46 protein-coding genes, 3 tRNA genes and 1 pseudogene are annotated in these 53083 nt (G+C 68.1%); 9 read left to right on the forward strand and 41 right to left on the reverse strand.

Annotated elements, in window-relative coordinates:
- Positions 1-289, forward strand: a pseudogene (locus ABD172_RS00005) (hypothetical protein); the annotation flags it as partial.
- A gap of 52 nt (positions 290-341) precedes the next feature.
- Here the strand turns inward: ABD172_RS00005 and ABD172_RS00010 are convergent.
- From ABD172_RS00010 to ABD172_RS00050, 9 genes are all read right to left on the reverse strand, one after another.
- Entirely contained in the window at positions 342-779 is a 438-nt protein-coding gene (locus ABD172_RS00010; protein ID WP_344305834.1) for a hypothetical protein, read from the reverse strand.
- Between the two features lie 52 nt (positions 780-831).
- Positions 832-1668, reverse strand: coding sequence for a hypothetical protein (locus tag ABD172_RS00015; RefSeq protein WP_344305835.1), 837 nt, complete (start codon positions 1666-1668; stop codon positions 832-834).
- A 36-nt stretch (positions 1669-1704) separates the two neighbouring features.
- Complete coding sequence (locus ABD172_RS00020) at positions 1705-2022, reverse strand: zinc finger domain-containing protein (protein ID WP_344305837.1); 318 nt, start codon at positions 2020-2022, stop codon at positions 1705-1707.
- A complete protein-coding gene (locus ABD172_RS00025) occupies positions 1967-3271 on the reverse strand; it encodes a nucleotide-binding domain-containing protein (protein WP_344305838.1) in 1305 nt (434 codons plus the stop codon). The genes ABD172_RS00020 and ABD172_RS00025 overlap by 56 nt, the downstream gene beginning before the upstream one ends.
- Positions 3268-3870, reverse strand: coding sequence for an SLATT domain-containing protein (locus ABD172_RS00030; RefSeq protein ID WP_344305839.1), 603 nt, complete (start codon positions 3868-3870; stop codon positions 3268-3270). Before ABD172_RS00030 ends, ABD172_RS00025 begins: the two co-directional genes overlap by 4 nt.
- A gap of 114 nt (positions 3871-3984) precedes the next feature.
- The gene (locus tag ABD172_RS00035) at positions 3985-6504 is read right to left on the reverse strand and encodes an HsdM family class I SAM-dependent methyltransferase (protein ID WP_344305840.1); all 2520 of its coding nucleotides are present in this window, start codon (positions 6502-6504) and stop codon (positions 3985-3987) included.
- Positions 6505-6509: 5 nt separating this feature from the next.
- On the reverse strand, positions 6510-9731 hold the full coding sequence (locus ABD172_RS00040) for a type I restriction endonuclease subunit R (RefSeq protein WP_344305841.1): 3222 nt from the start codon (positions 9729-9731) through the stop codon (positions 6510-6512).
- Between the two features lie 3 nt (positions 9732-9734).
- A complete protein-coding gene (locus ABD172_RS00045; protein ID WP_344305843.1) occupies positions 9735-11099 on the reverse strand; it encodes a restriction endonuclease subunit S in 1365 nt (454 codons plus the stop codon).
- On the reverse strand, positions 11096-13102 hold the full coding sequence (locus ABD172_RS00050) for a type I restriction-modification system subunit M (RefSeq protein ID WP_344305844.1): 2007 nt from the start codon (positions 13100-13102) through the stop codon (positions 11096-11098). The genes ABD172_RS00045 and ABD172_RS00050 overlap by 4 nt, the downstream gene beginning before the upstream one ends.
- A gap of 217 nt (positions 13103-13319) precedes the next feature.
- On the opposite strand from ABD172_RS00050, the gene ABD172_RS00055 reads away from it, so the two are divergent.
- Positions 13320-13784 carry a hypothetical protein gene (locus tag ABD172_RS00055; RefSeq protein WP_344305845.1) on the forward strand — a complete coding sequence of 155 codons (465 nt, stop codon included), beginning with the start codon at positions 13320-13322 and terminating at the stop codon, positions 13782-13784.
- 33 nt (positions 13785-13817) lie between these two features.
- On the opposite strand, the gene mutM is transcribed toward ABD172_RS00055, so the two are convergent.
- From mutM to thiL, 10 genes are all read right to left on the reverse strand, one after another.
- Positions 13818-14726, reverse strand: coding sequence for a bifunctional DNA-formamidopyrimidine glycosylase/DNA-(apurinic or apyrimidinic site) lyase (mutM, locus tag ABD172_RS00060; protein WP_344305846.1), 909 nt, complete (start codon positions 14724-14726; stop codon positions 13818-13820).
- Positions 14727-14771: 45 nt separating this feature from the next.
- Positions 14772-15479, reverse strand: a complete 708-nt coding sequence (gene rnc, locus ABD172_RS00065; protein WP_344305847.1) for a ribonuclease III — start codon at positions 15477-15479, stop codon at positions 14772-14774.
- Positions 15480-15497: 18 nt separating this feature from the next.
- Positions 15498-15701 (reverse strand): 50S ribosomal protein L32, encoded by a 204-nt coding sequence (gene rpmF, locus ABD172_RS00070; RefSeq protein WP_344305848.1) that lies wholly within the window; start codon positions 15699-15701, stop codon positions 15498-15500.
- Between the two features lie 14 nt (positions 15702-15715).
- Complete coding sequence (locus ABD172_RS00075; protein ID WP_344305849.1) at positions 15716-16228, reverse strand: YceD family protein; 513 nt, start codon at positions 16226-16228, stop codon at positions 15716-15718.
- A 71-nt stretch (positions 16229-16299) separates the two neighbouring features.
- Positions 16300-17523: an MFS transporter gene (locus ABD172_RS00080; RefSeq protein WP_344305850.1), complete on the reverse strand. Its 1224-nt coding sequence runs from the start codon at positions 17521-17523 to the stop codon at positions 16300-16302.
- Positions 17520-18032 (reverse strand): pantetheine-phosphate adenylyltransferase, encoded by a 513-nt coding sequence (gene coaD / locus ABD172_RS00085; RefSeq protein ID WP_344305851.1) that lies wholly within the window; start codon positions 18030-18032, stop codon positions 17520-17522. The genes ABD172_RS00080 and coaD overlap by 4 nt, the downstream gene beginning before the upstream one ends.
- A 55-nt stretch (positions 18033-18087) precedes the next feature.
- Positions 18088-18675 (reverse strand): 16S rRNA (guanine(966)-N(2))-methyltransferase RsmD, encoded by a 588-nt coding sequence (rsmD, locus tag ABD172_RS00090; RefSeq protein ID WP_344305852.1) that lies wholly within the window; start codon positions 18673-18675, stop codon positions 18088-18090.
- Positions 18676-18685: 10 nt separating this feature from the next.
- Positions 18686-20974, reverse strand: a complete 2289-nt coding sequence (locus ABD172_RS00095) for an ATP-dependent DNA helicase RecG (RefSeq protein ID WP_344305853.1) — start codon at positions 20972-20974, stop codon at positions 18686-18688.
- Complete coding sequence (locus tag ABD172_RS00100) at positions 20971-22686, reverse strand: DAK2 domain-containing protein (RefSeq protein WP_344305854.1); 1716 nt, start codon at positions 22684-22686, stop codon at positions 20971-20973. The genes ABD172_RS00095 and ABD172_RS00100 overlap by 4 nt, the downstream gene beginning before the upstream one ends.
- Positions 22683-23861: a thiamine-phosphate kinase gene (gene thiL, locus ABD172_RS00105; protein WP_344305855.1), complete on the reverse strand. Its 1179-nt coding sequence runs from the start codon at positions 23859-23861 to the stop codon at positions 22683-22685. The genes ABD172_RS00100 and thiL overlap by 4 nt, the downstream gene beginning before the upstream one ends.
- Positions 23862-23885: 24 nt before the next feature.
- On the opposite strand from thiL, the gene ABD172_RS00110 reads away from it, so the two are divergent.
- Positions 23886-24404, forward strand: coding sequence for a DUF3515 domain-containing protein (locus tag ABD172_RS00110; RefSeq protein WP_344305856.1), 519 nt, complete (start codon positions 23886-23888; stop codon positions 24402-24404).
- Positions 24405-24450: 46 nt separating this feature from the next.
- Here ABD172_RS00110 and ABD172_RS00115 read toward each other — a convergent pair whose 3' ends face one another.
- The 6 genes from ABD172_RS00115 to leuC all read right to left on the reverse strand — a co-directional run bounded on the left by ABD172_RS00115 (position 24451) and on the right by leuC (position 30158).
- Positions 24451-25566, reverse strand: coding sequence for a D-alanine--D-alanine ligase family protein (locus tag ABD172_RS00115; RefSeq protein WP_344305857.1), 1116 nt, complete (start codon positions 25564-25566; stop codon positions 24451-24453).
- 9 nt (positions 25567-25575) lie between these two features.
- A complete protein-coding gene (locus ABD172_RS00120; protein WP_344305858.1) occupies positions 25576-26115 on the reverse strand; it encodes a YbhB/YbcL family Raf kinase inhibitor-like protein in 540 nt (179 codons plus the stop codon).
- Positions 26116-26213: 98 nt separating this feature from the next.
- Positions 26214-27218: an NAD(P)H-dependent glycerol-3-phosphate dehydrogenase gene (locus tag ABD172_RS00125; RefSeq protein WP_344305859.1), complete on the reverse strand. Its 1005-nt coding sequence runs from the start codon at positions 27216-27218 to the stop codon at positions 26214-26216.
- The gene (locus tag ABD172_RS00130; protein WP_344305860.1) at positions 27215-27985 is read right to left on the reverse strand and encodes a lysophospholipid acyltransferase family protein; all 771 of its coding nucleotides are present in this window, start codon (positions 27983-27985) and stop codon (positions 27215-27217) included. Before ABD172_RS00130 ends, ABD172_RS00125 begins: the two co-directional genes overlap by 4 nt.
- 71 nt (positions 27986-28056) lie before the next feature.
- Positions 28057-28656, reverse strand: coding sequence for a 3-isopropylmalate dehydratase small subunit (gene leuD / locus ABD172_RS00135; RefSeq protein ID WP_344305861.1), 600 nt, complete (start codon positions 28654-28656; stop codon positions 28057-28059).
- Positions 28657-28736: 80 nt separating this feature from the next.
- Positions 28737-30158, reverse strand: a complete 1422-nt coding sequence (leuC, locus tag ABD172_RS00140; RefSeq protein WP_344305863.1) for a 3-isopropylmalate dehydratase large subunit — start codon at positions 30156-30158, stop codon at positions 28737-28739.
- A gap of 134 nt (positions 30159-30292) precedes the next feature.
- Here leuC and ABD172_RS00145 point away from each other — a divergent pair, with 134 nt between their 5' ends.
- A complete protein-coding gene (locus ABD172_RS00145) occupies positions 30293-31012 on the forward strand; it encodes an IclR family transcriptional regulator (protein WP_344305864.1) in 720 nt (239 codons plus the stop codon).
- Positions 31013-31258: 246 nt separating this feature from the next.
- Positions 31259-31927, forward strand: a complete 669-nt coding sequence (locus ABD172_RS00150) for a DUF4282 domain-containing protein (RefSeq protein WP_344305865.1) — start codon at positions 31259-31261, stop codon at positions 31925-31927.
- Positions 31928-32150: 223 nt separating this feature from the next.
- On the opposite strand, the gene ABD172_RS00155 is transcribed toward ABD172_RS00150, so the two are convergent.
- From ABD172_RS00155 to ABD172_RS00165, 3 genes are all read right to left on the reverse strand, one after another.
- Positions 32151-32223: transfer RNA gene (locus tag ABD172_RS00155), tRNA-Glu, on the reverse strand.
- Positions 32224-33190: 967 nt separating this feature from the next.
- Positions 33191-33266: transfer RNA gene (locus ABD172_RS00160), tRNA-Glu, on the reverse strand.
- Between the two features lie 42 nt (positions 33267-33308).
- Positions 33309-33380: transfer RNA gene (locus tag ABD172_RS00165), tRNA-Gln, on the reverse strand.
- A gap of 183 nt (positions 33381-33563) precedes the next feature.
- Between ABD172_RS00165 and ABD172_RS00170 the strand changes: the two genes are divergently transcribed.
- Positions 33564-34310 carry an SDR family NAD(P)-dependent oxidoreductase gene (locus ABD172_RS00170; RefSeq protein WP_344305866.1) on the forward strand — a complete coding sequence of 249 codons (747 nt, stop codon included), beginning with the start codon at positions 33564-33566 and terminating at the stop codon, positions 34308-34310.
- Between the two features lie 43 nt (positions 34311-34353).
- Here ABD172_RS00170 and ABD172_RS00175 read toward each other — a convergent pair whose 3' ends face one another.
- The 4 genes from ABD172_RS00175 to ABD172_RS00190 all read right to left on the reverse strand — a co-directional run bounded on the left by ABD172_RS00175 (position 34354) and on the right by ABD172_RS00190 (position 38289).
- Positions 34354-34575: a helix-hairpin-helix domain-containing protein gene (locus ABD172_RS00175; RefSeq protein WP_344305868.1), complete on the reverse strand. Its 222-nt coding sequence runs from the start codon at positions 34573-34575 to the stop codon at positions 34354-34356.
- A gap of 7 nt (positions 34576-34582) precedes the next feature.
- On the reverse strand, positions 34583-35905 hold the full coding sequence (locus ABD172_RS00180) for an alpha/beta fold hydrolase (protein ID WP_344305869.1): 1323 nt from the start codon (positions 35903-35905) through the stop codon (positions 34583-34585).
- A gap of 13 nt (positions 35906-35918) precedes the next feature.
- Positions 35919-37403 (reverse strand): glutamate--tRNA ligase, encoded by a 1485-nt coding sequence (gene gltX, locus ABD172_RS00185; protein WP_344305870.1) that lies wholly within the window; start codon positions 37401-37403, stop codon positions 35919-35921.
- 76 nt (positions 37404-37479) lie between these two features.
- Positions 37480-38289: a fumarylacetoacetate hydrolase family protein gene (locus tag ABD172_RS00190; RefSeq protein WP_344305871.1), complete on the reverse strand. Its 810-nt coding sequence runs from the start codon at positions 38287-38289 to the stop codon at positions 37480-37482.
- A gap of 54 nt (positions 38290-38343) precedes the next feature.
- Between ABD172_RS00190 and ABD172_RS00195 the strand changes: the two genes are divergently transcribed.
- The gene (locus ABD172_RS00195; protein WP_344305872.1) at positions 38344-39336 is read left to right on the forward strand and encodes a 3-methyladenine DNA glycosylase; all 993 of its coding nucleotides are present in this window, start codon (positions 38344-38346) and stop codon (positions 39334-39336) included.
- Here ABD172_RS00195 and ABD172_RS00200 read toward each other — a convergent pair.
- The 9 genes from ABD172_RS00200 to ABD172_RS00240 form a co-directional block, all read right to left on the reverse strand.
- Complete coding sequence (locus tag ABD172_RS00200) at positions 39323-41380, reverse strand: FAD/NAD(P)-binding protein (protein ID WP_344305873.1); 2058 nt, start codon at positions 41378-41380, stop codon at positions 39323-39325. The two genes, ABD172_RS00195 and ABD172_RS00200, sit on opposite strands and share 14 nt — an antisense overlap.
- Positions 41377-42285, reverse strand: a complete 909-nt coding sequence (locus ABD172_RS00205) for an LLM class flavin-dependent oxidoreductase (RefSeq protein ID WP_344305874.1) — start codon at positions 42283-42285, stop codon at positions 41377-41379. The genes ABD172_RS00200 and ABD172_RS00205 overlap by 4 nt, the downstream gene beginning before the upstream one ends.
- On the reverse strand, positions 42282-42899 hold the full coding sequence (gene ssuE / locus ABD172_RS00210; protein ID WP_344305875.1) for an NADPH-dependent FMN reductase: 618 nt from the start codon (positions 42897-42899) through the stop codon (positions 42282-42284). The genes ABD172_RS00205 and ssuE overlap by 4 nt, the downstream gene beginning before the upstream one ends.
- Positions 42896-44281, reverse strand: coding sequence for an NtaA/DmoA family FMN-dependent monooxygenase (locus ABD172_RS00215; protein WP_344305876.1), 1386 nt, complete (start codon positions 44279-44281; stop codon positions 42896-42898). The genes ssuE and ABD172_RS00215 overlap by 4 nt, the downstream gene beginning before the upstream one ends.
- Positions 44278-46182: a dipeptide ABC transporter ATP-binding protein gene (locus ABD172_RS00220; RefSeq protein ID WP_344305877.1), complete on the reverse strand. Its 1905-nt coding sequence runs from the start codon at positions 46180-46182 to the stop codon at positions 44278-44280. Before ABD172_RS00220 ends, ABD172_RS00215 begins: the two co-directional genes overlap by 4 nt.
- Positions 46179-47108, reverse strand: a complete 930-nt coding sequence (locus tag ABD172_RS00225; RefSeq protein WP_344305878.1) for an ABC transporter permease — start codon at positions 47106-47108, stop codon at positions 46179-46181. The genes ABD172_RS00220 and ABD172_RS00225 overlap by 4 nt, the downstream gene beginning before the upstream one ends.
- Entirely contained in the window at positions 47105-48121 is a 1017-nt protein-coding gene (locus ABD172_RS00230; RefSeq protein ID WP_344305879.1) for an ABC transporter permease, read from the reverse strand. Before ABD172_RS00230 ends, ABD172_RS00225 begins: the two co-directional genes overlap by 4 nt.
- A complete protein-coding gene (locus ABD172_RS00235) occupies positions 48118-49776 on the reverse strand; it encodes an ABC transporter substrate-binding protein (protein ID WP_344305880.1) in 1659 nt (552 codons plus the stop codon). The genes ABD172_RS00230 and ABD172_RS00235 overlap by 4 nt, the downstream gene beginning before the upstream one ends.
- Positions 49777-50426: 650 nt before the next feature.
- A complete protein-coding gene (locus tag ABD172_RS00240) occupies positions 50427-51251 on the reverse strand; it encodes a LysE/ArgO family amino acid transporter (RefSeq protein ID WP_344305881.1) in 825 nt (274 codons plus the stop codon).
- Positions 51252-51427: 176 nt separating this feature from the next.
- Here ABD172_RS00240 and ABD172_RS00245 point away from each other — a divergent pair, with 176 nt between their 5' ends.
- Positions 51428-52345: an ArgP/LysG family DNA-binding transcriptional regulator gene (locus ABD172_RS00245; protein WP_344305882.1), complete on the forward strand. Its 918-nt coding sequence runs from the start codon at positions 51428-51430 to the stop codon at positions 52343-52345.
- A gap of 62 nt (positions 52346-52407) precedes the next feature.
- A partial coding sequence (locus ABD172_RS00250) for an alcohol dehydrogenase catalytic domain-containing protein (protein ID WP_344305883.1) occupies positions 52408-53083 on the forward strand: 676 nt, incomplete at its 3' end.

Genomic DNA, 53083 nt, shown 5'->3' on the forward strand with positions numbered 1-53083 from the left:
CATGGTCGAGTCCCCTCTCGCGAACCCGCAGGCCGACGCGGACTTCGACCGGCTCGATCCCGAGGCCGACGAGCCGACCGGACAGCGCATCGCCGAGGGAATCGCGCCCCAACTCGCGCAGCACCTCGTCGACTTCCCCTGGCTGCGGGAGCCGAGCACGCGTCTGTCGACGAGCCCGGACGTCGACGGGCACGCCTTCGCCGAGACCCTCGTCTCGGTCTACAACGCGGCGCAGCTCGATGTCCTCGCCCGGGCGAGCGAACTCGCACGCAAGCGGCTCGAGACCTGAGCGAAGCGGGAGGGATCTTGCGTGCGAGACACGCGCCGCTTCACCTGGGGACTCAGAGCCGGAGCACGTCTGGCACGATGTCTAGGAGCGGATACTGCACGGCACTTGCCGCGCAGAACAGACCGAGCGAAATGATGCCGAGGACCATGACCACGGCGCTGTTCGGTCGCTGCTTCACCATGGCGGTGACACCCATCGCGAGAACGCACGCCGCCACGACGAACCCGATGACGGGACTGATGAGCGAACCGAACAGAAGCGCGCGATTGACGTTCATTCCCGACCCGTCGCCGAACACGCCACTGAGCTCGTACGTCATCACCACGCCGAGGCCGAGGTACACGAGGGCGACGATTCCCACGACCAGCGCGAGGACCGCCCACACCATCACGACGACGGCGGTGACGATCGCCAGTGGCCCGACCGGTTTCGCCCCGTGCCCGCGAGCGGCGTGGACCGGAGCGTATGCAGCGGGCGGCGGATAGCGCATCGGCGGTACCTCGCGGGGAGGTCGGTTCGGAGGGAGTGCCTGTCGATTCATCTCACACATCCTCCACGATCGAGCCGGATCTGACGGAACTCGCCATCTCGAGCAGCTCGAACACGTCGACGTGGGTGCCGACGATCCGCTCGTCATACAGGTGCGCACTGTCCGGAACGACAGTGACTCCGCTCGCGAGGAGGTGGATCCGCTCCGCCGGGTCCGGCAGGTGGCGAAGCCCCGACACGATGAGCCGCGTGACATTCGCCCTCTCGCGGCCCTCGGACGTCTGACCCCAGGCCCGCGTCCCGACCACCTCGGACGGGTCGGGGAGCTCGGCGAACGTGCGCTCGTACAGTTCGAGGTGCGGGTGGGCATTCGGGCCGTCCACGAGGTGGACGTGAGCGACCACCCAGCAACTGCGGAGCCTGATCGCAAGGAGGTCCCCACCGCGAGTGAACGTGATGACCTCCCGCGTGGTCGGTTTCCGGGTCAGCGGGGCCGGCGCCGAACGCACCAGCGCGATCATGTCGTCGGTTCGGCGCAGGAAGTCGTCCCCCAGCCATACGGCGTCGTTCAACGCGTGTATCCCGTCGATCGCGAGCTCGGTGAGCTCGTTGTCGATCAAGCCCACTTCGTGCAAGGAGACGGCGATGGCGATCGCGGCCCTGTAGGCATTCATCCGATCACTCTCGGACGCGTCCGGTCGGCGGGCAGCATCCAGCGCGAAGAACCAACGCTCTTTCATGGCCGGCACGACGTCGGCGTACTGGGCGCCCTCCAGCCCCACATGCCGGGCGGCGAAGAAGCTCTTCTGCGCGAGCATCCGCACTTCGTCCCGCGCTGTGGGCGCCACCGCGCCCGCCGCGAGCTTGTCGAGAATCTGCTGATGTCGCACGAGTGCCAGCATAACGATGCCGCCGTGGCGGCCGTTCTAGAGCCGCCGCCCTGGCCGCTTCTGACACTGCGGACACACGTGAGAGGAACGCCCCGCGACGGTGAGCCGTTCGATCGGGGTCCCGCACGTGCGGCACGGTTGTCCGGTCCGCCCGTACACCTGCAGCGCGCGTGCGAAGTAGCCGGACTCGCCACCTCGAATCGCAAGGTGGGTTAAACCGATGCCACCGAGGCGGCCTTCCGAAACCCGACCGCTTGTGGTCGCGGTCTTGACGCAACGTCGTAAATGGCCACGCCTACTAGACCCCTCCTGCCACGCCGCTCGTGCTGGAGATCGGTACGTCGATCCGGTCACGTGCAACCACTACGCCTTCCTTCACCACGAAGCACTCGACGACGTGCTCCCCACGGAACGTGGTGCGCTCTTTTCGGACGTTTGGCACGCTCGAGTCGATAATCTGCCCCCGGATATTGTTTCGGCGTTCAGCTTCCGGGCCGCGGTTCAGCACCTTCCACTTCACTTCGTAAGGATGCGCCACCGTGCAGGACGTCACCTTGAACCTGAGGTTCTTGTTCGGCATGAGTAAGACCTTGTCGCGGAGCATCTCCCGCAATGAGGTTGGACGCCATCCAGCTTGCGTTACCTCGCAGTCGATTTTCACGGAGTGGGCGATATCGATCGGGTATCGGTCCTCGATGAACTGCTCGGTATCGTCGAACGAACGAACAGATTCGATGGTCTTGAGCGGAACTGAGGTGCCGAAAACTTCGCGCCATTTCTTGTTCGCCGAGTCCTTGCCCTCGAAGGCGATCGCCTCGAGGCAGCAGTTGTACGCCTTCTTAGCCTTCGGCTGAAACCGCGACTTCACGTTCACTCGCTGGTTGCTGCCGAGTGCCCGGTAATAATCCTGGTCCGGCTCGTCTTTGAGAAACTCGAAGAAGTCCCGAACCATCAGGTCGAACGAGCTCGTACCCGCCGAGTCATAGTCCGGAGTCTTGGAGAAGAATCCGTGCACAAGGGTGTCAATGAGCAGCCCGCCTATGTTGACCCCATTCTGGTTCTTCCAAGCGCGGGCCATGCGGGCCAGGTGGCGCATGTTCGTCGAAGTCCGGTCACTGCACTCCTTGGTCGCAGCGATCTCCTCGCGTGGCTTGGTGACCATCCATCGCTCAGCCCTCGTGTCCGGATAGTCAAAACTACCGTCGTCGTTCTCGAAGGCAGGCTGAACCTCGAACTTGAAGGCATTGCTCGTGAACTGGACTCTCACGACGCACTGGTCGACACGAATGTCAGTGTTTGTGTAACGCGACTTCAGGGCGTCGCGAACGCGCTCAAGCATTCGCCGCGGACCCGTATCACCCTCGTAAGTCGACCGGATGCCGGGCGGCAATATGAAGATCAGGTCCAAGTCTGACACGCCCTTGATCGCGGTGTGCCGACCGAAAGATCCCACCATCAGCGTGTGATCGATGCAGCTTTCGTTGCTCCGAAATTCCTTGTTGAGTGCCTTGGCGATCTCTTTTCGCCGCGACGAGATCGTACTGGCTTTGGCGCCGACTTTGAGATTCTCGAGGAACCCATCGAAGATTTCTGCTGTCTTCACAGTTGTACTTCACCTTCGCCAAGTCGGAGTTCGGTCGGTAGGAACAGATCGATTTCTTGCGAAGTGAACGTCATCTCCTCGTTGTCTTTGAGCCCGTTTTTTGCCCGCGCAAAGGCCCTCGAGCTCGTCCGGGGTGCACCGGAATACGAGTCGCGAGTGGCCTCTTGGAGCACGTCTCGTCGCCGACGCCCTTCGTCATCGGAGACGGCACCGGACATGAGATCGGCGATCAGAGAGATGTACGACTCGCGGATGCCCCAGAGCCGCGAGGCGATAATTCGGTGAGATTCGGACTCATCAGCGAACCGGAATGTCTTCGCACCCAGACTGAACCAGGTAACTAACAGAGCAATAGAAGAATTCGCGAGGCTCGTCAGGCCGGAGTCTCCGAGGAGGCCGACCACAGTCGCGAGAAAGGTACCGGAACTCACGCCGGTGAGGCCGATGAGCACACCTTGCTGCCAGCGGTGTTTCGCGAAGCAAATGTCTGCCTGCTTCTCATGAGTCTTGTGGGTGTAGACAACACGCCCGAACGATTCGCGTACCTGCGCCAAGAGGTAGGCATCGCGTTCGGGTGCCGCTGCTCGTTCGTCCGTCATATCTTTCCTGTCAGGGGAGAAATCCTGTGCGTGCAGCCGATCTCGAATGCGCCGACTTCGAGTATGACTGCGACCACTGACACAAGCTCGACGGTGTCGATTCGCAGACCATAGTCAGTTAAGGGACAGGTCCCCGAAGTCCGCCCGGAGACTTTCCACGTCATCCTGCAGCTCGCTCTCCGGCCCGTACTGGTAGCTAACCATCCTCACGCTCGTCCCCTCGGTGCGGTTGTAGAAGTACGTGGTGAACTGGGCGCTGCTCGGGGCGGCGCGCAGCTGAACGAAGTGGCCCAGGCGCAGCGGCGACTGCGAACCGTCCCGGACGAGGTAGAGCTCGTCTTCGTACATGTGCTCGCCCACGGCGAACTCCCGAGCTGCGAAGGGCGTCCGCGTACCAACGGCGACCTCTGCCGTCTGGACGACGCTGTCGCGACGGTGCTTGGCGCTGCCCGGACGAACAAGCAGCAGCTTCGACCACACGCTTCCCAGGAGTCCGCGAAGCTCTCTGAGGTCCGAGACGAGCGAGTCGATTTGAGTCGTCAGCTCCTGCTCCGAGGTGTATCCCGGGTGACCGGACCAGCTATTGCGCTTACTGTTTACCTCGTTGAACTTCTTGACGACGTCCTTCGAGATCAACCGCTCGATACCCGACCTGCCGAGGTCGGCGAACGCTCGACGGACGCGAGCCACCTCGTCGGCGTCGCCGTTTTCCAGCGCACTGCGCATGTTCTTCGAGGTCTTCTCGACGATCACCATCCAGGTGCCGAACGACGCCTTCTCGATACCTAGGCGCTGCTCGTGGAGGCTCTCACGAATCGCAGCCTCAGTTTCACTGCTGCTGCCTGGATCGCTGCGGCTTGCGGAGAGCAGGACTGTCGCGTGGAAGGTCACGATCGCCTCCCAAGCGTGGAAATACGCCCTATGTTTATCCACCGCCGTTTGGGCTGACTCGGCGGTCCACAACGCCGAGGCGATCGGGTACGGCAGTTGGTCCAGCCACGCCGTCAACGAGTCGTCAAACGCTGCCGCAATCTTGCTCACGACGTCATCGGCGGTGTCCGGAGCCGACCAAATGTTAGCGCGCTGAGTACTCAGCTCCGCTTGAAACGACCCGAGGCTCTCATCAGCCGAAGCGAGGGCGAGCTGGATGCTTCGGTCCGGCATCGGTACCAGGAGCTCGTCAGCCCATCTCAACAGCGAGCTGGCGTCCGAGCGCAGCGCCTTGAAATGGAGCCCATGACTGCTGTTGTTGATGGCGACGTGCCGACTGGAGAGGCCCTGCTCTGAGTTGAGCCACGCGGCAAGGAAGGGTAAGTGGACAGAGTCATCGAGCTGAACCGACACGATGCGTCCGTCGGTGTTCACCTCCGAGAGATGTGTAGATGCGTGGTCGGCCCCGGTCACCGGAACGAAAAGCTGGCGGTCGGGGCACCGAGTCGGCGCATCTGTGACCACCTCGGGCTCACGAACGAGAAGACTGCTCAGACGGCGCGGAGGCCAGCCGTTCGCAGTCATGTCTCGGAGCAGCTCGCTCGCGTCGTCGCCGAAGATCGGACTGGGATCAAGGTCGGTAGACTCCCGAGCCTCACCGTCCAACGAGACGCCGGCGTCCCGGCCGTAGCGCGCCTGCAGGAACTGGCCGTCGATCGCTACATCGTTGTATGTGGTGACCCGCCAGGTCAGCTGATCGCCGCTGATCGTAGTGCGCGTCAGTCTTGCTTCTCTGCGCGTGAACTGCCGGGTACTGATGAAGCGATTGCGCGGGCCTGACTTCTTCGTTCTCAACCCGGACTCAAGCTCGTGGAACGCCTCGAGCGGTATCAACCTACGGCGGCGTTCTGTAGTGAACATCGTTTGCAGGTCCGCGATCATCGCCTTCTCCTTGCCGACGTCCTCGGCTCTGTTGGAGAAGGTCAGAAGGTACAAGGGGATCTGAGTGTTCGGCGCGAGACCGTCGGGGAGGCGGGTCACCGACTCCAGCAACCCGGCGTTGACAATCCTCTCTCTCACAGCACCTGAAGCTCCGCCAGAGCTCAACGCGCCCGGGTTCAACAAAGCCGCGACGCGTCCCCCTCCTTTCTCCGCCGGACGTAGTTTCGTCAGCGCCAAGGAGATGAACAGCCAGGTGCTGTCCGAGCGCTGCGGGAGACCGAACTCGAACTCACCGTTCGACTGCCGTGCTTCGACTGCAGAAGCCGAAGACCGCCAGTCCATCCCCCAAGGCGCATCGACGATCACCAAGTCGGCGCTGAAGTCACTGAAGGCGTCGTGAGAGAGCGTGTCCGCGCAGGCGATTTCGGCATCGTAAACCGCCTCGAACCGGCGGCGAGCCACAGCCACGGCGGCTTCGTTGATTTCCTGGCCACGGAATCGGACCTGCACTCCCGACGACTGCAGTGCGGCGGTCAAGAGATGTCCGGCAAAGCCCGTTCCAGCCGCGGGATCCCAGACGTTGACTGTCGTAAGGCTCGAATCGAGGCGGCTGAGGCATCCAACTGCAAGAGCTCTCGCCAAAGACAGGCTCGTTGACTGCTGCAGACCTACCGAACCAAAGTCGCGGTCGGAGCACGATTTTGCGTCTGAATCCTCAAGTACTGCACTGATCGCCGGATGCGGAGCCCTCGTCTTTGCCATCCCAGTTACTCTCCCTGAACGAACGAGCCGGCGGTGCCTGAAACCATGTCGTCCGTCATCCGTGTCCGCCGAGATTGGTAGAGATACTGTCCGATGAGTCGGATGAACTCGTCGGCGCGTTCGCTTTCTCCTGTGAGCGCACTGGTCAGTTCGCCGAAGACTCCTTCATTGAGAACGGCTGCGTCGATGAGGACCTCGTGCAACTCCGGTGACACGATGAACTGGTCGAAGGCGTTGTTGTCGATTTGCTGTGCAATTCGGGGGTCCTGCTCGGTCATGCCTGCCGCAGCGATGACGAATCCTTCGACCTGCGACTCATGGAATTCTGCCCCGAACAGCGCGTTGATCCTCGCGACGACCTCGGACAACAGCTCCTGCTGTGGGTCCTGCTTCGAGACACGGGATCCAACACCGGAGATACCCGGCAGCGAGGGAGTGTCCTGATCACCGGACAGACCGATGTTCGCCTTGCCCTGGTCGATCTGACGGACGCGGCGCAGCTCGAGCCCGGAGACATCGACGTCAACGCTCTGCTCCTCACCGGGCAGCAACCTCACGAGCTGGCGGAGGAACTCTGCGAGCTTCTCGAGATCACTGGTGCCGTAGTCGACGACCTGGGACATGAAGTCGTACAGCCTCACATACGAACCGCAGTCCTTCTGGAAGGTCCGCAGCTCATCAAGCGCCTGCGAGTCCTGCTGCGCGTGCGCGGCGGTCCACCGGTTCACGAACTCGTCGCGGGCCGGCGTCACCGCAGCGGCCAGCCGGACATGCGACTGCTTCGGGACCCACCACGCCTCGGCGTAGCGCTCGACGTCGGCAGGCGTGTAGATGCGCGCCTGCGCAAGCTTCGTCGCGAGCCTGTGGACGAGGTTCGGATCCGTTCCCGTCTCGACGTGCGCCTCGAGGTAGTACGTGAGGAAGGCTTCCTGGATCTCCTCGGGGTCGTTGACGAAGTCGAGGACGAAGGTGCGGTCCTTGACCTCACCGGTGGGCGCTCGGTACGTGCGGTTGAGCCGGGACAGGGTCTGGACGGCATGCACGTCGGGGAGCTTCTTGTCCACGTACATCGCACACAGCAGAGGCTGGTCAAAACCTGTCTGGAACTTGTCAGCGACGAGCATGAGCCGGTAGTTCGGGCGACGGAACTCCTTGGCGAGGTCGGAACCGAGTCCGGGGTTCATCGTCGCCTCGGTTGCGTCCTCGAGGCCGTAGTCATCATCGCTGATCTTCCCGGAGAACGCGACGATCGACTGGTACCCATACCCCTTCTCGGCGAGGTACCGGTCGGTCTCGATCTTGTACCGCACCGCAGCCTGACGAGAATCCGTGACGACCATGGCCTTGGCATGCCCGTCGAGCAGGTGCGCGACGTTGGCACGGAAATGCTCGACGATGATCTCGACCTTCTGACCGACGTTCGTCGGATGCAGCTTCGCGAACCGCATGATCTTCCGCGTGGCGGCCTTCGGATCGACGAGCCGATCCCCCTCCTCACCGTGGGAGAGCTCGGTGACAAGCCCCTTCTCACCGCGTCGCTCGATCTCGAACGCGGTCTTGTAGGTCTGGTAACCGCGCAGCACGTCGAGGATGAACCCCTCCTCGATAGCCTGGCGCATCGGGTACACGTCGAACGAAACGGGTTTCCCCTCGTCGTTCTCCCGGCCGAAGAGCTGCTTCGTCTTCGCCTTCGGCGTTGCGGTGAATGCCAGGAGCGAGACGTTCCGAGCACCCGCACGCGCCGCGGTCTCGGCGGCGATCTGCTGCTCGCGGGCGAGGTCGGCTTCGATGGTCTGGTTGATGACGTCCTGGCTGTCGAGTTCCTCCTCATCGGTGAACTGACCGCCGTCGGTGAGGACCTTCTTGAGATCGCCGGCGGTCTTACCCGACTGGGAGGTGTGGGCCTCGTCGACGATCACCGCGAAGTTCTTGTGACCGAGCGTCGTGTCGAGGAGATCCTTCACATAGGGGAAGGTCTGGATGGTGACGACGACGATGAGCGCCGACCCGGTAAGGGCGTCCAGCAGCGCCCGGGATTTCGAGCCACCGGAACGGCGCACCGCGGTGGAGTCGATGACGGCGACGGTGCCGACGGTGTCATCGACCTGTTCGACTGCCTGTTGCAACTGAGCGTCGAGGACACGACGGTCCGAGACGATGAGGACCTTGTCGAAGACCTTCTCGTTCGAGGTGTCGTGGAGGCGGGCGAGGCGGTGCGCGGTCCACGCGATCGTGTTCGTCTTGCCCGAGCCAGCGGAGTGCTCGATCAGATATCGGTGCCCGGGGCCCTCCTCGGTGATCGTCTCCACGAGCTTCTTCACCGCACGCCACTGGTGATAACGCGGGAACATGAGCGCGGTGGATCGCTTGATCTTCCCCGTCGCCGGGTCTTCGTCGACCTCGGTCTTGAGGAACATCTGGGAGCCGAGCACCGCCAACAAGTTCTCGCGCTGGAGGACCTCCTCCCACAGGTAGGACGTCGCTGCACCGTCCGGATTCGCCGGGTTGCCGGCTGCGCCGGTGTCCTCATGACCGCGGTTGAACGGAAGGAAGTACGTCTTCTCCCCCGCGAGCTTCGTGGTCATGTGCACCTGGTCGTCATCGACTGCGAAGTGCACGAGCGCACGGGTGCCGAAGCCCAGCAGCGGCTGCCCGGCCGGATCACGGTCCTTCCGATACTGGGTGACGGCCGAGCGCCACTCCTGCTTGAAGAACGATTTGAGCTCGCAGGTCGCGACCGGAAGACCGTTGACGAAGAAGACGAGGTCGATCGACCGGGAGTCACCGCGCTTGGGTGAGAAGTGGACCTGACGGACCACACGCAGCCGCACCTTGCGGTAGTTCTCCGTGACGGCCTTGTTGAGCGTGGTGGCCGGCTTGAACTGACACATCCGCAGATGCGCCGTTGCGCCGCGGGTGTGGGAGAACTTCCGGCGCAGGACGTTGAGCGTGCCGCCGCCCGAACTCATGGGCGTATCCAGTCGGGAAACGAGGGAGTTCAGCAGCGCCTCACGGTCCGCGGCTTCCGCACCGGTGCCGACGCGCACGACCTTCGCGTACTCGTCGGCCTGAGTCTCCTGCAGCCACCAGTGCACGTCCTCGGGCCAGATCGCCCGCTCGGCGTCGTAGCCGGTGTCAGTCTCGCTGTACTCCCAGCCGTGGGATGCGAGGTACTCGGCGATCTCGGTCTCGAACGCGGCCTCGCGTGTACCGTCCGGTGCTGCCATGGTTCAGCTCGCCTTTCGTGCGGTGCGTACGTCGATCTGCCCCGTCACCGCCGCCGTGATGAGTGCCGAACGACGCTCCTTGGCAAGGCCGATGTGCTCTTCGGCCTTCGCGATGAGGGCATCGATGCGGGAGGTCTGTTCGTCGATGTTTTCAACGATTGTGCGCTGTTCAACAAGAGGCGGACACGGCAGAACGATGGATCTGACATCACCGGCCGAAATCTTGAAGGTACCCACTGTCGTCCGCGCCGACAGCTCGATCTGTGCCCGACTCGTAGGCGCGTCGAACGCAGCAACAAAAAACTCGGGAAGCATGTCAGGTGTTGTCCGGATTCTGATCAGGAGGTCAGGGTAAATGAACTCCTCCCGACTGAATTCGTTTCCAACAAGCCCAGCTCGACCGACCAAACTGATGTTGCCATTGCCGCGAACAATAAGTACGTCACCCGGTTCAAGACGGAGACGCGAAATGTCCCTGACAGCGGCAGAATCGACGTACTTCGTGACTTCGTCGGCGAGTCCCACCCGACCGTTGCGAACCGCGCCGATCGACAACGAGCGCAAATCACCGACGCGGTCGGCCTCGGGCGAGACGCCATTGGACGGTCCAGAATCAAGCAAGCGTCGTGTGGGAACGGCGCGCCAGCCACGCGGAAGCTCAGGGAGCCAGGCATTTCCAGTTGATTCCGTGCCCCGACCTTGCACGAGGCCACCGGTCAACAGCGTGTCGCGGACAGCACCTCGACGCTCGTGCAGCAGTGAAATAAACTCCTCCTGCTTCGCCACGAGCGCGTCGATCCGGGCCGTCTCGTTGTCCAGGTAGTCGGCGATGGCACGCTGCTCGTCGAGCGGCGGAAGCGGGATCCGAATGCGATTGATGTCCCGCTGGAATAGGTGAGGTACGCCAGCACCGCCACGCAGCCGGTCGAAGATCGCCTGTGCGTATCTCGAGACGATGACGTAGTACAGGTACCTGCCGTCGAGGTTCCTAGACGGAGTGAGGAGCGCGATGGATCCGTTGAGCGTCGTCGGCTCCGGCAGGTCACGCACGATATTCGCCGTGCCGATCGTGGAGCCATCCTTGGTTAGTAATACGTCGCCGACCTGGAGTGCGATCTCAGGCGACTCGTCGAAGCGAGCCTCGGAGATTCGTGCGGCAGATTGGAAGTCAATGTCATGGCCCTTGATATCGGGGGTCGAGAGCATCGGGAATCCGCCTTCGTCGACGTACTCCTCCGCCTTGAGACCCTTCCAACCAAGGCGCGCTCGTACCCAGCACTCCCGACCGAGGGCGGCGACGGTCCAGTCCACCGGCACCCGATCAAGCCACTCGAGACCCGTCTCGACGAACTCGCGGACGCCGGTCACGCCTCCACCTCGCGCAGCAGCGTCATGATCTCGCCCACCACTCGCTCGAGGTCAGCGTCGATCTCGTCGAGCGGCCGCGGCGGCTCGTACGTGTAGAACTGGCGGGTGAACGGGATCTCGTACCCCGTCTTCGTTTTCTCCCAATCGATCCAGGCGTCGTGGACGTGGGGTTTCACCTCGGCGTCGAAGTATGCCTCGACGGTCTCGCGGAGCGCTTCGTGCGTCTTCGGGTAACCACCCCACCCGAACGGCACGTTCTCGGTGTCCCGCAGCGCAGGATCGGGCTCGATCTCGCCCTTGTTCTTACCGGATGTCGCTCGGCAGTAGTCTGCGGTCTCGTCGTGGACGCCGATAGTCTGCCAGAGCTTCTTGCGCTGGGCGGCGGAGAGATCGACACCACAACTTTTGAGGTGGCTGCCGAGGTCCTTGTTGAACGTCTCGCGGTTGAGGTAGATCTCGTCGCCGAAGGACTCGAGCGCCTCGGCGAGCCCGTCGACGTTCGCAAGGGATTTCTGCTCGGAGACGGCAGCGATCGCCTCAGGAGTGCACTGGAATCGAAGCTGCAGCGGGCGCTCGACGGCCACCGTCCAGTAGGCGAAGTCGCGGTTCGAGAAGGTCTTGACGGGCACCTGCACGGAGGCTTCCTCGTCTTGCGTACCGGCGAAGGCGCGCACGATGTCCTCGCGGTTCTGATCAGAGATCTCCATGCGCTTGGAGCCGATCGACTTGCGCATCTTCGTGCCCAGCGCGGTGGCGTCGATGAGTTGTACGGTGCCTCGGCGTTCCTCGGATTTCGAGTTCGTGAGGATCCAGAGGTACGTGGCGATGCCGGTGTTGTAGAACATGTCGTTCGGCAGCGCGACGATCGCCTCAACGAGGTCGTTCTCGAGCATGTGGCCACGGATCTCCGAGGGACCGGAACCGGCACCACCGTTGAACAGTGGGGATCCGTTGAGCACGATGCCGGCACGACCCCCGCGCCCGGTCTCGTCGACGTCGCGCATCTTCGCGGCCACGTGCAACAGGAACAGCATCGCGGCATCACCGACTGCAGGCAGGCCCGGGGCGAACCGTCCCTGACCACCACGGGCGTGCTCGTTCTTCACCTCGGCCTCGACGGCTTTCCAGTCGGTTCCGAAGGGCGGGTTGGAGAGCACGTAGTCGAAACGACGGTCCTCGAATCGATCCTCGACGAGAGTGTCGCCCTGCCGCACGTTGCTCGGGTCCTGACCCTTGATGAGCAGGTCCGCCTTGCAGATCGCGTAGGTGCGGGAGTTGATCTCCTGACCGAACAGCGCAATCGACGCGTCGGGGTTGAGACTGTGCAGGTGCTCGTCGGCGACGGTGAGCATGCCGCCGGTACCGACCGTCGGGTCGTAGATCGACCGGACCGTGCCGCGGTCGCGCAGCGCGTCGGTGTCCTCGGCGTACACGAGGTCGACGAGGAGCCGGACGACGTCGCGAGGCGTGTAGAACTGGCCGGCACCATCGTTGGCCGACTCGGCGAAGCGGTAGATGAGGTTCTCGAAGAGGTCACCCATGTCGGCGTTGGAGACTGCCTCGGGTGAAAGATCGATCTTCTCGAAGTGCTGGACGACCTGTGCCAGCCGATTGCGCTCTTCGAGCACCTTGATGACGCTCTCGAAGCCGAAGGACTTGAAGACGTCGAGGTTCGCGGAGAACCCGCTCACGTAGTCGATGAGGTTCTCGGCGAGATTGTCGGGGTCCTGCAGCGCCTTCTCGAGCGTGTAGTCGCTCGTGGTCCAGAAGGAGAGCCCAGCGTTGTCCTCGGTGCGCGTCCGGATCTTCAGGTGCGTGCGCCGCTGCTGCTCCCCGCTGTACTGCGTCACGATCTCCGCCATGACCTCACGGTGCGGCTCCATGACGCACTCGAGGCGGCGAAGCACGGTGAAGGGGAGGATGACGGAGCCGTACTCGGCTTCGGAGTAGGGACCGCGGAGAGTGTCGGCGACACTCCACACAAAGCTCGACAGGACTGACACGACAGGTAGATCTCCTGGTAGATGAGGAACCGTGACGGTTTGACCACATCGTATAGATCGTTTCCGAGGCACTGGGCATGCTGCGTGTGCGAAGGTCCAGTTGAGGTCGAATCGTTGTGTTTGGCGTCGCGCGTCGAGACAGTTCCAGTCGAGTCTGTCCTACACACACGTGTTGACGACGCGGTGAAGGTTCGTGGGCCGAAGGGATAATTGAGCCATGGAGATACTCAGTGAGATCGCGTCCCAACCGCTCACGGGAACGATAATCGGAGGAGCGCTAGCGTCAGGCGCGGGCCTGCTCACGAGCTACGTGATGCGCAGGCACGACCGCATCCAACAAAAACTCAACCGGTCGTTCGATCTCAAGGTTTTGAAATACACCGACTACACAGGTTTGATCGACTCGCTTTTGAAAAGAATCTACGAGTATCAAGAACAAGGAATCGATCCTCAAGCAGCAGGACTCGATGTAGAGCACGTCCCGGACAGAATCGTTCAAGCTCAGCTCGCGTTACAGCTCGTGGCAACAAAGTCGATCCGCAGTGAGACGGAGAAGCAGCTTCGTTTGCTCCCGTCGGCGATGAGTTTGGATGAAGCCACGGTTCGTGAGCTCCAGCAGTCTCAAGACGACCTCATTGAACTCATTCAGAATGATCTCGGCCTTGACGACGACAAGCACTAGCAGAGTTCTATCGCAAGATGCTTCGGCAGTTGGTCACCGCCGCCGCGGCGGCTTCTGACACTGCGGGCACACGTGCGAGGAACGCCCCGCGACGGTGAGCCGTTCGATCGGGGTCCCGCACGTGCGGCACGGCCTCCCGGTCCGCCCGTACACCTGCAGCGAGCGTGCGAAGTAGCCGGACTCCCCGTTGACGTTCACATAGAGCGCATCGAAGCTCGTGCCGCCCTGGGACAACGAGAGCTCCATGACCTCGCGGGCCGCTTCGAGCACGCGCCGCACCCGGGAGATCCGGGTCGTCTCGGTCGGCGCGAGCGGATGGACTCCGGCGGCGTGGAGCGCCTCGTCCGCGTAGATATTCCCGATCCCGCTCACGAGCGTCTGGTCGAGCAGTGCCGCCTTCATCCCCGTCCGTTTCCGGCCGAGGGCCCGGGCGACAGCTTCCCCGTCGAACGCGGGATCAAGGGGATCGAGTGCGATGTGCGCGGCACCCGAGGGAACCGCGTATCCGTACGAGGGCACGAGCGCATCGACACCGAGGTGCCCGAAGATCCGTTGATCGACGAACCGGAGCTCGAAGGGCTCACCGGACGCCCGTTCGACGTCGAACACGGCGCGAGTGTGCGGATGCAGCGCATCCGAGCCGGTATGGACACGGAACTGACCGCTCATCCCGAGGTGCACCGACAGCGCACTCGTCACGTCCCCGTCGGCCAGGCGCACCGGCAACCACATGAACTTGCCGCGACGTTCGACCGAGAGCGGTTCGGCACCGACGAGCCGCGACGAGAAGAACTCGGCGGCCCCGCTGGGCACGGTCCGCTGCGAGGTCGTCCCGAGGATGCGCGGATCGAGGACACGGACGGAGGCGATGCGCGTCGGCTCCTGCAGCAACCACTGCTGCAGGCCGACGCGGACGCTCTCGACCTCGGGGAGTTCGGGCACGGCGGGCCTGTCCTGGATTCCTGGGAGTTCCGAAGTCCGGCGCGTTCAGCGCCCGAGGTCCGGGTGCGCCGCACGGAGCGCCCGCACGGTCGCCTCCGCCGCTGCTGCCTCGGCGGCCTTCTTCGAGGTGCCCGTGCCGGCCTTCCATGCGACGTCACCGAGGCGCACCGTCGCGGTGAACACCCGCGCGTGGTCCGGTCCGGAACCGGCGACCTCGTAGGACACCGTGCCGAGCGCGAGGTCCGCGGCGGCCTCCTGGAGCGTGGTCTTGAAGTCGACGCCGGCACCGAGTTCCACGGCGTCGGCGAGCATCGTGTCGACGAGGCGGTGGACGAGCGCGAACGCGTCCTCCCGTCCGCGGTCGACGAAGCACGCACCGATGAGCGACTCCACGGTATCCGCGAGGATCGAGTCCTTGTCGCGTCCGCCGGTGAGCTCCTCACCCTTGCCGAGGAGGACGAACTCCCCGATCCCGAGGCCGCGGGCCACCGAGGCGAGGGCGCGCGTATTCACGACGGCGGCACGCATCTTGGCGAGCCGACCCTCCGGCAACTGCGGGTTGTCGAAGTAGAGGGACTCGGTGGTGACGAGCTGGAGCACGGCATCACCGAGGAACTCGAGGCGTTCGTTCGTCGGGATCCCCCCGTGTTCGAACGCGTACGAGCGATGTGTGAGGGCAAGACGAAGCGTCTCGGGGTCGATATCGACCCCGAGACGCTCGCTCAGCCTACGCAGATCCTGCGTATTGCTCATGATTTCCGGTCTGAGGAATCAGACGTCGGCGACCTTGCGGCCCTTGTACTCGAGGAACAGGGGGGTGCCGGCGGAATCCTCGACAACCTTCGCCTGGTGGGGGCGCGAGTACACAACGCGACCGTTCTCGACAGTCTTGACCAGGGTCGGAACCGAGGCCTTCCACTGCGAACGACGGTGGCGGGTGTTGCTGCGCGACAATTTACGCTTCGGAACAGCCACGTCCAGCTCTCTTTCTATTCGTCCAACAAATCTTTGAGTGCCGACCACCGGGGATCGGCTTCGGGTACTTCTTCGACGATGTCCTCGCCCAGCGTGTACCGGAAGTCCTCGGCGTCCCCGTCCTTGAGCGGACGGAACGGCAAAGCCATCACGACAGCGTCTCGAATCGCCGGTTCGAGGTCAAGTCGGCCGTTGTCCATGACATACGACTCCTCGTCCTCGGGATCCAGCTCGTAGACGAAGAGCTCCGTGACTGCCACGTCGAGCGGCAGTTCGATGTCTTCGGACGTACGGGCGTCCTGTCCCTGAGCGACCGCCTTGACGTTGCCGGAGACATAGATGCCCTCGACGACGCTCTCGAGACGGAGGTCCAGTTCCAGCGGAGAACCGGCAGGTACCCCGATCACTTCGATACGCAGGTCCTCGGGTGCAGCGACGGTGGTGGTCAGGGTCGACCATTCCCCCGGCTTGTCCATCAGACCGAGTTTTCGGATATCGAGAACCAACTCGGAATCGTTCCTCGCCACTGTTCCCACCTCCGGTATCCCGCTCGTCCGGTCAACCCCCGCGGATGACACGCGATCACCCATCTTAGACGTTAACGGGACGCACTTCCACCTCGTCGGCGCCTGTGGAGCTCGGTCGAACCCCCTGCAATGAGCAACATCACACCGGTGAGGACGAAGACCACCCCGACGGGTGTGAACCCCGCCACGGCCGAGGCGAGCGAGGGGATCACGACCTGGCTCAGGCGGTTCCCCGCGAGTCGGATCGAGAGCACCGCACCGCGGTTGTCCGGGTGCGCGATCGTCGACACCCACGTCATCGTGAGCGGCTGGGTGAGCCCGAACCCGATGCCGCCGATCGCCATGAGCACCGCGAGGGCGGCGAACAACGGCATCCCCGAGAACGCGAGGGTGAGCACCGGGACGAGGACGACCGAGGCGCCGGCGATCGTGCTCGAGGCGGCGAGGACAGGCAGATTGCCGAACCGGGCCGCGAGCACACCCATGAACGCACGGCACACGATCGAACTGATCGTGCGCACCGTGATGAGGAGCGTGACGTACTGGACGGCGATCCCGTGGTTCTCGCCGACGAGCGGCAGGTACGCCGTCATGATGTCGACCGCGGCGAGCGTCGACATCGAGGCGAAGATCGCCGGTTTCATCCCCCGGATCCCGAGGATCGCCCACGGGGACTGCGCGGTGGCCCGTGCCTCGGCCCGGGACCTGTGCACGCCGGTGCGCGGCCGGCGCATCGTCCAGAGGAGGAACGGCACCGCGAGGACTGCGAGCGCACACATCGTCCACATCGCGAGCTGGGTACGCGGGGACGCCTCGGACCCGGAGCCGGCGATGAACCCGACGAGCGGGAGGCCGATGAGCTGACCGACGGACACCCCGATCGTGAGATTCCCGAACCGTCGGCCCAGGTCCTCGGCCGCGAAGTTCTGCGGGATGAGCGCCTGACCCGTGACGGTCGTGAGGATCTGCCCGAGGCCGAGCGCCATGTTCGCGAGGAGGAGCAGCCCGATGTTCGGGGACCAGGCGGCGAGCGCGATCGGCAGAATCGTGAGCGCGGTCCCCGCCCACATGACGGCACTCGTGTACCCGCGGTCGACCACGCGCCCGATCGCGATCGCGAGGAGCAACGGCATAAGGGAGTACGAAGCGGCGACGAGGCCGAGCACCCCGGCCCCTCCCCCGAGCTCGATGACCCGGTAGGAGATGAGGACGCGGACGGCGTTGTAGGTCGACTGGCAGACGACGGTGAAGACGACGAGGGCGAGGAACCAGGAGTGGGAGGGTCGCGGACTCATCCGCGTGCGGACTCCTCACGGTCCGCACGCGCCGCGTCCATTGCGGACTTCACGGCACTCGGCACGAGTCCCTCGATGTCGCCCCCGAGCGCGTGGACCTCCCGGATGAGGGACGAGGAGATGTGGGCGAGCGCCGGGTCACCGGGGACGAACACGGTCTCCAGCCCGGTGAGGTGGCGGTTCATATGCGCCATCGGCAGTTCGTACGCGTAGTCGGTCTCCCCGCGCAGTCCCTTCGCGACCGCGACCGCGCCGATCCGCGTGCAGTAGTCGACGAGCAGTCCGCCGGGTACGTCGTCGATGACGATGTTCTTCCCTTGCGCACCGGGGTGTTCGGCGAGCGCGGCCTCGATGAGCGCGATCCGCTCCGGCAGGGGGAAGAACCCGGTCTTCTTCGGATTGTGGACGACCGCGATGACGACCTCAGCGAAGAGGACGGCGGCACGCACGGCGACGTCGATGTGACCGACGGTCACGGGATCGTAGGAACCGGGGAGAACGACCTTCATGTGCGCCATCGTATCCCCGGGCCGAGGCGCCGGTTCAGGAATCCGAGGCGCCGGTTCACGACTCCGCGGATCCGGACGTCGCCCGATCGAGCTCGAGTTCGAGCCACCACAGGGTCGTCTCCCCCATGACCTTCTCCCGGAACACCGACAGCCCCGCCGGGAGTTCCGGCCGCGGCGAACGGGCCGACCGTTCGAGGACCACGAGCGAGTCCTGGTCCCGCAGTTTCGGCACGAGCGCCTCGAGCAGTGCGGTGACGTCCGCCTCCGACAGCGGGTACGGCGGGTCGGCGAACACGAGGTCGACCGAGGCGTCCCCGAGTCCCTGCACCGCGGTCAGCGCCGCGCGGTTCCGGACCACGGCCCGGCCGGCCACCCCGAGGGACCGGACGTTGCTCTCGATGACCCGGCACACCGCCGCGGACTTCTCGACGAAGGTGGCGCGCGCGGCTCCGCGGGAGAGCGCCTCGAGCCCGAGAGCGCCGGATCCGGCGAACAGGTCGAGGACCTCGGTCCCGGTGAGCATGTCGAGGCTCTCGAGGGACGCGAAGAGTGATTCGCGGACCCGGTCGGAGGTCGGGCGGGTGCCGTCGCCCGGTGGGGTCCGCAGCGGGTGGCCCCGGAAGGTGCCGGACACGATTCTCATGGCAGCCCTCTCATGACGCCTCGATCCAGTCCTCGTCCTCGTCGACGAGGAGCGTGGAGATGTAGTCGCGCAACGGCGGGTACGCGGAGATATCCGGGTCGAGTTCGACCCACTCCTGGGCAGCCGCACGTGCGGATTCGATGATGTGCTGGTCGTGCATGACCGACAGGTACTTGAGCGAACTCGCACCGCCCCACTGGGCCCGGCCGAGCACATCGCCCTCGCGACGCGTCTCGAGGTCGTACTCGGCGAGAACGAATCCGTCGAGGGTGCTCGCGACCTTCTCGAGGCGCTCCATCGACTCGGAGCCGGAGAACTGGCCGGTCACGAGGAAACACGTCGCCGGGGATCCGTCACGGCCCACCCGGCCACGCAACTGGTGGAGCTGCGCGACACCGAACCGGTCCGCGTCGTACACGAGGATCGTCTTCGCGTTCGGCACGTCGATGCCGACCTCGATGACGGTCGTCGCGACGAGCACGTCGAACTCCCGGTCGCGGAAGGCCCGCATGATGCGGTCCTTCTCCTCCGCGTCCATCCGGCCGTGGAGGATCTCGAACCGGGCATCGGCGAGAGGCCCCCGCCGCAGGGTCCAAGCGAGCTCCTCGAGGCCTGCGAGGTGGGGCACCTCGGGCGTCTCCTCCGTCGCTTCCACGAACTCCTGGGTGTCGATCCGCGAGGCGACGACGAAACACTGTTCGCCCCGGTCGACGGCTTCCCCGAGGACCTGCACGACGCGGTCCATCCACGTCGGGTGCGAACGGTAGGAGAACGCATGCGTCCGGATGTCCTTGCCCCCGCCGGGCATATCGGTGAGCGTCGTGACATCGAGGTCACCGAACACCGTCATCGCCACGGTGCGCGGGATCGGGGTCGCGGTCATGACGAGCATGTGCGGGGTGAGGACCTCGCCCTTCGCCCGGAGCGCCTCACGCTGGCGCACCCCGAAGCGGTGCTGCTCGTCGACGACGACGAGGCCGAGCGCGAGGAAGCCCGTCGTCTCCGACAGGAGTGCGTGGGTACCGACGACGATGTCGATCTGTCCGGTCTGCAGGTCGAGGAGCACGCGCTTGCGGTCCTTCGTCGACATCGACCCGGTGAGCAGCCCGAGGCGCACCGTCCCGGGCTCGGGAACCGGGGTCGGTCCGACGGCACGGGCCCCGAGCTGTGCCTCGAGGGACCGCAGGTGCTGGACCGCGAGCACCTCGGTCGGGGCGAGGAACGCCGCCTGCACGCCGGAGTCGACCGCCTGGAGCATCGCACGGAGAGCGACGAGGGTCTTACCGGAACCGACGTCGCCGTGGAGCAGGCGGTTCATGGGTGTGCGTTTGAGGAGGTCGGCGGCGATCTCCTCCCCCGCCTTCTTCTGCGAACCCGTGAGGGCGTACGGCAGATCCGCGTCGAACGCCGCGAGGACGCCGTCGTCCAGACCCCTGAGCCGCTGGGCTTTCTTCTGCACGTGTCGTTTCTTGCGGGAGATGAGTTCGGCCTGGAGCGCGAACGCCTCCTCGATCTTCCACCGCTCCTCGGTGCTCTCGGGCTCGGCCGAGTCCTGCGGCCGGTGCACCCGTTCGAGGGCCTCCCGGTACGTGGGCAGGGCGAACCGTGTCCGGATCTCCTCCGGCAGCGGGTCGTACTCGAGATCGTGCACGGCGAGATCGAGCAGCGTCGAGATGAGCCGCCACACCCGGAAGGAGTTGATCCGCTTCGAGGCCCGGTACACCGGGATCGGCTTCGTGAGCTCCTCCTCCGTGTACTCGTTCTTCTCGTTGCGATTGAGCCACTGCGGGCTCGTGAGCTGCGGACGACCCCGGAACTCGGTCACCTGCCCGGTGAGCACGAGCGGCTGACCCGGCCTCAGCTGTTGCTCGAGCCACGGTTGGTTGAAGAACGTCACCTCGATGTCGCTCATCCCGTCGGACAGGGTGAGTGTCGTGATCCACCCCTTGCGGGTCTTCATCGGTCGGTTCTCGAGGGAGACGAAGGTCGCCTGGACGACGACGTTCTCCCCCGGCTGCAGATCCGCGAGATTCGTGAGCCGCCCCGGGTGGATGTACGTGCGCGGGAAGTACCGGAACGCGTCGTCCACGGTGTGGATCCCCAGCCCGGCGAGGTCCTGGAGGTCCCGTTTCCGGGAGATGAGTCGCTTGACGGGCGTGCCGAGCATCCGCGGCTTCCCTTCCGGCTCCGCTTTCTTCCGCGTCCGCTTCCGCCCCGCGGCCCCCTTCGCCCCCGCGGTGCCGTCCGCGGGTCCTTTCTTCTGCGGGTCCGGGTCCTCACCCTTCCGTGCCGGGCTCATTCGACCCCCAGAACGAGGAACCCGTGCGGATCGCCGGACGGAACGAACTCGAGGCGCACCGCGGCGTGGTCCCGCGCGACGGCCTCGCGGATCGCGTCCTCCAACCCTCCCGGGAAGGCCCGACCGGTCACGAGGGTGACGAGTTCCCCACCGTCCTCGAGGAGCCCGTCGAGCAGGTGCGCCACCGCCGCCACGGGATCCGTCCCGGCCGGACGGACCGTACCGGAGACCCGGGCGAGGAGTTCTCCCCGGGTGAACATGAGAGGGCCGGCGGCGGCCCGCTCGGCCGGTGCCACGACTGCGACCCGGACCTCGGCGGCGGCCTCCGCGACGTCCTCGCAGGCTGCGGCGGGCTCCGCCTCCGGGTCGTACACCGCGAGCGCGGCGAGGACGGCGACCGGAGAGAATCCGTCCTCCGGCAGCACGGACACGGCCTCCCCATGACGGGCGCGCACCGCGTGCGCGGTCCGGTCGCTCTCGGGCAGGACGACCACGGGGGCCTCCGCCTCGTCGACGATCTCGGCGAGGACGTCCTCCCAGGCGGTACGACCGACGTCGACCGCATGCGCGCCGAGGCGGGCGCAGGTGAACAGGTATCCGGTGCCGCGTCCGAGCGCGACCGGCTGCGTGAGCGCATCCGTCCCTCCGCTCTCGGAGAGGTCCTCGATGCGCAGGTCGGCGATCCCGTACTTCTCGAGGCCGTCGAGGACGACACGGGCCTCCGGCTCCCCCGCGACGTGGACGTGGACCATCGGCCACGCGACGACGACCGAGGTGCCCCGTGCCTTCGCGAGCACCCGTTTCACGGTCCGTGTGCGGTCCTTCGCCTCCGAGAGGTGGAGGACGAGTTCGAGACCGTCCTCACCGGTGCCGTGGTGGTGGTCGGCCGCGGCGCGGTGTGGATCCCCTCCGCGCGGCGCCTCGGCCTTCCCGGCACCCGGCGCTGTCGCGGAACCCTGCGGGATGGGGGAACCCTGTGCGATCGGCGAACGCTCCGGGCCCGCTGCCTCGACCGCCGTTCCCTCGGCAGGGCTTCCCGGGGACGCCCCGTCGAACGCCGGCCCGTGTTCGGGCACCTGCGCGCCGGTGACGGTGAGATAGAGGAGGTCGAAGAGTTCGACGATGCCCGTGGATCCGGCGTCGACGACCCCGGCGTCGGAGAGCACGGCGAGCTGGCCGGTCGTCTCCCTCAGCGCCTCGCGGCTGCGCTCGCGTACCGCGGTGATCTGCTCGAGGATGTCGGCACCGGCAGCGGCGGTCTCCCGGGCCTCCTCGGCCATCGCCTCGAGCACCGTGAGCATCGTGCCGTCGACCGGGTCGGCGATCGCGTCGCGGGCACGCGCGGCGGCGAGCCCGAGGGCGTCGGCGAACACCGGGGGTTCGAGGACCGTCACGCCCTCGAGTCCGTCCGCGACCCCGCGCAACGCGACTGCGAGGATGAGTCCCGAATTGCCCCGGGCACCGCGCAGGGCACCGTTCGCCATCGCCTCGACGACCTCGTCGAGGGTCGCGGGACCGGAGATCCGTTCGACGGCGCGGTAGGCGCTGCGCACCGTGTGGTACATGTTCGAGCCGGTGTCCCCGTCCGGCACCGGGAAGACGTTGAGGGCATCGATGTCCCCGCGCTCGCGCTTGAGCCGGTCGACGATGCGTTTGGCCCACCGGGCAGCGAGGCGGCCCGCCAGACCGACCGGATCCTCCGGTGCGCTCACTCGCCCTCCCCCGTGCTCCCGGCCGTCCGGACCGTCGTGCTGTGCTGTGTCGTCGTGCGGACGTGGCCTTCAGCGCCGCCCGTGGACCGGCTCCCACCGAAATGTGCGAAGGCCTCACCCCGGGCCTCCCGGCCACCGACGGCCACCGCCCCGACCCCGGCGTGCTCCTCGCCGTCCGCCGCGGCGAGGACCGTGCCGATCCGGACCCAGGGTACCGAAGTGCCTCCGGTGGCACCTGCCGCACCGGAGGCCTCCGCGGTCCCGGCGGGTACGGTCGCGAGGAATCCGTGGTCCTCTCCCCCGGTGAGCACCCAGTCGACCGCGGCGTGGGCCGGCCTGCCGAGCGCCGCCGCCGCCGGGAGGAGGTCCTCGGCGAGCGCCGTGAGCGCCTCGGGATCGAGGTCGGCCCGGACACCGGAGGCCCGGGCGATCCGGCCGAGGTCCCCGAGCAGCCCGTCGGAGACGTCGATCATCGACGTCGCGACCTCCGCGAGTGCGGCGGATGCCGCATACCGGGGCCGAGGCGCCCGCTGGGTCTCGACGAGCGCGGCGGTTCCCGGCGCACTGCCGGCCGAGCCGGCGACCGCCTCGGCGATGGTCTGTCGCGGCCGGGCACCGCCCCGTTCGACCGCGTCGAAGAGGAGGTCGAGGCCGGCCGCGGCCCGGCCGACGGTGCCGGCGAGGACGATCGCGTCGCCGGGACGGGCTCCCGAACGCAGGACCGGGGCGCGCCCCGCGGGAAGGGACCCGAGTGCGGTGACGGAGACGATGAGGCAGGGACCACCCGAGAGGTCACCCCCGGTGACGGTCGCACCGGCGCGGGCGGCCTCCTCGGCGAGTCCTCCCATGATGCCGGTGAGGACGTCCACGGGTGTGTCGTCCGGAGCGGCGAGGGAGACGACGAGGGATTCCGGGACCGCGCCCATCGCGCACACGTCCGCGAGGTTCTGTGCCGCTGCCTTGATCCCCAGGCGGTGCGGATCGAGCCACGCCGTGAGGAAGTCGTGGCCCTCCAGGAGCATGTCCGTCGTCGTCACGAGGTCTCCGGAGTGCGCGGTCACCGCGGCATCGTCACCGGGGCCCACCCGGACGCGCGGATCCGTACCCGCCCGCCGGAGGACCGCGAGGATGCGCTCGAGCACACCGTGTTCGCCCAGTTCACCGAGAGTTGTCATCACGGAAAGCCTATTCTGGAACCCATGCGTTCCCTCCATCGGACCTTCGTCCCGTCAGCCGGTTCCACGCGTCGCCTGCCCGCCCTCGCGTTCGGAGGAGTGGTCCTCACGGCCCTGAGCGCATGCGCAGGACCCGTGCTCGTGCTCGAACCCGCGCCGCGCGCGACGGAGCCCGTGTGCGCCTCGGTGATGCTCGCGCTGCCCGAGGAGATCGACGGGGTCCCGAACCGCAAGACGTCCGCGCAGGCGACCGAGGCGTGGGGCGACCCGGCGATCGCGATCCTCCGCTGCGGGATGGAACCGCCGGCGCCGACGACGGACCCGTGCGTGACGGTGAACGGCGTCGACTGGATCTCGACGGAGGCCGAGGAGGGCCACTGGAAGTTCGTCACGTACGGCCGTGAACCCGCGGTCGAGGTGATCGTCGACCCGACCTCCGCGAGCGGTCAGAACATCCTCACCGCGGTCTCCCCCGCGATGGAGAACCTGCCGCAGACCGCGGAGTGCGTCGCCGCGGAGGACGCGGTGCAGGTCGAGGGCTGATCGCCCGGGCCGGAACCCCGGAGCGGAGGAGCCCGGACACCGGCCCTCAGGCCGCGACCGGGGCACCCTCCCGCAGCGCGATCTCGATGAGCGTGCGGACGAGTTCGGGGTACTCCACCCCGGTCTTCTGCCACATGACCGGGTACATCGAGCTCGGGGTGAAGCCCGGGAGTGTGTTGAGTTCGTTCACGACGACCTCGCCGGCGGGCGTGACGAAGGTGTCGACGCGGGCCAGGCCGGTGCAGTCGAAGGCCTCGAACGTCCGGACGGCGAGGTCCTGCACCTTCTCCACCACCTCGGGCGGGAGGTCCGCGGGGCAGCTGAGCTGCACGGACTCGAGGTCGAGGTACTTCGCCTCGAAGTCGTAGAAGTCGCGGTCACCGACGAGGGTGATCTCACCGGGCACCGACGCCCGGACCTCGCCGCCGAGTTCCCCGAGCACACCGCACTCGATCTCGCGGCCGACGACCATCGGTTCGACGACGAGCTTCGTGTCGTGGGCGAGCGCCTCCTTGACGGCGACGTCCAGCCCCGCGGCGGTCGTCACCTTGGACACACCCATGCTCGAACCCGCACGGGCAGGCTTGACGAAGACGGGGAAGCCGAGGGCCTCGACCCGGCCGAGGACCTCGCTCGGATCCTCGTGCCACTGGCGTTCGGTGACGAGCTCCCACGGGCAGGAGGGGATCCCGGTCTGGGCGAGGACGCCCTTCATGAAGTGTTTGTCCATGCTCGCGGCGGAGGCGAAGACGCCCGGGCCGACGTACGGCGTGGAGGAGAGTTCGAAGAGACCCTGGAGGGTGCCGTCCTCGCCGAAGGGGCCGTGGAGGACGGGAAAGAAGACGTCGACGACGCCGAGCTCGCGGACGGCGCCGTCCGCGGTGATCTCACGGAGGGAGTCACCTTCGGCGGAGATCGGGGGCAGGACACGGGTGCCGTTGTCGGAAACCTCGGGCATGTTCTCCGGGTCGAAACGGAAGTCCTGCCAGTTCTCCACGATGCGCCACGTGCCGTTCCGGGTGATCCCGATCGGAACCACCCGGAACGACTCCCGATCGATCGCCCCGAGGACTCCGGCTGCGGTCACGCAGCTCACCGAGTGTTCCGAGGATCGCCCTCCGAAGAGGACGGCGACGAGGGGGCGTGGATCGGGAGAAGTCATGTCATGAGATTACTCGGCCTCGAAGGTCGCCGTGATCCAGGCACGCCCGATCGACTTGAAGAACATGTTGAAGCCCACGAACGCCGGGCTGCCCTGGTCGTCCAGACCGAGCGGTTCGGAGAGCGCGTGGACGATGAAGAAGTAGCGGTGCGGGCCGTGACCGGCCGGCGGGGCCGCACCGATGTAGCCGAAGGCACCGCCGTCGTTGCGGAAGGTGACGGCACCGGCGGGTAGGAGGTCGGACCCGGGGGTACCGGCGCCGAGCGGCAGCGAGGTGACGTCCGCCGGGATGTCGGCGACGACCCAGTGCCAGAAGCCGGAACCGGTGGGCGCCTCGGGGTCGTAGCAGGTGACGGCGAAGGCCTTCGTCTCCTCGGGGAACCCGGACCAGCTCAACTGTGGGGACTCGTCCTCGCCACCGGGGACGCCGAAGGCGGCGGAGCGCTGGGCCTCGGGGACGATGCCGCCGTCCTCGATCGTCTCGCTCGTCACGGTGAAGGTGGGGACGTCCGCGAGGTTGGCGAACGGGTCATTGAGGAACTCTGCCATGGCGACTCCTGTCGGGGAACGGGGGTGTGGAGGACGAAAAACCGCGTCCGCACCGGTGACTCCCACGCGGAGGGTGACTCCCGTGTGGAGGAGTGTCCTCAGCGCTGCGGACCCTCGGCCTTCCGCTTCCGAGCCAACAGCAATTCCGCGAGTTCGTCAACGCCGACGCGGCCGGTGAGGACCCCGACGACGGCCTGTGTGATCGGCAGTTCCACCCCGTGTGCGGCACCGAGTGCGAGGACCGCCCCGCTGCTCTTCACGCCCTCGACCGTGCGGTTGCTGCGTGCCTCGGCCTCGGCGACCGTGAGGCCCTGTCCGAGGAGGGCGCCGAAGGACCGGTTGCGCGAGAGCGGCGAGGCGCACGTCGCCACGAGGTCACCGAGTCCGGCGAGCCCGGAGAGGGTGTGGATCGAGGCGCCCATCGCGAGCGCGAGGCGGGTGGTCTCCGCGAGCCCGCGGGTGATGATCGAGGCCTTCGAGTTGTCCCCGAGTCCCTGCCCGTCCGCGATCCCCACCGCGAGCGCGATGACGTTCTTGATCGCGCCGCCGAGTTCGACCCCGACCACATCGGTGTTCGTGTAGGGCCGGAAGTACGTGTTCGCACAGAGTTCGGCGACGGTCTCCGCGGTGTGCGGGTCGACGGACGCGACGACGGTCGCCGTCGGCTGGCCCTGGGCGATCTCGAGCGCGAGATTCGGACCGGAGACCACCGCGATGCGTTCGGCGGGCACACCGGCGGCCTCGGAGACCACCTCGGTCATCCGCTCCCCGGTCGTCACCTCGATGCCCTTCATGAGGCTCACGAGGACGACGTCGGCGGCGAGGTGCGCCTTCCATTCCGAGAGATTCTCCCGGAGCGTCTGGGCGGGCACCGCGAGGACGACGACCGAGGCGCCGGCGAGCGCCTCGGCGATGTCCGCCGTCGCGTCCACCGTCTTCGGGAGCGCGATGTCCCCGAGGTATGCCCGGTTCGTCCGGGAGGTCGTGATCTCCGCAGCGACCTCGGGTCGGCGGGCCCACAGGGTGACGGGATGCCCGGCGTCCCCGATCACCTTCGCGAAGGTCGTGCCCCAGGAGCCCGCACCGAGGACAGCGGTCCTCATGCCTGCTCCTTGTCGAGGACGGAGCGGAACCGCTGCGGCAGTTCGCGGCCGGACAGCTGCGCGACTCCGAGGGCGATGTGGGCAGTGATGCGTTCGGTGAGCCTCCTGATCGCGTGCTCGTCACCGTGGAGGTCCGCGTACTCGATCGGGTCACCGTAGTGGACGGTGGGGGTGTTGCCCGGCGTGGGCTTCGGGAGCTTGGCGCCGACCGGCATGGACCGCTGCAGGCCCCAGTGGGAGACCGGGATGATCGGTGCGCCGGTGTACAGCGCGAGGCGGGCCGCCCCGGTCTTCGAGTTCTCCGGCCACAGGTCCGGGTCCTTCGTGAGGGTGCCCTGCGGGTAGATGACGACGACCTCGCCGGCCTCGAGAGCGGCCTTCGCGTAGTAGAGGGAGTCGACGGCCTTCTGCGAACCGCGCAGGACGGGGATCTGTCCGATCGCCCGAAGTGCGGTCCCGGCGACACCGGTGAACAGGGGTGCCTTCGCGAGGAAGTGCGGCAGGCGACCGCCCTGCCACACGCTCAGCCCCACGAGGAAGGGATCGAGGTACGACGCGTGGTAGGGCACGACGATCGCGGGCCCCTCGTGCGGGAAGTTCTCCGTCCCGGTCTCGATCCGCCGCCCGAACAGCCGCATGAGCCCCCTGACCGGAACGGCGATCCACGGTGCGGTGCGGTACTGCTTCCGCACCGCCTCGGGTGCGAAGGAGGCGAGGTCCAGGTCCTCGCGGTCGGGAACGTCTCCGGTGGGATGGGGTGCGGTCATGTGTCCTCTGCGGTCCTCGTACGACACGGAACGGGCGGTTCGTGCACTCGAATCCTACACAGCGGGGACCGTCAGACCCGCGCGGGCAGGGTGCGCGGCTTGAACGCCGGTCGGGTCGCCTCGAACGCCGTGATGTCGGCCTCGTCCTGGAGGGTGAGCCCGATGTCGTCGAGCCCCTCGAGCAGCCGGTACCGGGTGAAGTCGTCGATCCGGAAGGGCACGACGACGGTGTCGCACGTCACCGTGCGGGATTCGAGGTCGACCGTCACCTCGGCGCCGGGGTGCTGTTCGAGCACCTTCCAGACGAGCTCGATGTCCGACTGCTCGAGCTGCGCCGCGACGAGCCCGTTCTTCCCCGCATTGCCGCGGAAGATGTCCGCGAACCGGGAGGAGAGCACGGCACGGAAACCGAAGTCGTGGAGGGCCCACACCGCGTGCTCGCGGGAGGACCCCGTGCCGAAGTCGGGCCCGGCGACGAGGACCGAGCCGCGGTTCCACGGCTCCCGGTCGAGAATGAAGTCCTCCTGCTTGCGCCAGTTCGCGAAGAGGGCGTCCTCGAAGCCGGTGCGGGTCACGCGCTTGAGGTAGACGGCGGGGATGATCTGGTCGGTGTCGACGTTCGACCGGCGCAGGGGGACACCGATCCCGGTGTGGGTGGTGAATTTCTCCATGGGAGCGATTCCTTTCGAAGGCGGTGCAACTCGAACGGGCCGAGGTGGCCTCGGGCGTGCTCGTGCAGGAGCAGGCGGGTTCAGGCCTGCGGGACGAGCGCCGGCAGGTCGGCCGGGGAGGACAGGGTGCCGCGGACCGCGGTGGCGGCCGCGACGAGCGGACTCACGAGGTGGGTCCGGCCGCCCTTGCCCTGACGGCCCTCGAAGTTGCGGTTCGAGGTGGCGGCGCACCGCTCGCCCTCCGACAACTGGTCGGGGTTCATCCCGAGGCACATCGAACACCCGGCGAACCGCCACTCGGCACCGAACTCGGTGAACACCTTGTCGAGGCCCTCGGCCTCGGCCTGCAGCCTGACCCGGGCGGAACCGGGGACGACCATCATGCGCAGCCCGGGTGCCTTCGTCCGGCCGCGGACCACCTCGGCGGCGGCCCGGAGGTCCTCGATCCGGCCGTTCGTGCAGGAGCCGAGGAACACCGTGTCGATCGCGATGTCGCGCAGCGGTGTCCCGGGCGTGAGTCCCATGTACGCGAGTGCGTTCCGTGCCGCTGTCTTGTCGTTCTCGTCCGCGAAGTCGTCCGGGTCCGGCACGTTCGCGGAGATCGGCAGTCCCTGGCCGGGGTTCGTGCCCCACGTGACGAAGGGTTCGATGTCCTTCGCCTCGAGGACGACCTCGGCGTCGAACACCGCGTCGTCGTCCGTGCGCAGGGTCCGCCAGTACTCGACAGCAGCGTCCCAGTCCTCGCCCTGCGGGGCATGCGGGCGGCCCTTGACGTACTCGAAGGTGGTCTCGTCGGGGGCGATGAGGCCGGCGCGGGCACCCGCCTCGATCGACATGTTGCAGATCGTCATGCGGGCTTCCACCGAGAGCTTCTCGATCGCCTCGCCGCGGTACTCGAGGACGTACCCCTGTCCACCGCCGGTGCCGATCTTCGCGATGATCGCGAGAATGATGTCCTTCGACGTCGACCCCTCGGGCAGTTCGCCCTCGATCGTGATCGACATCGTGCGGAACGGCGTGAGGCTGAGGGTCTGCGTCGCGAGGACGTGCTCGACCTCCGAGGTGCCGATCCCGAGCGCGATCGAGCCGAACGCGCCGTGCGTCGAGGTGTGGGAGTCACCGCAGACGACCGTCATGCCCGGCTGGGTGAGTCCGAGCTGGGGTCCCACGACGTGGACGATCCCCTGTTCGGCGTCCCCGAGCGAGTGGAGACGGATCCCGAACTCCTCCGCGTTCTTCCGCAGGGTCTCGATCTGGGTGCGGGAGGTCGGGTCGGCGATCGGCTTGTCGATGTCGAGCGTCGGGGTGTTGTGGTCCTCTGTCGCGATCGTGAGGTCCGGGCGGCGGACCTGCCGACCGGCGAGGCGGAGCCCCTCGAAGGCCTGCGGACTCGTCACCTCGTGGAGGAGATGGAGGTCGATGTAGATGAGGTCGGGCGCGTCGCCCTCCCCCTGTTTCACGACGTGATCGGCCCAGACCTTCTCGGCCAGAGTCATCCCCATGGTGGTCCTCCTCGGACTGTCGACGGGCGGGTGCACATACGCTTGTGCAGAAGAACTGCTGTGGCTGGAAATGCTAGGCCCCTGTCTTACTTTCTGAACTTGCATATCGCATTGCGAGACGGCAGGATGTGGGCATGAGCACAGAATCGGGTAGCGGCGTCGGCGTCATCGACAAGGCCGCCATGGTCCTCGCGGCACTCGAGGCCGGTCCGGCCTCCCTGGCCGAACTCGTCACCCTCACCGGGTTGGCACGCCCCACGGCCCACCGCCTCGCGGTGGCCCTCGAATACCACCGCTTCGTCGGCCGCGACCTCCAGGGACGTTTCGTCCTCGGCCCGCGCCTCGCGGAGCTCTCCTCCGCCGCGGGCGAGGACCGCCTCCTCGCCGCTGCCGGCCCGATCCTCAACCAGCTGCGCGACCGCACCGGCGAGAGCGCCCAGCTGTTCCGCCGACAGGGCGACCTCCGCCTGTGCGTCGCCGCCGCCGAACGCCCGGTCGGTCTGCGCGATTCCGTTCCGGTGGGCGCGACCCTCAGCATGCGTGCCGGATCCGCCGCCCAGGTCCTCCTCGCATGGGAGGAACCCGATCGCCTCCACACCGGCCTCCGCGGCGCCCGCTTCTCCGCGACCATGCTCTCCGGTGTGCGCCGCCGGGGATGGGCCCAGAGCATCGCCGAACGCGAACGCGGCGTCGCCTCGGTCTCCGCGCCCGTGCGCGGACCCTCGAACCGGGTCGTCGCCGCGGTCTCGATCTCCGGCCCGATCGACCGCCTCACCCGGCAGCCCGGACGCCTGCACGCGCAGTCGATCCTCGAGGCCGCCAAGGTCCTCACCGAGGCGCTCAACCGGGGCTGAACGCGGGAATCCGCACGCTGGGAGGCGCCGTACGTCGAAGTGAGCAGGGCGATTCGGCACGACCACACGATCAACTGTGCGATTCGGCACGAAGAATCGCGAGGAAATCGTGCCGAAGTGTGCACCTGATGAACCCACCCCGTTCCCGGACGAGATCGCAAAGGTCACCAGAAGCAATACCGAGGGGTGTCACCGTGAGCGGTGGCACCCCTCGTCATTTCGGGAATCGGCTGAAATACTCGCGGCATGAGCCAGTCACCCCAGGACCCTCAGGATCCGCAGCAGCCGAACCCGTTCGCACCTCGCCCACAGCAGGGCGGGCAGGCGGCTCCCGGAGCGAATTCGCAGCCGACACCGCAGCCGCCACAACAGCCGCAGAACCCCGGATACCCGCAGATGAACCAACAGCCGGGATACCCGGGTGGTCCCCAGCATGCCCCGCACGGCCAGAACCCCTACGCCCCGGGGCCGTTCGACCAAGGCGGATACGAGCAGGGCGGCTACGAACAGGGCGCATACGACCAGGCGGCGGGATTCCCTCCGCAGCAGGAGCCGGCGAAGAAGGAAGCGGGATTCTTCGGGTCGTTCTTCGACTTCCGGTTCGAGAGCTTCGTCGCACGGAAGTACGCGGGCGTGTTCTTCGTCGTCTCGATGGTGCTCGCGCTCGTCTACTGGGCGATGCTCATCTACTTCGGGCACATGGCGGGCAATGCCGCACGGTCCTTCGCCGAGGCGATGGGCCCCTTCGGCATGGGCGCCGAGACCTCGTACAACGCCCGCCCGCTCATTCTCGCGGTCGTCCTCGGATGGATCCCCGGCGCGCTCCTCGTCATGGTCTCGCGGCTCGGCCTCGAACTCGTCGTGGCCTCGGTGCGGACCGCCGAGAACACCACGGAGATCTCCCGCAACCACTGAGCTGCAGCACCCGGGTACTCCACGGATTCGTCGAGGGAAAGCGAATCTTTTTGCGTCGCGCATGAGACAAATCGATTCGCTTTCCCTCGGTAAATCCGTTGGCATCGCACCGTCAGTTGGCATCGCACCGTCAGTGTGCTGTGCACTGCCGGCACCGGCGCGTGAACGCAACGGAGCCCGGAAGGCTTTCACCTTCCGGGCTCCGTTTCACTGCTGTCAGTTGTAGTCCCGAGCAGATTCGAACTGCCGTTTCCGCCTTGAGAGGGCGGCGTCCTAGGCCCCTAGACGACGGGACCGAACCGGATGACGCGTCATCATGATTCAGTTGCCGCTCGGATCTCTCCGAGCAACGAAGCAATACTCTACCGGGCCGATGCTGGGCCGGCCAAATCCATGGGCGGAGATCTGCGTCACACGACGATCCGGCGATCGACATGCCGGCAACGTTCGATCGGAACAGGGTCGAGCTGAGTCGATCGGAACAGGCAGGAGGCGTCGACGTGGATCCCCGGAGCACCTCCGTCGCGGCGCATGCCAAGCCACGAATGCCGTGTCACCACCCCGACACGCCGACTGTGCGATCTGCTGCGATCGACGACCGCGAAGTCGCAATCGGCGGCGTGGTTTCAGCCGGAGGGCACGACCGTCTTGAAACCGCCTTTGTCACCACGCCAGTGGCGATCCTCGAAATCACCCCCCGCGAACATGTAGGTGCCCGCACGCCGGAAGAGCCCCGCGAACCGCCGGAACCCCGATGGTTCCGACGAGATACGCGTCGGCCCGAACGTGAATCGCGGCAGCGGTGTCGTGTGCGTGAAGCCCCTTCGACCAGTTCGGGTCGCAATCGGGTGCGATTGCCGATGTCGAGGTCGCGATCGGTGGTGGGGTTTCCGCAAAAGGGCGCAGAAAATCGCGATCTCAACGGGCTCACCGCGGGGAATCACGATCTCGATGCATGGCCCGGCTCACCCGCGGACGAGGAATACGAAGACCCACCAGGCCGGACTTCCCCTGACGGCATCCCCTTATCAGCTGCGCACTTCGGCACGATACAGCCGCCTGAAATCGTGCCGAAGTGCGCAGCTGATTCCGGAATCGTGCCAAATTGCGCAGCTGATTCCCTCCACCGAGGATCGCATAGGGGAACGATGCGGAAATCGGTCGGGAGGAGGGCCGCAGAAGCCGCGACGGTTGGCGCGCCGCCGTCGGAACGAGCGTGAATGCGAAAAATCCGGGAAGCGTGCGCTTCCCGGATTCCTCCGATGGTACTCCCGAGCAGATTCGAACTGCCGTTTCCGCCTTGAGAGGGCGGCGTCCTAGGCCCCTAGACGACGGGAGCGGACTTCGCATCGAGATGTGAACACATATCGCGTGTGAAGAGCTGGGATACCAGGACTCGAACCTAGACTAAGTGAACCAGAATCACTCGTGCTGCCAATTACACCATATCCCAATGAACAAAATCGCTCAGCGGCTGCTCGGTCCTCCGTGAAGCACCCTCTCGAGTTCCTCCCGGCTGCCGTGGCAACGAGAAAATACTTTACAGAACGCCGAACGCTCAGCGCAAATCGAGAAGGGCTCTCCGGCCCGTGACCTCGGTCACCGCTCCCACCTGCATTTCTGGCAGGATGGCGGCATGGATCTGAGACTGAATGACTCCGTCTTCATCGTCACCGGCGGCACCTCCGGCCTCGGCCTCGCGACCGCCGAAGCACTCGTCTCCGAAGGCGCCCGCGTCCTCGTGAGTTCCCGGACCCAGGACAACGTCGACACCGCCGTCGACGCCCTGCGCGCCCGTGCGGGCTCCGGCGGAGCCGCCGCGGGACTCGCCACCGACCTCGCGGACCCCGAGGCGCCCGCCCGTCTCTTCGCCGCGGCGCGGGAGGCCTTCCCCGGCTCCCACCTCGGCGGCGTGTTCATCTCCGTGGGCGGGCCGAAGAAGGGCCGTTTCTTCGACGTCGAGGAGGCCGACTGGCGCGAGGCGATCGAATCGGTGTTCCTCGGTGCCCTCCGGATGGCGCGGACCGCCGCGGAGGAACTCGGGGAGGGCACCGCGATCGGGATGGTGCTGAGTTCTTCGGTATGGAATCCGCTCGCCCCGATCGCCATCTCGAACGGACTGCGTCCCGGACTCGCGATGAGCCTCAAGGGAATGGCGGACGAACTCGGCCCGCGCGGGATCCGCGTCTTCGGCGTCGCGCCCGGCCCGATCAACACCCCGCGACTCGGCGGCACGGGCGGCACCTACGAGCACATCCCCTTGCGCCGGGCCGGCGAACCGGAGGAGTTCGGCGCGGTCTCCGCGTTCCTGCTCTCCCCCGCCGCCGGTTATGTGACCGGGTGCGTCGTCCCCGTGGACGGTGGCCTCGTCCGGTCGCTCTGAGGCCCGTCGCCGCACACCGACGACCGGTCATTCGAACTTCAGGCTACAGCGACTCGTCCCGGAGTCCGGCGCCCCGCGACGCGAGCGCCTCCCGCAGGATCCGGACCGCCTTGGGCCCGACGCCGTGGATCGCGAGGAGTTCCTTCTCGGTGTGACGGCTCACGGCCTCCAACGAGGCGATCCCGCCCGCCTGCAGTTCCCGCGCCGCGGTCTTCCCGATCGCGTCGGGCAGGTCACCGACCGGCCTCACGTCCGGTGTCGCCACAGCCCGTTCACATCCCCCGGACGAGGCGCACGAGGTGATCGAGCACCGTCGGGCCCGAGGCACGCAGTCCGTTGTGCTCGTACTCGCTCGTCACCCACCGGCGCATGCCCGGCAGGAGATCCGCGGTCGGCACCGAGAATTCGAGCGGGACGAACGCGTCCTCGAAGTAGATGGCCGCGGCCGCCGGGACCTCGGAGGAACGGAGCTTCTCCGCCTCCCACATGACGGGCCATTCGACGCTCGCGACGACATGGGCGACGTCCTCCCAGGCCGCCAACGGGCCGGAGGTGAAGAAGTCCCGCGCGATGTGTTCGCCGGCGAGCAACGTCGGGTCCGTGCGGAAGGCCTCGGGCATGACGGCCTCGGCGGTCCATTCGCTCGCCTCCCCGTTCGCCCAGCAGCTCTCGTGCACTGCCGCGTACAACGGATTCCGGGCCCCGAAGGGCTGCACCGCGAGGAGGTCGTGCCGGAACGCCGCCGAATCGATCGGCAGTTCGAGCAGGTAATGGAGTTTCTCCGCCCCACCCGAGGCGCCGAGCAGGTGGCCGAGCGCCCTCACGTGGGCGGGCCCGGCGAGAGTGCCGTCCGGCAGGGCCAGGGGGCTCTCGGTGACACGGGCGGCAAGAGCCCGGAGAGCCTCGGCGGATTCCGGGTGTTCCGCGGCGAACCGCCGCGACTTCGTCTCCATGATCCGCCAGGTGCGGGAGTAGACCTCCCACAGCGAGGGCCCCACAGCGGGCAGTCCGCCGGTGAAGTACGCGGCGTCGAGCGCGTCCGGGTGCTCCTGGACGTACCGGAGGGTGCAGAACCCGCCGAAGGACTGGCCGAGAACGCTCCACGTGTCGACCCCGAGGGCCTTCCGCACGTACTCCGCGTCCTCGACGATCGCGTCCGCGCGGTAGTGCGTGAGGTGTTCGGCGAGGGCGACGATCTGCGGATCGGTGCGCGGCGCCTCGGCGAGGGAGGCGGGGACGCCGGTCACCCGGTCGTCGACGATCCCGATCGCCCCGGACAGGCCGGTGCCGCGCTGGTCGAGCATGACGACCCGGAAGTCCTCGAGCGCCCGCGGCAGCCAGGCCGGGTCCGAGGCGGTCGGGCGGAACGCCTCGGACCCCGGCCCGCCCTGGAGGTACAGGAGGTACGGCTTCTCGGAGCCGGGGGTCCCGACGACCCGGGCGAACACCTCGAGCTGCCAGCCCTCGCCGGCTGCGGCCTCCCCCGCCTCGCCCCGCCCGAAGTGATCGAGCGGGACCGGCACCCGGTACTCCTCGACCGCGAGACCGGGGAGACGGTAGGAACGGACGGGTGGCAGGGCCGAGGAGTCGGGCATGAGGAAGAACCTCTCAGTCGTGCGGCTGTGCGGCGAGATGCGCGGCGAGGGCGCGCAGTCGGGTGAGCGAGGAGTCCTTGCCGAGGATCTCCATCGACTCGAAGAGCGGCGGGGAGACCCGGCGGCCGGAGACACCCACGCGCAGCGGCCCGTACGCGAGGCGCGGCTTGATGCCGAGTTCGTCGACGAGCTTCGCCTTGAGGGTGTCCTCGAGTGCGGCGGTCGTCCAGTCCTCGAGGGGTTCGAGAACGGAGAGCGCGGCGTCGAGGACCTCGGCGGCCGAGTCCTTGAGAGTACCGAGGCCGTCGGCGGTGAGTTCGAGGTCCGCATCCGTGGTGAAGAGGAACGCGAGGAGCTCGGGAGCCTCACCGAGAACCTTCATGCGGGTCTGCACGAGCGGGGCCGCGGCGTCGAGGACGGTGCGCTGCGCCTCGGTGATCTCCTCGCCGAGGACGCCGGCGTTCTGCAGATAGGGCACCATGCGGGCGGTGAAGTCCGCGGTGTCGAGCATGCGGATGTGGTCCGCGTTGATCGCCTGTGCCTTCTTGAGGTCGAAGCGGGCCGGGTTCGGGTTGACGTCGTGGACGTCGAACGCCTGCACGAACTCCTCGGGGGTGAAGACGTCGCGGTCCGGGCCGATCGACCAGCCGAGGAGCGCGAGGTAGTTGAGGAGGCCCTCACGGATGAACCCGTTGTCGCGGTGGTGGAAGAGGTTCGACTCCGGGTCGCGCTTCGAGAGCTTCTTGTTGCCCTCGCCCATGACGTACGGGAGGTGGCCGAACTCCGGCACGGACTCCTCGAGACCCATCTCGACGAGGATCCGGTGGAGGACGATCTGGCGCGGGGTCGAGGACAGGAGGTCCTCACCGCGCAGCACCGTATTGATGCCCATGAGCGCGTCGTCGAGCGGGTTCACGAGCGTGTAGAGCGGCTGACCGTTCGCCCGGACGACGACGAAATCCGGCACCGAACCGGCCTTGAAGGTGACCTCGCCGCGGACGATGTCCGTCCACGTGATGTCCTCGTCGGGCATGCGCACACGCAGCACCGGCTCACGACCCTCGGCACGGAACGCGGCCTTCTGCTCCTCGGTGAGGTCGCGGTCGAAACCGTCGTACCCGAGCTGCGGATTGCGTCCGGCCGCCCTGTGCCGGGCCTCGATCTCCTCGGGGGTCGAGAAGGACTCGTAGACGTGACCGCCCGCGCGGAGCTTCTCGATCCACTCCGCGTAGATCTCCTGACGCTGCGACTGCCGGTACGGACCGTTCTCCCCGCCGACGTCGATGCCCTCGTCCCAGTCGAGGCCGAGCCACTGCATCGCCTCGATGATCTGGGCGTACGACTCCTCGGAGTCACGGGCGGCGTCCGTGTCCTCGATGCGGAACACGAACTGCCCGCCGGTGTGCCGGGCGTACGCCCAGTTGAACATGGCGCTACGCACCATGCCGACGTGCGGCGTGCCGGTGGGGGACGGGCAGAAACGGACTTTGACGGTCAACGGAGATGTCCTTCGTGAGAAATTGTGGAGCGGTGGTGTGAGTGCGCGCCCTCAGGTCCGAGATCGAGCCCGGAAGTCAGGCGTCGAGCACCGGGTTGGTGAGGAGGCCGAGGCCGTCGATCGCGATGTCGACCCGGTTGCCGGCCTCGATCCGACCGACACCCTCGGGGGTGCCGGTGAGGATGACGTCGCCCGGCAGCAGGGTGATGACCTCGGAGACCCATTCGATGACGAACGGGATGTCGAAGATGAAGTCGGCGGTCGTGCCGTCCTGCTTGAGTTCGCCGTCGACCCACGAGCGGATCCGGAGGTTGTCCGGGTCGAGGTCGGTCTCGATCCACGGGCCGAGCGGCGCCGAGGTGTCGAAGCCCTTCGCCCGCGACCACTGCTTGTCCGGGCCCTGGAGGTCACGGAGGGTGACGTCGTTCGCCGCGGTGTACCCGAGAACGTAGTCGTACGCGTTCTCCGCCTTCACGCCCTTGGCCACGCGGGAGATGACGACGGCGAGTTCGGCCTCGTAGCTCACGTGCTCGCTCACGGACGGCAACCGGATGGGGTCGCCGGGGCCGATGACCGCGGTGTTCGGCTTGAAGAACGTGAGCGGCGTGGTCGGCACGTCGTTGCCGAGTTCCTTCGCGTGATCGGCGAAATTACGCCCCACGCCGATGACCTTCGAACGCGGGATGATCGGGCTGAGGAGGCGGACCTCGTCGTACTTCAGTCGTTCACCGGTCGATTCGGCGGGCCCGAAGAAGGGGTCCGTCGTGAGGACCACGATCTCGAGCCCCGAGGTGTCGAGACCGCCGGTGTCGCTCACCTCCGGGAGGTCTCCCTCGACGACGCCGTACGTGGGCTGATCCTTGTGGACGAAACGGACGATACGCATGACCGCCAGTCTAGGTCACCGTCGAAACGCGCAGGAAAAAAGTAGAATCGTGGGGTGTTCTCGACCCTGGAACCCGCCGTGTGGCGGGCCTCACGCGCCACCCACGAGGAGTTCGTGCACACTCGCACGGCGGCCCATCACGAGCGCCGCCTCCGTGGCGAGAAACACCCGGTCGAGGACTTCCTCTTCACCTACTACCCCTTCAAACCGGGGAAGGTCGCACAGTGGAACCCGGGCGCCGGGGTCCGGGTCCTCCTCGAGGACACACGGGACGCCGAGGCGTTCGCGCGGCGCTGGTACCGGGTGTCACCTCCCGGCGGCGAGGGCTCCGGCAGCTCCCGGGCCGGCTCCCTCGGCAGCGCGCTCGGTTGGGCCGAGGTCGACACCGCCGCGTGGTACGCGGATCGCGGCGAGGGTGCCCGCTTCGTCCTCGATCTCCTCGAACGCACGCTCGAACGCCCCGGTTCCTTCGGCTGCTTCGGGATGCACGAATGGGCGATGGTCTACCGCCTGAGCGACGAGGAACGCCGCCATACCCAGGTGCCGCTGCGGCTGTCCCGCGCGGAGACCGACCACGTCGTCGAGACGAACCGCATCCGGTGCTCGCACTTCGACGCGTTCCGGTTCTTCACCCCGGACGCCGTCCCCCTCAACGAACTGCAGCCGGAGCGGGCGACGATGACGGCGATGGAACAGCCGGGCTGTCTGCACGGCAACATGGACCTCTACAAGTGGGCGATGAAACTCGCTCCCGTCATCCCCTCCGACCTCGTCCGTGAGGCGTTCTCCCTCGCCACGGAGATCCGCGCGACGGATATGGAGGCCTCCCCCTACGACGTCCGCGGCTGGGGCTACGGCGTCGTCGCGGTGGAGACCCCCGAGGGCAAGGCCGAGTACGTCCGCCGGCAACGCGACTTCGCCGCCCGCGGCAACGACCTGCGCCGGAGAATGGTCGAGGCATTGCGCCGGGTGCCGGAGCTGGCGGACGACAGTGCTTTGCGGAAGGATGCAGCCCTCCCGAAGGACACAGCCCTCACGCGGGGCTGAACGCGAGTGCCCGGTCCCGCCGTTCACCACCGTGACCGGACCCCGAGGAGGCAGCTCGGGCCTGCCCGAGTGCCGCCCCGAGCACCCCCACCAGCCGCGCGTTGTCCCGGAACACCCGGGAGTTGGTGCCGGGACGGGAGAACGCCTCGGCGACGGAGCCGGCGACCGAGGGGCCGACGAGGAACAGGTCGGGGTGCGCCCGGCTCTCCGCGTCGAGTGCACGGCTGTCGGCGTCCGTGCGGAGTTTCTGGTGGTCCTCCCCCGCCTCGAGCAGGAGCGCTCCGTCGGCGATGAGCGACCTCAGCAGCGGGTCGGTGGCCCGGGAGGCGCTCACGGGGGCGAGCCGGGCGTCGAGGAGGTGGCGGGTGCGGACGACGCGCGGGTGCGCGGGCGAGCGGGCCGCGAATCCGGCGGGCCCGACCTCCACGTCCATCTCGGGGCCGACGAACCGCACGAGGCCGGCGGCATGGAGCGCCCGCAGGTTCTCGAGCCGCTCGGGCGGCGGTCCGGAGGCGATGTAGGAGAAGAACCCGTGGAGGTATCCGTCGACCCGGCGGTTCCGTTCGGCGTCCGTGAAGTACCCGTCCTGGACCCATTCGCGGATCGCGAAGTACGCGCTCACGAGGGCGTGGAAGACCGCGGAGTCCTGGGAGTACGCGGGATCCGCGGAGCGTGCGAGGTTGCCGGCGATGTACGCATCGAGTGCCGCCTCGAACTCCTCGTGCGACTCGGCACGCACCCCGGCGAAGGGCCGGTCGAGGCGGGCGAGATCGAACCGGTCGGCAGCGTCGGGGACGACCGCGCTCACGAATCCCTCGAGTCCTTCGCGCACACCGTCCGCGGTGGCACGGTCGCCGGCGAGGAATGCCTCGACCCACACGTCCGTGTACCGGAGGACGTCCTCGGCCCCTGCACGGATCCGCTCGGGGTGACTGTGCGCGAGTTCGGTGTAGTGCGCGGCGAGGAGCTCGATCTCGAGCAACGGGAGGAGCTGGGAGTCCACGGAGATCGTCCCCGGTCTCCCGGGCCCCGGAGGAAGCTGCCCCGGAGGGAGATTCCCCTGTGCGAGGCGCCGCGCGGCCTCCGCATGCACGTACCGGGCCGGCCCGATCCGGTGGTGGTCCGGCTGGTACCCGAGCTTCGAACGGTACGGCACCCCCCGGCGGGACCCCACCCACAGCACGGGTTCGGCACCGCACGGCACGTACCGGACGGCACCGTCGGTGGACTGTTCGAACCGACCGCCGCGGCCCTCGGTGAGCATCATCATCGCGTCGACGAACGCGAGCCCGAAACCGCGGACGAGGACGTCCTCGCCCGCCGGCACGTGGGAGAGGTCGAGATCGGCGGTGTACCCCGGCACGGTGTATCCGAGCCCGTGGGTCCGGGCCGCGGCCTCGAGTGCGGCGACCTCGGCGTCGTTCTCGACCTCGAGGAATCCCTGCGCGAGGACGAGGACGGCGGTCCGCACGCTCTCCCCGGTGTCGAGCCGGACGCGGTGTCCCGCGTGGTCGAGGTCGCTCACGCGTTCGACCCCCACTGCCCGCGCCCGCCGGACGTGCACCGTGAACCCGTCCGGCAGCGCGCCGAGAGCACGGGTGAACGCCCATTCGAGGTACGCCGCCTGGATCCTCCGGGGCGGGAAGTCGGCGGGCCCGAGGCGCCCGGCCACCTCCGCGAGTCCCCGCGCCGCGAGCACGGCACGGCCTTCGTCGCTCACCATCCACGCGTCGAGGGAGGGTCCGGTGATCGGGGGTGGACCGACGGGAGCGTCGGGGTCGGCGAAGATCGTCACGTCGCGCGCCATCGAGTTCATCCACAGGACCCGGTCCTGGTCGTGCCGCCAGATCCGACCCCCGCCGGCGGGGAACGGATCGACGACGTGGATGTCGACCCGAGCGGGGAACGCGGTGCGCGCGTCGCGGGCTGCGGCGGCGAGTGCGAGGAGCAGCCCCGTCGTCTTCGGTCCCGCGCCGACGAACAGGACGTCCGCAAGCAGCTCCTCGCCGGCGGACGGCCCGGTGGTGACGTCCGCGCCGGTCACGAGTCCGCCACCCGTGCGGCGATCGCCTCCACGTCGCCGAGGTCCGGCACGTCGAGGAGCACACCGTGGACGGTGACGTCCTCGGTCCGCAGTGCCGTCACGAGAGCCGCGAGTTCCGCCCGGTTCGGTCCCGCACCGGTGACCGGGACGCGGACGAGGAACGTGGAATCCCTCGCTTCGACGACCGGCGCGGTGAGCCCGGCTCGGAACGCGTCCGAGGAGGCGACGACGATATCGGCGAACGCGGCCGCGGCCCGGATCGCGGACTCCGCGGCCTCCCCGGAATCCACGGTGACGAGCGTCGGCAGGTCGCCCTGTGGCGGTTGCGGGACGATCGAGGGTCCCTTCACCGTCCACTCCTCGCCGACGGAGTCCGTTCCCGTGTAGTCGACGTAGTGGACCCTGTCCCGGTCGAGGAACCGGGCGGTCTCGAGGTCGCGGATCTCCGCGTCCCGGTCCCACGAGTGCCACAGGGCGGTGACGACCTCGTCGACGGCGACGGCCTCGGCCCACGCGGCGGGCGCCTCGGCGGCGGGCCGGCGACCGATGAGACGAGCGGTCGCCCCGCTCGTCTGGACGGTCGGCGACCAACCGCCGCGGCCGTGCGAGTCGTGGTCGAGCGTCGCGGTCGACGTCGCCACGTGGAACGGTTCGGAATGGGTGACGGGCACCTCGGGGACGAGGACGAGGTTCTCGGTCTGCGGGGCAAGCCACGCGGCGAGGGCGAGCGCGTCGGGGCCCGAGGCGTGGTCGTCCCCGAGCACGAGCCAGCGCACCCCGGCCGTGTCGAGGGCCTTCGCGGCGGCGGCGAGTCCGGCAGTGTCGAATCCGGCGGAGTCGAGCAGCGCGGTCGCCGGGATGCGGACGGCGAGCGGGAGCGTGGGGTCGGCAGAGGGAACGGTCATGAGAGCACCTCGGAGAGTTCGGTTCGGGGAGCCGACTGTGCGGCCGGAGCGGGGGTGACGAGCGCGCCGACGCACTCGCGGTGGGCGAGTTCCGCGTGGAACGCCTCGAGGGCGAGGCGGACGCTACCTGCGGCCTCGGGGTCGATCAGGACGGCATTCGGGTCCGCGGCATGCTTGTCGATCGCGTGGGAGAGGACGAAGCGGCCGTCGGCGACGTGCGTGGCGCCGAGGGTGACCGCGAGGGGTTTGAGTCCGTAGTCGAGCGCGAGGACGTGGGCGGGCGAACCACCGGTGAGGAACGGGAGGACCGGCCTGCCGGTGAAGGCGTCCATCGGCAGGAGGTCGACGAAGGCCTTGAGGAGACCGGTGTACGAGGCCTTGTACACGGGCGAGCCGAGGACGACGGCCTGGGACCGGGCGACGGTGTCGAGCGCCTGTGCGAGGTCGGGATGGGAGCTGTCGCCGGCGAGCATCTCGCCCCCGGGGAGGTCCCGGACGCGGAGTTCGGCGATCCGGTGGCCCTCCGCCCGCAGGTGAGCACTCGCGTGCGCGAGGAGCGCGTCCGTGCTCGAGGGGTTCGCGGGGCTGCCGGAGATCACGACGATGTCACTCATGCGGCTCCCTCCCGAGCGACCCCGGCGCGGGCGGTTTCCCGCTTCTTCGCCCAGTCGGCCGCCGGGCGGTGTGCCCCGAGGCCGAGGTTCGCGCGCAGACCGAGTCCGGGCGCCTCGGGGGTGGGATAGGCGTCCCGGTAGACCCCCCGTGCCTGGAGTTCGGGGACGACCTTCTCGACGAAACCGTCGAGCCCGCCCGGCGTGAGGTGCGGGATGAGGATGAACCCGTCGCACGCGCGTTCGCGGACGAACAGTTCCATGTCCTCGGCGATCCGGGAGGCGGTGCCGACGAAGGAATGGCGGGCGGACACCTCGATGACGAGTTCGCGGATGCTGAGGTTCTTCGCCTCCGCGAGTTCGCGCCACGCAGCGACGACGGGACGCGGGTCCTTCACGTGGCGGACGCGTCCGCGGGTGATGTCGGCGTTGTCGAAGTCGGGGTCGACGTCCGGCAGTGGTCCCTCGGGGTCGTAGGCGGTGAGGTCGGTGCCCCACACCTGCTCGAGGAACGCGATCGCACCGGGACCGGACACCTGCTGGCGGCGGACCTCGTGGGAGATCTCCTCCGCCTCCTTCTCGGTGTCCCCGAGGATGAAGGTGACGCCGGGGTAGATCTTGAGATCGTCCTCCCCGCGGCCGTACTGCGCGAGCCGTCGCTTCACGTCACTGTAGAACGCCTGGCCGTCGGCGAGCGCCGAATGCCGGGTGAAGATCACGTCCGCGGATCCGGCGGCGAAGTCACGGCCGGAGTCCGAGTCGCCGGCCTGGAAGACGACGGGGTGGACCTGCGGGGACCGCGGCACCGGGAACGTGCCCTCGACGTCGAAGAAGTCGGAGCGGTGGGAGAACGGTCCGCCGGTCGTGTCGGTCCCCGCTTCCCACAGGGTCCGCGCGAGGTGGATGAAGTCCTCGGCGTTGCGGTAGCGGTCCGCGTGGTCGAGGTACCCGCCGCGCCGGAAGTTCGCACCGGTGAAGGCGTTCGACGTCGTCACGACGTTCCACGCGGCACGCCCGCCGGACACGTGGTCGAGCGTCGCGAGCTTGCGGGCGAGGTCGTAGGGCTCGTTGAACGTCGCGCTCAGGGTACCGGCGAGCCCGATGTGTTCGGTGACGGCGGCGAGCGCCGAGAGCACCGTGATCGTCTCCGGCCGGCCGACGACGTCGAGGTCGAAGATCTTCCCCTTGTGCTCGCGCAGGCGCAGGCCCTCGGCGAGGAAGAAGAAGTCGAAGAGTCCGCGCTCGGCGGTGCGGGCGAGGTGCTCGAAGGACTCGACGTCGATGTGCGAACCGCCCGCCGGGTCGGACCACACCGTCGTGTTGTTCACGCCCGGGAAGTGCGCGGCGAGGTGGACCTGACGGGGTGTCGACGAGTGGGTGGTCATGATGCTCCGTTCTGGGTGGGTCGGGAGGACGAGTTCTGGGTGGGTCGGGAGGACGAGTTCTGGGTGGGTCGGGAGGTAGAACGCTGGGTGGGTCGGGAGGACGAGTGCTGGGTGGGTCGGGAGGCTGGATCGTGCGTGAGGCCGGGCACGGCGTCGAGGAGTGCCCGGGTGAGGTCGGTGCGCGGGCGGGTGAAGACCTCGCGGACGGGGCCGGACTCGACGACCTTCCCGTGTGCCATGACGAGGACGTCGTCGGCGATCCCCTCGACGACCGCGAGGTCGTGGCTGATGAACACGTAGGTGAGCCCGAGCTCGGCCTGGAGTTCCGTGAGCAGGTCGAGGATCTGGGCCTGCACGGAGACGTCGAGCGCGGACACGGGTTCGTCGAGGACGAGGAGTTCCGGGTCGACCGCGAGCGCCCGGGCGATCGCGACGCGTTGCCGTTGCCCGCCGGAGAGTTCGCGGGGCCGCCGGTCGACGACCGCGGCCGGGAGCGCGACGAGATCGAGGAGTTCCCGCACCCGTTCGGCCCGTGCACTCCGCGTGCCGATCCCGAAGCCCCGGAGCGGTTCGGCGATGGAACGGCCGACGGGGTACCGCGGGTCGAGCGAGGCCGTCGGGTCCTGGTGGACGAGGCGGGCCCGGCGGGTGAGATCCCGGCGCTGTGCGGCGGTGAGCGGTTCGGCCGCATCCCGGGCGAGTGTGTGTCCGAGGACCGTGAGCGACCCGGCGTCGACCTGTTCCAGGCCGAGGAGCATCCGGGCGGTCGTCGACTTCCCGGATCCGGATTCGCCGACGATCCCGAGGGTCGTGCCCCGGCGCACCTCGACGTCGACCCCGTCGACCGCCCGGTGTGCCCGCCCGCCGGACACGAACGTGCGCGTGAGGCCGGTCGCGGTGATGACTGCGGGCGCGGGGGCAGAGGTCTCCGCCTCCGGGGTCGCAGCGTCCGAGGTCGCGCCACCTCGGCTGCCCAACCCCGGCGCGGCCGCGAGCAACTTCTGCGTGTACGGGTGCTGCGGTGCGTCGAGGACCTGCCGGGCGGGCCCGGACTCGACGACCGTGCCCCGCTCCATCACCATGAGCGCGTCCGCCCGGTCGCGGGCGATCCCGAGGTCGTGGGTGATGAGGACGAGTGCCGTCCCGGTGCTGCGGACCCGGTCCTCGAGGAGGTCGAGCACCTGCTTCTGCACCGTGACGTCGAGGGCGGACGTCGGTTCGTCCGCGACCACGAGCCCGGGCCGCCCGGCGAGCGCGAGTGCGATGAGCACGCGCTGTCGCTGCCCGCCGGAGAGCTCGTGCGGGTAACGCTCGGCGTGGACGTCGTCGAGGCCGACCTCGGCGAGGGCCGCGAGCATCCGGGTGCGCGCCTCGGCGGCGGAGACCCCGTGGACCCGGAGGCTCTCGGCGATCTGGGCACCGATCCGCCGCACCGGGTTGAGGCCGGACCCGGTGTCCTGCGGCACGTATCCGATCCGGGTACCGAAGAACCGTCGCCAGGCCTTCTCCGAGGCGCCCCGCACGTCCGTGCCGAACAGCGTGTGGGTCCGGGCCTCCACCCGCGCCGAGGCGTCGAGCAGCCCTGCGGCGACCGCAGCGGTCGTCGACTTCCCGGAGCCGGACTCCCCGACGAGGGCGAGCACCTCACCGGGGCGGACCCGCAGGTCGACGCCGGACACGGCGGGGGTGACGGGACCTGCCCGATGAGCGCGGCGCCTCGGCGCGTACGTGACGGTGAGTCCGGTGAGGTCGAGGACGAACCCCGTGCCGGGTTCGAGTGCTGAGCCGGGTTCGAGCGCCGCGCCGGGCTTCGGCGTGGTCGCGGTGTCGCGCTCGGGTTCGACCGGGAGCGCGGGGTCGACGAGGTCGGGGAAGGCCGACCCGGTGAGAAGAGAACTCATGACTGCCTCCTTCCGGACGCGGAGAGCGCCCGGGCGATGCTGTTCACGGACAGGACGACGACGGCGATCGTGAGGCCCGGCAGGGTCGTGAGCCACCACGCGCTCGCGAGGTAGTCGCGGCCCTCGGACACGAGCAGGCCCCATTCGGGCGTCGGTGGCGGTGCCCCGAAACCGAGGAAGCTGAGCGCGGACACCGCGAGGACGGCGGAGCCGAACTCGAGGGCGGCGAGCGCGACGACGGGTCCGGCGGCGTGCGGGAGCACGTGACGGACGACGATCTCCGGGGTGCGGATCCCGGACAGGCGGGCCGCTTCGACGAAGACCGTCGACCGCCACCGGAGCACCTCGCCGCGGCTCACCCGGGCGAAGGCGGGGACCGAGGCGATGGCCACCGCGATCGCGATGTTCACCGGGCCGAAGCCGAGGGCGGCGACGACCGCCATCGACAGGAGGAGTCCGGGGACGGACTGGAGGACGTCGATGATCCGCATGAACACCGCGTCGACGCGCCGCCCTGCGTACCCGGCGACGAGTCCGATGGCGGTACCGGCGCCGAATGCGAGGAGCACTGCGATCGCGGTGGTGCCGAGGGAGGTGCGGGCGCCGTACACCATGCGGGTGAAGACGTCCCGGCCGAGGTGGTCGGTGCCGAACCACGCGGCGGCGCTCGGGGGCTGCAGGCGCTGCGTGGGGTCGCCGTTGATCGGGTCGCCGTGGGCGAAGAGACCCGGGGCGAGCGCCCACGCGAGGACGAGCGCCACGACTGCGATCGACAGAATGAGACCCGGACGCGCCGGCCTGCGGAACCGGAGGACGCCGGTACGGCGCCCCACAGGATCGGGTGACCGCGCAGGATCCGTCGACTGTGCGGGGTTCGTCGACAGTGCAGAGTGCGAGGACAGCACAGGTGCCGTGGTCGTCGTCATGCCGGCACCGCCTCGGCGGTCGCCACGGGGCCTGCCTGCCGTTCCGGTGTCCTCACCCGTTCCCGTGTCCGCTCACGCGTGCGCGGGTCGAGGACCGGGTACAGGAGGTCGGTCACGAGGTTGACGAGAACGAAGACCAAGGCCGAGAACACGACGATGCCCTGGACCACCGGGATGTCCTGCGCGGTGACGGAGGACTCGGCGAGGCGCCCGAGGCCGTTCCGGGTGAACACCGTCTCGACGACGACCGCCCCGCCGAGGAGGTTCCCGGCGAGTACGCCGCCGATCGACACGAGGGAGACGAGGGCGATGCGGAGGCGGTGCGTGAGGAGGATCCTCCCGCGGCCGAGGCCGGCGGCGCGGAACGTCGTGACGAACTGTTCCGACTCCGCGGAGTCGAGGGCCCGCAGGAGCACCTGCGCGATCGTCGCCCCGATGGGCAGCGCGAGCGTGAGCGCCGGCAGCACGAGCCCGGCGATCCCGGTGGCCCCGAGCGCCGGCACGAGGCCGAGTCGGAACGAGAACACCTGGAGGAGGACGAGGCCCACCCAGAACGTCGGCAGGGAGATCCCGAGCCCGGGCAGTCCCGCGAGGAGGTTCCGCAGGAACGGCCTCCGGGCGTGTGCCGCGGCGAGGGCGAGCGCGGCTCCTCCGAGCACCGCGGGCACGAGAGCGGCGAACGCGAGTTCGAGCGTTCCGGGCAGTGCCGCGAGGATCGCGGCGGTCACCGGCTGCCCTGTCGCGTAGGAGGTGCCGAGGTCACCGGTGAGGGCGGCGGCGAGCGCGAGAAGGTACTGCACGGGAAGTGGCTTGTCGAAGCCGTACTCGGCGCGCAGCGCGGCGACCTGTTCGGGGCTCGCGGAGATCTGGTCCGCTCCCCCGAGCATGATCGCGACGGGGTCGCCGGGCAGCGCGTAGAGGACGAGGAAGCTGAGCGTGTACGCGGCCCAGAGGACGAGGAGTCCGTGGAGGAGCCGGGTGGCGACGAGCCGAGCGGTCGGGTTGTGCGTCACCGGTCACCACCCCCGACGAGCCACGTGTCGAAGAGCTGGAGGCGGCTCGACGCCTCGTACGCGAAGCCCTGTACCTCGGGGCTCGTCGCCATGACTCCGGAGAGTTCGACGAGCGGGATCGCATGGCCGTCCTCGAGGAGGGAGACGACGGCCTCGTCGACGAGGTCACGACGGGTGCCCTCGTCGAGGGTGCCGGCGCTCTCGGCGAGCACCTCGTCGACCGCGGAGGCCTCACGCTGATTCACATTGCGGCCGTGGGCGTCGAACACGGTGCGGAGGACGTCGGGATCCGCGCGGGTGAGGTTGTAGAAGTCGAACTCGTAGTCGCCGGACTCGCGGAACGCGGTGACCTCGCTGATCGTCTTCTTGTCGAGCCGGAGGTCGATACCGGCCGCCCGGGCCTGCTGCTGGACGAGTTCGAGGAAGGGCGCCGACTGCCAGTACGTGACGGTGAAGCTCAGCGGAGTGCCGTCCTTCTCCCGGATCCCCGTCTGCTCGTTCAGCGTCCATCCGGCCTCGTCGAGGAGGGCGGCCGCGCCCTCCGGGTCGTGGGCGAGGAGGTCCGAGTGGTCACGGTACATCGGGGTGGACTGCGCGAGCACGGACGTCGCCGGCGACTGGTGCGCCGAGAGCACGGAGGACAGTTCCTCCCTGTCGATCGCCATCGACAGTGCCTTCCGCACCGCGGGATCCGCGGCGATCGGCTGGGACTCGTTCGGGAACAGGTGGTACACGACGCCCGGGTTCGGGCGGGAGACGATCGGGAACCCGGAGGATTCGAGCACCGCCTCGTCCTGCGGCTGCACCGCGGTGTCGACGTCGATCTGCCCGGAGGACAGGCTGCCGCTGCGGACGGTCGCCTCGGGCACGACGGTGATGTCGATCCCGTCGAGGTAGGCCGGTCCCTCGTGCTGTGCGAGGGACGACGGCCATGCATAGTCGTCGAAGCGGGTGAGCGACACCGACTGGGCCGGCGCGAAGCTCTCGAGGACGAAGGGGCCCGTTCCGACGAGCGCACCGGTGCAGCGTTCCTCGGGGGTCCTCGCGAGCGTGTCGGAGGACCAGAACCCGAGGCTCATCGTCGAGGTGGCCTGGAGGAACTGGGCGCTCGGCTCGGAGAACGTGACGGTGACCGTGGAGTCGTCGGGGGTCTCGACGGACTCGAGGCCGGCGAGGTAGGTGGATCCGAGGCTCGCCTTCGCCCCGAGGTCGACGATCCCCTCGAAGTTCTCCTTCACGGACGCCGAGGTGAAGGGCGTGCCGTCCTGGAAGGTGACCCCGTCACGCAGGTGGAAGGTGAACTCCCGCGAGTCGTCGCTCACCTCCCAGCTCTCGGCGAGCCACGGGACGATCTCCCCGGTCTCCGGGTCCTGGTCCGTGAGCGAGTCCGTCATCTGCCGCGCGACGTTGAGCGCGGTGTTGTTGCCCACCTGCTGGCCGTCGACGCACTGCGGATCCGTGTCGAACGCGAGGCGCAGCGTGCCACCGGAGACCGGGTCACCGGCGGGCGCGTCCTGGGCGGCGGTGCCCTGCGAGCAGCCCGTGAGGACGAGGCCGACGAGGGAGAACGCGGCGACCACGGGCACGAGTGCGGTACGGCGGCGGGCGGGCCCGCCGGAGGAGGAGGGGTGACGGAAAGAGGGCCGAAGCGGCATGAGCGTGGAGCTCCTGTGGATGCATGTGGGGTCTCCTCACGAACTCCGGGGCACGGCGCGGCGTTCCGGACGCTGCGACGACGCCGCCGACCCGGTCGTCACGGGGGACGTGGACCGGGAACGCGGCTACGGGCGTGCACGTGCGCGGAGAGCGAGGAGAACACCCACCGGTGGAAGGGACGGGGCCCGGGTGTGCGGAAAAGGGCACAGGAATGCCCGGGCGCGGTGGGTGTGAACGAGCGTGAGCGGCGGGCTCACCGACGTGGTGGAGCCGCGGACCGCCGGGAGAGGGTTACCTCTCGTCGACGCTCGTGGACATGCAACAGTCAAGAGCCTCGAAGCGAGCTGCGAGGGCCCAGACCTGAGAGTTCCTGAAAGCGATCATCATGTCCTCACCGGGAGTACCGGACAAACGAGCGGAAGCAGAGATGCTGACCTCTGCAGCGTGATGTGAAGCGCCCCACGTGGGGCCTTCCGGGACGGAAGCCTAACGCCATTGCTTGAACGTGCAAACCCGTATGGACGTCTGTGACGACACACGTCACGGAATGACGAACCGCGGACCTCGGGGCGCTCCAGGCCCGGAGATCCACGGACGTCGACGTGGGACGAGCGCTCGGAGGAGGTGCCCTGTCAGAGGAGGTGCCCTGTCAGAGGAGGTGCGTGGCGAGCACTCCGGCGAGGACGATCATGAGGACACCGGTGACGAGGTCGAGCGCCTTCCACGCCCGCGGGTACCGCACGAGCACCCGCCCCATCCCCTTCGAGGCGACACCGAGGATCGCGAACCAGGCGACGGACGCCGCCATGACGCCGGCGGTGAACACCCACGTGCCGACCCCCGGGTAGTTCGCGGACATCGACCCGAGCACGACGACGACATCGAGGTACACCTGCGGGTTGAGCCACGTGAATGCGAGCAGCCCGAGCACGATCCCCCGGGTGAGCGGGGGCCGACGGGAGGCAGCGCCGGAGGCTGCGGGCGCGACGGCCGGCGCCACTGCACGCTCGAGGACGTCGGTGGACGCCCGACCACCCGAGGCGCGACGTGCTCCGGAGTGACGCGGCGCCTCGGCCGCCCCGCCGCGCGCAGCACCGCTACCGTGCGCAGCACCGCCCTGCTCCTCGTCCTCGACGTCGAGGTCGAGGATTTCACGTGCCTGCGCATCGCTCTGCGCACCGGCGCCCGAGGTGAAGGCCTTCCGCAGCGACACCGCGCCGTAGCCGAGGAGGAAGAGCACGCCGACGACGGTGAGGACGGTCGTCGCGGCGGGGAAGGCACGGATGAGCGCACCGGTCCCGAGCACACCGAGGAGGATGAGGATGACGTCGGAGGCGGCACCGAGTGCGAGCAGCGGAAGCATGCGGACTCCCCGGGCACCCTGTTTGAGGAGGAACAGGGTCTGCGCACCGACGGCGGCGAAGAGGACGAGGCCGCTGATGAATCCGGTGAGGGCGATCGACATGAGCTGCATACCGGAAACGGTAGGAACACGCGCCTCCTTGAGACAATCGCAGGATTCTTCCGTACCCTGAAGATCTCTTCATGAATTCTGCGCCGAGCCGCGCGAATCCGCGGAACCCGGCGCCGCTCCCGCGACACCCCGTGCCCGAACTCACAGCACCCCGAGCGAACGGAGAAGCTCCGTACATGACCGCACGTCTTCACGACCTGTCGACCGCCGGCCTCCGGACCTTCGCCGAGGTCGTCGCCGCCGGCACGATCGAGGCGGCCGCGGGGCGACTCGGGATCACACCCTCGGCGGTATCACAGCGCCTCAAGGCGCTCGAGTCCCGCGTCGGCGCCGCGCTCTTCCAGCGCACCCGGCCCGTCCGCCCCACGCCGACCGGTGAGGTCGTCCACCGGCTCGCCCGGCAGTACGAACTCGCCGCGCACGACGCCGCGCTCGCACTCGGTGACCTCGAGGCCGAACGCGGACTGGCCCGGGTGTCCCTCGTCGTCAACTCGGACGCGCTCGCGACGTGGATGATGGCGCCGCTCGCCGATGTCGCGGTGGAGAACCACCTCCTCCTCGAGCTCCTCCGCGAGGACGAGTCGCATTCCGCCGACTACCTGCGCCGCGGCGTCGCGATGGCCGCCGTGAGTTCCCGACCGGAACCCGTCCAGGGGTGCACGGTCCGCCCGCTCGGCACCTGGCGGTACAGCCCGATGGCGCACCCGGAGTTCGTCCGTCGGTGGTTCGGTTCCGGTTTCACCGCGGAGGCCGCCGAACGCGCGCCGATCATCCAGTTCGACGAGAAGGACACGTATCCGCTCGACTACACGTTCCGCCGGTTCGGTCATCACGTCACGCCCCCGCGGCACTACGTGCCGGATGCGACGCAGTACGTCATCGCGATCGCACACGGACTCGGCTGGGGCATGGTGCCCCCGCACTTCCTCGAGTCCCTGCCCGCACTCGCCCACCTCGTCCCCCTCCCGGCGGCCGAACCCTTCCCGGTGGACCTCCACTGGCACCAGTGGGCGATCTCCTCCCCGACGCTCGACGCCGTCGCCGAGGCGGTCGTCGCCGCGGCCCGGGAGAACCTGCGGGCATTGCAGGAGTGACATGCCGTCCGACTCGACGCCCGGGTGACCCATCTCACCGACCTGGGAATATCATCGGAAGCATGCGTGCCGTCCTCGTCGATTCCTTCCTCACTCCCCCGGTCCTCACCGACATCCCCGCCCCCGCCGCACCCGCCCGCGGTGTCGTCATCGCCGTCGAGGCCACCGGCCTGTGCCGCAGCGACTGGCATGCGTGGAGCGGCCACGACGACACCGTGCACCTGCCGCACGTTCCCGGCCACGAACTCGTCGGTCACATCGTCGAGGTCGGGCCCGACGTGAAGGGGTGGTCGGTCGGTGACCGGGTGACGACTCCCTTCGTGTGCGGGTGCGGACGCTGCGAGTACTGCGCCGGCGGCAACGCGCAGGTGTGCCCCGACCAGACCCAGCCCGGGTTCACCCACTTCGGTTCCTGGGCCGACCGTGTCGTCGTCCACGAGGCCGATCTCAACCTCGTCGCAGTCCCCGCCGATCTCCCCGCCGAGGCGGTCGTCTCCCTCGGCTGCCGCTTCGCCACCTCCTTCCGCGGGCTGCGGCACCGGGCACGGATCGAGTCCGGTGAGACCCTCGCGGTGTTCGGCTGCGGCGGCGTCGGCCTCTCGGCGATCATGATCGCCCGGGCCCTCGGCGCCCGCATCATCGCGGTCGACATCAACCCCGGTGCGCTCGACCTCGCTGCCCGGCACGGCGCCGAGGTGACGGTGAACTCCTCCGGGCTCACGCCCACCGAGGTCGCCG

Origin of the sequence: Brevibacterium samyangense, assembly GCF_039529845.1 — a bacterium.
In the GTDB taxonomy this organism is placed as follows: domain Bacteria; phylum Actinomycetota; class Actinomycetes; order Actinomycetales; family Brevibacteriaceae; genus Brevibacterium; species Brevibacterium samyangense.

Bases quoted from the DNA above. Each gene is read 5' to 3' on its own strand.
- ABD172_RS00170 (WP_344305866.1), top strand. From the start codon at position 33,564: ATGGATCTGAGACTGAATGACTCCGTCTTCATCGTCACCGGCGGCACC.
- ABD172_RS00215 (WP_344305876.1), bottom strand. From the start codon at position 44,281: ATGACCACCCACTCGTCGACACCCCGTCAGGTCCACCTCGCCGCGCAC.
- ABD172_RS00115 (WP_344305857.1), bottom strand. From the start codon at position 25,566: ATGACTTCTCCCGATCCACGCCCCCTCGTCGCCGTCCTCTTCGGAGGG.
- ABD172_RS00110 (WP_344305856.1), top strand. From the start codon at position 23,886: ATGCGTTCCCTCCATCGGACCTTCGTCCCGTCAGCCGGTTCCACGCGT.
- leuC (WP_344305863.1), bottom strand. From the start codon at position 30,158: ATGGGGATGACTCTGGCCGAGAAGGTCTGGGCCGATCACGTCGTGAAA.
- leuD (WP_344305861.1), bottom strand. From the start codon at position 28,656: ATGGAGAAATTCACCACCCACACCGGGATCGGTGTCCCCCTGCGCCGG.
- ABD172_RS00055 (WP_344305845.1), top strand. From the start codon at position 13,320: ATGGAGATACTCAGTGAGATCGCGTCCCAACCGCTCACGGGAACGATA.
- ABD172_RS00040 (WP_344305841.1), bottom strand. From the start codon at position 9,731: ATGGCAGCACCGGACGGTACACGCGAGGCCGCGTTCGAGACCGAGATC.
- ABD172_RS00120 (WP_344305858.1), bottom strand. From the start codon at position 26,115: ATGGCAGAGTTCCTCAATGACCCGTTCGCCAACCTCGCGGACGTCCCC.
- ABD172_RS00245 (WP_344305882.1), top strand. From the start codon at position 51,428: ATGACCGCACGTCTTCACGACCTGTCGACCGCCGGCCTCCGGACCTTC.
- ABD172_RS00180 (WP_344305869.1), bottom strand. From the start codon at position 35,905: ATGCCCGACTCCTCGGCCCTGCCACCCGTCCGTTCCTACCGTCTCCCC.
- ABD172_RS00095 (WP_344305853.1), bottom strand. From the start codon at position 20,974: ATGAGCCCGGCACGGAAGGGTGAGGACCCGGACCCGCAGAAGAAAGGA.
- ABD172_RS00150 (WP_344305865.1), top strand. From the start codon at position 31,259: ATGAGCCAGTCACCCCAGGACCCTCAGGATCCGCAGCAGCCGAACCCG.
- ABD172_RS00205 (WP_344305874.1), bottom strand. From the start codon at position 42,285: ATGACCGTTCCCTCTGCCGACCCCACGCTCCCGCTCGCCGTCCGCATC.
- ABD172_RS00190 (WP_344305871.1), bottom strand. From the start codon at position 38,289: ATGCGTATCGTCCGTTTCGTCCACAAGGATCAGCCCACGTACGGCGTC.
- ABD172_RS00010 (WP_344305834.1), bottom strand. From the start codon at position 779: ATGCGCTATCCGCCGCCCGCTGCATACGCTCCGGTCCACGCCGCTCGC.
- ABD172_RS00145 (WP_344305864.1), top strand. From the start codon at position 30,293: ATGAGCACAGAATCGGGTAGCGGCGTCGGCGTCATCGACAAGGCCGCC.
- thiL (WP_344305855.1), bottom strand. From the start codon at position 23,861: ATGACAACTCTCGGTGAACTGGGCGAACACGGTGTGCTCGAGCGCATC.
- rsmD (WP_344305852.1), bottom strand. From the start codon at position 18,675: ATGAGAATCGTGTCCGGCACCTTCCGGGGCCACCCGCTGCGGACCCCA.
- ABD172_RS00035 (WP_344305840.1), bottom strand. From the start codon at position 6,504: ATGGCAAAGACGAGGGCTCCGCATCCGGCGATCAGTGCAGTACTTGAG.
- ABD172_RS00080 (WP_344305850.1), bottom strand. From the start codon at position 17,523: ATGAGTCCGCGACCCTCCCACTCCTGGTTCCTCGCCCTCGTCGTCTTC.
- ssuE (WP_344305875.1), bottom strand. From the start codon at position 42,899: ATGAGTGACATCGTCGTGATCTCCGGCAGCCCCGCGAACCCCTCGAGC.
- ABD172_RS00235 (WP_344305880.1), bottom strand. From the start codon at position 49,776: ATGCCGCTTCGGCCCTCTTTCCGTCACCCCTCCTCCTCCGGCGGGCCC.
- coaD (WP_344305851.1), bottom strand. From the start codon at position 18,032: ATGAAGGTCGTTCTCCCCGGTTCCTACGATCCCGTGACCGTCGGTCAC.
- ABD172_RS00225 (WP_344305878.1), bottom strand. From the start codon at position 47,108: ATGACGACGACCACGGCACCTGTGCTGTCCTCGCACTCTGCACTGTCG.
- rnc (WP_344305847.1), bottom strand. From the start codon at position 15,479: ATGAGCAATACGCAGGATCTGCGTAGGCTGAGCGAGCGTCTCGGGGTC.
- ABD172_RS00125 (WP_344305859.1), bottom strand. From the start codon at position 27,218: ATGAGGACCGCTGTCCTCGGTGCGGGCTCCTGGGGCACGACCTTCGCG.
- ABD172_RS00240 (WP_344305881.1), bottom strand. From the start codon at position 51,251: ATGCAGCTCATGTCGATCGCCCTCACCGGATTCATCAGCGGCCTCGTC.
- ABD172_RS00130 (WP_344305860.1), bottom strand. From the start codon at position 27,985: ATGACCGCACCCCATCCCACCGGAGACGTTCCCGACCGCGAGGACCTG.
- ABD172_RS00220 (WP_344305877.1), bottom strand. From the start codon at position 46,182: ATGAGTTCTCTTCTCACCGGGTCGGCCTTCCCCGACCTCGTCGACCCC.
- ABD172_RS00030 (WP_344305839.1), bottom strand. From the start codon at position 3,870: ATGACGGACGAACGAGCAGCGGCACCCGAACGCGATGCCTACCTCTTG.